The sequence below is a fragment of the uncultured Luteimonas sp. genome, from assembly GCF_947492465.1.
GTDB lineage: Bacteria > Pseudomonadota > Gammaproteobacteria > Xanthomonadales > Xanthomonadaceae > Luteimonas.
The window spans coordinates 1-54295 of record NZ_CANLNF010000004.1; the positions used below are offsets into that span (position 1 = coordinate 1).

61 protein-coding genes, 1 tRNA gene and 2 pseudogenes (1 of these 64 cut by a window edge) are annotated in these 54295 nt (G+C 68.9%); 51 read left to right on the forward strand and 13 right to left on the reverse strand.

Annotation, left to right across the window (positions count from 1 at the left end; translation table 11 throughout):
* From Q0863_RS10450 to Q0863_RS10595, 30 genes and pseudogenes are all read left to right on the forward strand, one after another.
* Positions 1 to 318, forward strand: a pseudogene (locus tag Q0863_RS10450) (elongation factor Tu); the annotation flags it as partial.
* A 593-nt stretch (positions 319 to 911) separates the two neighbouring features.
* A complete protein-coding gene (gene rpsJ / locus Q0863_RS10455; RefSeq protein ID WP_140908250.1) occupies positions 912 to 1223 on the forward strand; it encodes a 30S ribosomal protein S10 in 312 nt (103 codons plus the stop codon).
* Positions 1224 to 1234: 11 nt separating this feature from the next.
* Positions 1235 to 1888 carry a 50S ribosomal protein L3 gene (rplC, locus tag Q0863_RS10460; protein ID WP_298577817.1) on the forward strand — a complete coding sequence of 218 codons (654 nt, stop codon included), beginning with the start codon at positions 1235 to 1237 and terminating at the stop codon, positions 1886 to 1888.
* Between the two features lie 12 nt (positions 1889 to 1900).
* Positions 1901 to 2506: a 50S ribosomal protein L4 gene (rplD, locus tag Q0863_RS10465; RefSeq protein WP_298577818.1), complete on the forward strand. Its 606-nt coding sequence runs from the start codon at positions 1901 to 1903 to the stop codon at positions 2504 to 2506.
* Positions 2503 to 2802 (forward strand): 50S ribosomal protein L23, encoded by a 300-nt coding sequence (gene rplW / locus Q0863_RS10470; RefSeq protein ID WP_298577819.1) that lies wholly within the window; start codon positions 2503 to 2505, stop codon positions 2800 to 2802. Before rplD ends, rplW begins: the two co-directional genes overlap by 4 nt.
* Before the next feature lie 10 nt (positions 2803 to 2812).
* Positions 2813 to 3640 (forward strand): 50S ribosomal protein L2, encoded by an 828-nt coding sequence (gene rplB / locus Q0863_RS10475; RefSeq protein WP_298577820.1) that lies wholly within the window; start codon positions 2813 to 2815, stop codon positions 3638 to 3640.
* A gap of 6 nt (positions 3641 to 3646) precedes the next feature.
* Positions 3647 to 3916, forward strand: a complete 270-nt coding sequence (rpsS, locus tag Q0863_RS10480; RefSeq protein WP_298577821.1) for a 30S ribosomal protein S19 — start codon at positions 3647 to 3649, stop codon at positions 3914 to 3916.
* Positions 3917 to 3926: 10 nt separating this feature from the next.
* Positions 3927 to 4319, forward strand: coding sequence for a 50S ribosomal protein L22 (gene rplV, locus Q0863_RS10485; RefSeq protein WP_298577822.1), 393 nt, complete (start codon positions 3927 to 3929; stop codon positions 4317 to 4319).
* 1 nt (position 4320) lies between these two features.
* Positions 4321 to 5061 carry a 30S ribosomal protein S3 gene (gene rpsC / locus Q0863_RS10490; RefSeq protein WP_298577823.1) on the forward strand — a complete coding sequence of 247 codons (741 nt, stop codon included), beginning with the start codon at positions 4321 to 4323 and terminating at the stop codon, positions 5059 to 5061.
* A 3-nt stretch (positions 5062 to 5064) separates the two neighbouring features.
* Positions 5065 to 5478 carry a 50S ribosomal protein L16 gene (gene rplP, locus Q0863_RS10495; RefSeq protein WP_298577824.1) on the forward strand — a complete coding sequence of 138 codons (414 nt, stop codon included), beginning with the start codon at positions 5065 to 5067 and terminating at the stop codon, positions 5476 to 5478.
* Positions 5478 to 5666, forward strand: a complete 189-nt coding sequence (gene rpmC, locus Q0863_RS10500) for a 50S ribosomal protein L29 (protein ID WP_298577825.1) — start codon at positions 5478 to 5480, stop codon at positions 5664 to 5666. The genes rplP and rpmC overlap by 1 nt, the downstream gene beginning before the upstream one ends.
* A gap of 11 nt (positions 5667 to 5677) precedes the next feature.
* Entirely contained in the window at positions 5678 to 5941 is a 264-nt protein-coding gene (rpsQ, locus tag Q0863_RS10505) for a 30S ribosomal protein S17 (protein WP_149104209.1), read from the forward strand.
* A 12-nt stretch (positions 5942 to 5953) separates the two neighbouring features.
* The gene (gene rplN, locus Q0863_RS10510) at positions 5954 to 6322 is read left to right on the forward strand and encodes a 50S ribosomal protein L14 (protein ID WP_298577826.1); all 369 of its coding nucleotides are present in this window, start codon (positions 5954 to 5956) and stop codon (positions 6320 to 6322) included.
* A gap of 15 nt (positions 6323 to 6337) precedes the next feature.
* Positions 6338 to 6649, forward strand: coding sequence for a 50S ribosomal protein L24 (gene rplX, locus Q0863_RS10515; RefSeq protein ID WP_298577827.1), 312 nt, complete (start codon positions 6338 to 6340; stop codon positions 6647 to 6649).
* Positions 6650 to 6681: 32 nt separating this feature from the next.
* Entirely contained in the window at positions 6682 to 7224 is a 543-nt protein-coding gene (rplE, locus tag Q0863_RS10520; RefSeq protein WP_298577828.1) for a 50S ribosomal protein L5, read from the forward strand.
* A 10-nt stretch (positions 7225 to 7234) separates the two neighbouring features.
* Positions 7235 to 7540, forward strand: coding sequence for a 30S ribosomal protein S14 (gene rpsN, locus Q0863_RS10525; protein WP_298577829.1), 306 nt, complete (start codon positions 7235 to 7237; stop codon positions 7538 to 7540).
* Between the two features lie 208 nt (positions 7541 to 7748).
* Complete coding sequence (gene rpsH / locus Q0863_RS10530) at positions 7749 to 8144, forward strand: 30S ribosomal protein S8 (RefSeq protein ID WP_298577830.1); 396 nt, start codon at positions 7749 to 7751, stop codon at positions 8142 to 8144.
* A 13-nt stretch (positions 8145 to 8157) separates the two neighbouring features.
* Positions 8158 to 8685: a 50S ribosomal protein L6 gene (rplF, locus tag Q0863_RS10535; RefSeq protein WP_298577831.1), complete on the forward strand. Its 528-nt coding sequence runs from the start codon at positions 8158 to 8160 to the stop codon at positions 8683 to 8685.
* Positions 8686 to 8745: 60 nt separating this feature from the next.
* On the forward strand, positions 8746 to 9105 hold the full coding sequence (gene rplR / locus Q0863_RS10540) for a 50S ribosomal protein L18 (protein ID WP_298578210.1): 360 nt from the start codon (positions 8746 to 8748) through the stop codon (positions 9103 to 9105).
* A gap of 258 nt (positions 9106 to 9363) precedes the next feature.
* Entirely contained in the window at positions 9364 to 9903 is a 540-nt protein-coding gene (rpsE, locus tag Q0863_RS10545; RefSeq protein WP_298577832.1) for a 30S ribosomal protein S5, read from the forward strand.
* Positions 9896 to 10093, forward strand: a complete 198-nt coding sequence (gene rpmD / locus Q0863_RS10550) for a 50S ribosomal protein L30 (protein ID WP_298577833.1) — start codon at positions 9896 to 9898, stop codon at positions 10091 to 10093. Before rpsE ends, rpmD begins: the two co-directional genes overlap by 8 nt.
* A 4-nt stretch (positions 10094 to 10097) precedes the next feature.
* Entirely contained in the window at positions 10098 to 10532 is a 435-nt protein-coding gene (gene rplO, locus Q0863_RS10555; protein ID WP_298577834.1) for a 50S ribosomal protein L15, read from the forward strand.
* Between the two features lie 7 nt (positions 10533 to 10539).
* A complete protein-coding gene (gene secY / locus Q0863_RS10560) occupies positions 10540 to 11886 on the forward strand; it encodes a preprotein translocase subunit SecY (RefSeq protein WP_298577835.1) in 1347 nt (448 codons plus the stop codon).
* A 472-nt stretch (positions 11887 to 12358) separates the two neighbouring features.
* Positions 12359 to 12715, forward strand: coding sequence for a 30S ribosomal protein S13 (rpsM, locus tag Q0863_RS10565; RefSeq protein ID WP_298577836.1), 357 nt, complete (start codon positions 12359 to 12361; stop codon positions 12713 to 12715).
* A 12-nt stretch (positions 12716 to 12727) separates the two neighbouring features.
* Entirely contained in the window at positions 12728 to 13117 is a 390-nt protein-coding gene (gene rpsK, locus Q0863_RS10570; RefSeq protein WP_280943425.1) for a 30S ribosomal protein S11, read from the forward strand.
* 14 nt (positions 13118 to 13131) lie between these two features.
* A complete protein-coding gene (gene rpsD / locus Q0863_RS10575; RefSeq protein WP_280578315.1) occupies positions 13132 to 13767 on the forward strand; it encodes a 30S ribosomal protein S4 in 636 nt (211 codons plus the stop codon).
* A gap of 152 nt (positions 13768 to 13919) precedes the next feature.
* Positions 13920 to 14918, forward strand: a complete 999-nt coding sequence (gene rpoA / locus Q0863_RS10580; RefSeq protein ID WP_298577837.1) for a DNA-directed RNA polymerase subunit alpha — start codon at positions 13920 to 13922, stop codon at positions 14916 to 14918.
* 264 nt (positions 14919 to 15182) lie between these two features.
* Positions 15183 to 15557, forward strand: a complete 375-nt coding sequence (gene rplQ, locus Q0863_RS10585; protein ID WP_298577838.1) for a 50S ribosomal protein L17 — start codon at positions 15183 to 15185, stop codon at positions 15555 to 15557.
* A 286-nt stretch (positions 15558 to 15843) separates the two neighbouring features.
* On the forward strand, positions 15844 to 16344 hold the full coding sequence (locus Q0863_RS10590; RefSeq protein ID WP_298577839.1) for a disulfide bond formation protein B: 501 nt from the start codon (positions 15844 to 15846) through the stop codon (positions 16342 to 16344).
* 82 nt (positions 16345 to 16426) lie between these two features.
* Positions 16427 to 17821: a 3-deoxy-7-phosphoheptulonate synthase class II gene (locus Q0863_RS10595; protein ID WP_298577841.1), complete on the forward strand. Its 1395-nt coding sequence runs from the start codon at positions 16427 to 16429 to the stop codon at positions 17819 to 17821.
* A gap of 33 nt (positions 17822 to 17854) precedes the next feature.
* On the opposite strand, the gene Q0863_RS10600 is transcribed toward Q0863_RS10595, so the two are convergent.
* From Q0863_RS10600 to typA, 3 genes are read right to left on the reverse strand one after another with little or no spacing between them, the layout of a single operon-like run.
* Positions 17855 to 18334: a DUF2127 domain-containing protein gene (locus tag Q0863_RS10600; protein WP_298577842.1), complete on the reverse strand. Its 480-nt coding sequence runs from the start codon at positions 18332 to 18334 to the stop codon at positions 17855 to 17857.
* A gap of 5 nt (positions 18335 to 18339) precedes the next feature.
* A complete protein-coding gene (locus Q0863_RS10605) occupies positions 18340 to 18924 on the reverse strand; it encodes a 2'-5' RNA ligase family protein (protein ID WP_298577843.1) in 585 nt (194 codons plus the stop codon).
* Positions 18921 to 20750: a translational GTPase TypA gene (gene typA / locus Q0863_RS10610; RefSeq protein WP_298577844.1), complete on the reverse strand. Its 1830-nt coding sequence runs from the start codon at positions 20748 to 20750 to the stop codon at positions 18921 to 18923. Before typA ends, Q0863_RS10605 begins: the two co-directional genes overlap by 4 nt.
* A 123-nt stretch (positions 20751 to 20873) precedes the next feature.
* Between typA and Q0863_RS10615 the strand changes: the two genes are divergently transcribed.
* The 5 genes from Q0863_RS10615 (at position 20874) to Q0863_RS10635 (ending at position 26992) form a co-directional block, all read left to right on the forward strand.
* A complete protein-coding gene (locus tag Q0863_RS10615; RefSeq protein WP_298577845.1) occupies positions 20874 to 21368 on the forward strand; it encodes a peptidylprolyl isomerase in 495 nt (164 codons plus the stop codon).
* Between the two features lie 298 nt (positions 21369 to 21666).
* Entirely contained in the window at positions 21667 to 22872 is a 1206-nt protein-coding gene (locus Q0863_RS10620) for an aminotransferase class I/II-fold pyridoxal phosphate-dependent enzyme (RefSeq protein WP_298577846.1), read from the forward strand.
* Positions 22873 to 23009: 137 nt separating this feature from the next.
* Complete coding sequence (locus Q0863_RS10625) at positions 23010 to 23996, forward strand: malate dehydrogenase (RefSeq protein WP_298577847.1); 987 nt, start codon at positions 23010 to 23012, stop codon at positions 23994 to 23996.
* A gap of 285 nt (positions 23997 to 24281) precedes the next feature.
* Positions 24282 to 26180: a propionate--CoA ligase gene (gene prpE, locus Q0863_RS10630; protein WP_298577848.1), complete on the forward strand. Its 1899-nt coding sequence runs from the start codon at positions 24282 to 24284 to the stop codon at positions 26178 to 26180.
* Between the two features lie 305 nt (positions 26181 to 26485).
* Positions 26486 to 26992, forward strand: coding sequence for a hypothetical protein (locus Q0863_RS10635; RefSeq protein ID WP_298577849.1), 507 nt, complete (start codon positions 26486 to 26488; stop codon positions 26990 to 26992).
* A 208-nt stretch (positions 26993 to 27200) separates the two neighbouring features.
* Here the strand turns inward: Q0863_RS10635 and Q0863_RS10640 are convergent, their stop codons facing one another.
* From Q0863_RS10640 to Q0863_RS10660, 5 genes are all read right to left on the reverse strand, one after another.
* Positions 27201 to 27656, reverse strand: coding sequence for a cell wall hydrolase (locus tag Q0863_RS10640; RefSeq protein ID WP_298577850.1), 456 nt, complete (start codon positions 27654 to 27656; stop codon positions 27201 to 27203).
* 387 nt (positions 27657 to 28043) lie between these two features.
* Positions 28044 to 30074 (reverse strand): NADPH-dependent 2,4-dienoyl-CoA reductase, encoded by a 2031-nt coding sequence (locus Q0863_RS10645; RefSeq protein WP_298578212.1) that lies wholly within the window; start codon positions 30072 to 30074, stop codon positions 28044 to 28046.
* Between the two features lie 78 nt (positions 30075 to 30152).
* Positions 30153 to 30770 (reverse strand): hypothetical protein, encoded by a 618-nt coding sequence (locus Q0863_RS10650; protein ID WP_298577851.1) that lies wholly within the window; start codon positions 30768 to 30770, stop codon positions 30153 to 30155.
* Between the two features lie 90 nt (positions 30771 to 30860).
* Positions 30861 to 31877, reverse strand: coding sequence for a zinc-binding alcohol dehydrogenase family protein (locus Q0863_RS10655; RefSeq protein ID WP_298577852.1), 1017 nt, complete (start codon positions 31875 to 31877; stop codon positions 30861 to 30863).
* Complete coding sequence (locus tag Q0863_RS10660) at positions 31874 to 32929, reverse strand: aldo/keto reductase (RefSeq protein ID WP_298577853.1); 1056 nt, start codon at positions 32927 to 32929, stop codon at positions 31874 to 31876. The genes Q0863_RS10655 and Q0863_RS10660 overlap by 4 nt, the downstream gene beginning before the upstream one ends.
* Before the next feature lie 125 nt (positions 32930 to 33054).
* On the opposite strand from Q0863_RS10660, the gene Q0863_RS10665 reads away from it, so the two are divergent.
* From Q0863_RS10665 to cgtA, 4 genes are all read left to right on the forward strand, one after another.
* Positions 33055 to 34023 (forward strand): LysR family transcriptional regulator, encoded by a 969-nt coding sequence (locus Q0863_RS10665; RefSeq protein WP_298577854.1) that lies wholly within the window; start codon positions 33055 to 33057, stop codon positions 34021 to 34023.
* A 75-nt stretch (positions 34024 to 34098) separates the two neighbouring features.
* The gene (gene rplU / locus Q0863_RS10670; RefSeq protein ID WP_298577855.1) at positions 34099 to 34419 is read left to right on the forward strand and encodes a 50S ribosomal protein L21; all 321 of its coding nucleotides are present in this window, start codon (positions 34099 to 34101) and stop codon (positions 34417 to 34419) included.
* A gap of 12 nt (positions 34420 to 34431) precedes the next feature.
* On the forward strand, positions 34432 to 34692 hold the full coding sequence (gene rpmA / locus Q0863_RS10675) for a 50S ribosomal protein L27 (RefSeq protein ID WP_298577856.1): 261 nt from the start codon (positions 34432 to 34434) through the stop codon (positions 34690 to 34692).
* Between the two features lie 194 nt (positions 34693 to 34886).
* Entirely contained in the window at positions 34887 to 35933 is a 1047-nt protein-coding gene (gene cgtA, locus Q0863_RS10680) for an Obg family GTPase CgtA (RefSeq protein WP_298577857.1), read from the forward strand.
* A gap of 201 nt (positions 35934 to 36134) precedes the next feature.
* Here cgtA and rpsT read toward each other — a convergent pair whose 3' ends face one another.
* On the reverse strand, positions 36135 to 36404 hold the full coding sequence (gene rpsT / locus Q0863_RS10685; RefSeq protein WP_280943446.1) for a 30S ribosomal protein S20: 270 nt from the start codon (positions 36402 to 36404) through the stop codon (positions 36135 to 36137).
* A 194-nt stretch (positions 36405 to 36598) separates the two neighbouring features.
* Here rpsT and murJ point away from each other — a divergent pair, with 194 nt between their 5' ends.
* The 9 genes and pseudogenes from murJ to ispH all read left to right on the forward strand — a co-directional run bounded on the left by murJ (position 36599) and on the right by ispH (position 48395).
* Positions 36599 to 38206 carry a murein biosynthesis integral membrane protein MurJ gene (gene murJ, locus Q0863_RS10690; protein WP_298578214.1) on the forward strand — a complete coding sequence of 536 codons (1608 nt, stop codon included), beginning with the start codon at positions 36599 to 36601 and terminating at the stop codon, positions 38204 to 38206.
* A gap of 82 nt (positions 38207 to 38288) precedes the next feature.
* Positions 38289 to 39233 (forward strand): annotated as a pseudogene (locus Q0863_RS10695) (bifunctional riboflavin kinase/FAD synthetase); the annotation flags it as partial.
* An 86-nt stretch (positions 39234 to 39319) separates the two neighbouring features.
* Positions 39320 to 42112, forward strand: a complete 2793-nt coding sequence (ileS, locus tag Q0863_RS10700) for an isoleucine--tRNA ligase (RefSeq protein WP_298578216.1) — start codon at positions 39320 to 39322, stop codon at positions 42110 to 42112.
* A complete protein-coding gene (lspA, locus tag Q0863_RS10705) occupies positions 42109 to 42612 on the forward strand; it encodes a signal peptidase II (protein ID WP_298578218.1) in 504 nt (167 codons plus the stop codon). Before ileS ends, lspA begins: the two co-directional genes overlap by 4 nt.
* 336 nt (positions 42613 to 42948) lie before the next feature.
* The gene (locus tag Q0863_RS10710) at positions 42949 to 45126 is read left to right on the forward strand and encodes a TonB-dependent siderophore receptor (protein ID WP_298577859.1); all 2178 of its coding nucleotides are present in this window, start codon (positions 42949 to 42951) and stop codon (positions 45124 to 45126) included.
* 48 nt (positions 45127 to 45174) lie between these two features.
* Positions 45175 to 45507 (forward strand): DUF3649 domain-containing protein, encoded by a 333-nt coding sequence (locus Q0863_RS10715; RefSeq protein ID WP_298577860.1) that lies wholly within the window; start codon positions 45175 to 45177, stop codon positions 45505 to 45507.
* Between the two features lie 25 nt (positions 45508 to 45532).
* Positions 45533 to 47095: a PepSY-associated TM helix domain-containing protein gene (locus Q0863_RS10720; protein ID WP_298577862.1), complete on the forward strand. Its 1563-nt coding sequence runs from the start codon at positions 45533 to 45535 to the stop codon at positions 47093 to 47095.
* A gap of 1 nt (position 47096) precedes the next feature.
* Positions 47097 to 47369: a DUF3325 family protein gene (locus Q0863_RS10725; protein WP_298577863.1), complete on the forward strand. Its 273-nt coding sequence runs from the start codon at positions 47097 to 47099 to the stop codon at positions 47367 to 47369.
* A gap of 75 nt (positions 47370 to 47444) precedes the next feature.
* Entirely contained in the window at positions 47445 to 48395 is a 951-nt protein-coding gene (ispH, locus tag Q0863_RS10730) for a 4-hydroxy-3-methylbut-2-enyl diphosphate reductase (RefSeq protein ID WP_298578220.1), read from the forward strand.
* A gap of 59 nt (positions 48396 to 48454) precedes the next feature.
* On the opposite strand, the gene Q0863_RS10735 is transcribed toward ispH, so the two are convergent.
* Both Q0863_RS10735 and Q0863_RS10740 read right to left on the reverse strand, forming a co-directional pair.
* Positions 48455 to 48530 (reverse strand) — tRNA-Thr (locus Q0863_RS10735).
* A 114-nt stretch (positions 48531 to 48644) separates the two neighbouring features.
* The gene (locus Q0863_RS10740; protein WP_298577864.1) at positions 48645 to 50300 is read right to left on the reverse strand and encodes a GMC family oxidoreductase; all 1656 of its coding nucleotides are present in this window, start codon (positions 50298 to 50300) and stop codon (positions 48645 to 48647) included.
* A gap of 95 nt (positions 50301 to 50395) precedes the next feature.
* Between Q0863_RS10740 and radA the strand changes: the two genes are divergently transcribed.
* Positions 50396 to 51772: a DNA repair protein RadA gene (gene radA, locus Q0863_RS10745; RefSeq protein WP_298577865.1), complete on the forward strand. Its 1377-nt coding sequence runs from the start codon at positions 50396 to 50398 to the stop codon at positions 51770 to 51772.
* A complete protein-coding gene (locus tag Q0863_RS10750; protein ID WP_298577866.1) occupies positions 51769 to 52353 on the forward strand; it encodes a hypothetical protein in 585 nt (194 codons plus the stop codon). Before radA ends, Q0863_RS10750 begins: the two co-directional genes overlap by 4 nt.
* Positions 52354 to 52391: 38 nt before the next feature.
* Here the strand turns inward: Q0863_RS10750 and Q0863_RS10755 are convergent, their stop codons facing one another.
* On the reverse strand, positions 52392 to 53540 hold the full coding sequence (locus Q0863_RS10755) for a PLP-dependent cysteine synthase family protein (protein ID WP_298577867.1): 1149 nt from the start codon (positions 53538 to 53540) through the stop codon (positions 52392 to 52394).
* A gap of 122 nt (positions 53541 to 53662) precedes the next feature.
* Here Q0863_RS10755 and Q0863_RS10760 point away from each other — a divergent pair, with 122 nt between their 5' ends.
* Positions 53663 to 54265 carry a hypothetical protein gene (locus Q0863_RS10760; protein WP_298577868.1) on the forward strand — a complete coding sequence of 201 codons (603 nt, stop codon included), beginning with the start codon at positions 53663 to 53665 and terminating at the stop codon, positions 54263 to 54265.
* A 9-nt stretch (positions 54266 to 54274) separates the two neighbouring features.
* On the opposite strand, the gene ccsA is transcribed toward Q0863_RS10760, so the two are convergent.
* Positions 54275 to 54295, reverse strand: partial view of a cytochrome c biogenesis protein CcsA gene (ccsA, locus tag Q0863_RS10765; protein ID WP_298577869.1) — the 3' portion only. The gene runs 768 nt beyond the window's last position; 21 of the gene's 789 nt are visible here — the last part of the coding sequence; the start codon falls outside the window, past its right edge — the gene reads right to left on this strand; the stop codon is at positions 54275 to 54277.

Sequence of the window (54295 nt, forward strand, 5' to 3'; positions counted from 1 at the left end):
GGCCAGGTGCTGTGCAAGCCGGGTTCGATCGCGCCGCACACCGAGTTCGAGGCCGAGGTGTACGTGCTGTCGAAGGACGAGGGTGGCCGTCATACCCCGTTCTTCAAGGGTTACCGCCCGCAGTTCTACTTCCGCACGACCGACATCACCGGCGCGGTGACGCTGCCGGAGGGCACCGAGATGGTGATGCCGGGCGACAACGTGAAGATGGTGGTGGCGCTGATCAACCCGATCGCGATGGACGAAGGCCTGCGTTTCGCGATCCGCGAAGGCGGCCGCACCGTTGGCGCCGGCGTGGTGGCGAAGATCATCAAGTGATGTGACACCCCGTGCGCGCGCAAGCGCGCACGGCTGGTGGAAGGTTATCCCCGCGCAGGCGGGAGATGCTTTTCAACAGCCCGACGGGCTGGTCATCCAGGCGCGGCGAGGGATCCCCACCCCCACCGTGCCAGGGAGGCGCAGGGGACCTTCGCTTCCCGTCCGCGCGGACGGGGCCGAAGCCGGGCAGGGCGGCGCAAGCCGCTCCGTCCAGCCTGTTCCGGAAACAAAGATGACGCGAGGACTTGCATCTTCAGCGTGAAGCTTTCATAATGTTCGACTCACCGCAGCCGAGCCTGTCAGGGCGGCGGCGGAACCGCGAAATGAGGGGCAGGACGCGCCTCGTTTTCGCCAGACAGGGATCTTGTCGCGCGGCAGGTGCTTCGCCCGTTCCGGAGCTTTCCGGGACACATAGGCGGGGCGTTTCGTCACGCTTGTGATCCAGGTCTGGGCGGATCGGGAAACCGGTCTGCCCTGCTTTTTGCAGTCACCCAGGTCGCCGGACGCGTCTTGTCCGTCGGCCGGGGCCCCAATACGGGGTCCGGCGCACCCAGCCGCCGGGCCTGTCGCTCTTTCAACGAAGGAATTCCGTCATGGCGGACCAGAAAATCCGGATCCGGCTCAAGGCGTTCGATCACAGGTTGATCGACCGTTCGGCCAGCGAGATCGTCGAAACGGCCAAGCGGACCGGCGCGCAGGTGCGCGGCCCGATCCCGCTGCCGACCAAGATCGAGCGCTACACCGTGCTGACCTCGCCGCACGTCGACAAGGACGCGCGCGACCAGTACGAAACCCGCACGCACAAGCGCGTGCTCGACATCGTCGACCCCAACGACAAGACCGTGGACGCGCTGATGAAGCTCGAGCTCGCGGCTGGCGTCGACGTCCAGATCAAGCTGACCTGAGGCCCCGAATCATGACCGCGAAGATCCATTCGTTGGGCATTGTCGGCCGCAAGGCCGGCATGAGCCGAGTGTTCACCGAGGACGGCAAGTCCGTTCCCGTGACCCTGATCGAAGCTACCCCGAACCGCATCACCCAGGTGAAGACGCTCGAGACCGACGGCTACAGTGCCGTGCAGGTCACCGCCGGCGTCAAGCGCGCCTCGCTGCTGACCAAGCCCGAGGCCGGCCATCTGGCCAAGGCCAAGGTCGAGTCCGGCCGCGGCCTGTGGGAACTGCGCGTGGCCGACGACAAGATCGCCGACTTCCAGGTCGGCGGCGAGATCAAGGCCGACATCTTCGAGGTCGGCCAGCTGGTCGACGTCCAGGGTGTCACCAAGGGCAAGGGCTTCCAGGGCACGATCAAGCGCTGGAACTTCAGCATGGGCGACGCGACGCACGGCAACTCGCTGTCGCATCGTTCGCCGGGTTCGATCGGCCAGCGCCAGACGCCCGGCCGCGTGTTCCCCGGCAAGAAGATGTCCGGCCACATGGGCGCCGACACCCAGACCACGCAGCGCCTGCAGGTGGTGAGGGTCGACGCCGAGCGCGGCCTGATCGCGATCAAGGGCGCCGTCCCCGGCGCTCCGGGTGGCGACGTCATCGTGCGTCCCTCGAGCAAGGCATAAGGAGAGATGACGATGGAACTCGCCATCAACGGTAGCAACGACAAACTGTCCGTCTCCGACGCGATCTTCGGCCGCGAGTTCAGCGGCGACCTGGTCCACCAGGTCGTCGTTGCCTACCGCAACGCCGGTCGCGCCGGAACCAAGGCGCAGAAGACGCGCGCCGAAGTCAACGGCACCACCAAGAAGTCGAAGAAGCAGAAGGGTGGCGGCGCCCGTCACGGCGCCCTGACCGCTCCGATCTTCGTCGGCGGCGGCGTGACCTTCGCGGCCAAGCCGCGCAGCTTCGCGCAGAAGGTCAACCGCAAGCAGTATCGCGCCGCAATGGCCGTGATCCTGTCCGAGCTCAACCGCCAGGGCCGCATCACGGTCGTCGAGTCGTTCGACATCGACGCGCCGAAGACCGCGGGCCTGGTGACCAAGCTCAAGGATTTCGACCTGGGCAAGCGCCCGCTGATCGTCACCGAGGACGCCTCGGAGAACCTGTACCTCTCCGCACGCAACCTGCCCTACGTGCAGGTGCGTGACGTGCAGGGCCTGGACCCGGTCGCGCTGGTCGGTGCCGACAGCGTGCTGGTCACCACCGAAGCGGTGAAGAAGATCGAGGAGTGGCTGGCATGAACGACGCCAAGCTCTATGAAGTGATTCGTGCGCCGCGCGTGTCCGAAAAGACCGCGCGACTGCAGGAAGTGTCCAACCAGTACGCTTTCGAAGTGGCGAAGGATGCGACCAAGGCCGATATCAAGGCCGCGGTCGAGAAGCTCTTCGACGTCAGGGTGCAGGCTGTCAACGTGGTCAACGTGAAGGGCAAGAACAAGTCCTTCCGTCAGCGCCAGGGCAGCCGTGGCAACTGGCGCAAGGCGTATGTGACGCTGGCCGAAGGCCAGTCGATCGACGTGATCAACGCGACGGCCTGAGGAAGCTCCCATGCCATTGATGAAGTTCAAGCCTACGTCCCCCGGCCGCCGCAGCGCGGTCCGCGTGGTGACGCCCGACCTGCACAAGGGAGCTCCGCACGCGGCGCTCGTCGAACCGCAGGGCAAGACCGGTGGTCGCAACCACCACGGCCGCATCACCACCCGTCACATGGGCGGTGGCCACAAGCAGCACTACCGCATCATCGACTTCAAGCGCGACAAGGAAGGCATCCCGGCGCGCGTGGAGCGGATCGAGTACGACCCCAACCGCACCGCGCACATCGCGCTGCTGTGCTACGTGGACGGCGAGCGCCGCTACATCATCGCGCCGAAGGGCCTCAAGGCCGGCGACCAGGTGATCGCGGGCAATGACGCGCCGATCAAGGCCGGCAACACGCTGCCGCTGCGCAACATCCCGGTCGGCTCCACGGTGCACTGCATCGAGATGAAGCCGGGCAAGGGCGCCCAGATCGCCCGTGCCGCCGGCGCCGGTGTGCAGCTGGTCGCCCGCGAAGGCGTCTACGCGCTGATCCGCCTGCGTTCGGGCGAGATGCGCAAGGTGCCGTCCGAGTGCCGCGCCACCATCGGTGAAGTGGGCAACGTCGAGCACAACCTCGAGAAGCTGGGCAAGGCCGGTGCCAAGCGTTGGCGCGGCGTCAAGCCGACCGTCCGCGGTGCGGCGATGAACCCGGTCGACCACCCGCACGGCGGCGGCGAGGCCAAGGCCGGGCAGGGCAACCCGCACCCGGTCACCCCGTGGGGCGTGCCGACCAAGGGCTACAAGACGCGCAAGAACAAGCGCACCCAGCAATTCATCGTGCGCGATCGCAGGAGTTAATCGGCCATGGCACGTTCACTGAAGAAGGGTCCGTTCGTGGACCACCATCTGATCAAGAAGGTGGAAGCGGCGGGCAACACCAAGAAGCCGATCAAGACCTGGTCGCGTCGTTCGATGATCCTGCCGGAGATGGTGGGTTTCACGATCGCCGTCCACAACGGCAAGAACCATATTCCGGTGCTGGTCAACGAGAACATGGTTGGCCACAAGCTCGGCGAATTCGCGTTGACGCGGACCTTCAAGGGTCACGGCGGCGACAAGAAGTCGGGCAGGTAAGGAGCGCACCATGGACAAGGCAACACGAGCCAAGCACGAAGAAGCCAAGCGCGCGCGCGCCGAGGTCAACAAGCGGACCGCCGTGCTGCGCACGGCCCGCATCTCGCCGCAGAAGGCGCGCCTGGTCGCAGACCAGGTCCGCGGCCTGCCGGCCGAGCGCGCGGTGAGCCTGCTCAAGTTCTCGGACAAGAAGGCGGCTGCGCTGATCAAGAAGCTGGTCGAGTCGGCGATCGCCAATGCGGAGAACAACGCAGGCGCCGATATCGACGAGCTGAAGATCGCCACGATCACCGTCGACGAAGGTCCGCTGCTGAAGCGCTTCATGGCGCGCGCCAAGGGCCGCGGCACGCGCATCCTCAAGCGCACCAGCCACATCACCGTCGTCGTGGGAGAGGGCAAGTAATATGGGTCACAAAGTTCATCCCACCGGCATCCGCCTCGGCATCGCCAAGGACTGGAACTCCAAGTGGTATGCCGGCAAGAAGGAATACGCCGGCTACCTGGCGGCCGACCTCAAGGTCCGCGAGATGCTGCGCAAGCGGCTCGCCGCTGCCGGCATCAGCAAGATCCTGATCGAGCGTCCGGCCAAGACCGCGCGCGTGACGATCCACACTGCCCGCCCGGGCGTGGTGATCGGCAAGCGCGGCGAGGACATCGAGAAGCTGCGCAAGGACGTGTCGACGATGATGGGCGTTCCGGCGCACATCAACGTGACCGAAGTGCGCAAGCCCGAGCTCGACGCGCAGCTGGTCGCCGAGTCGATCGCGCAGCAGCTCGAGCGCCGCATCATGTTCCGTCGCGCGATGAAGCGCGCCGTGGGCAATGCGATGCGCCTGGGCGCGTTGGGCATCAAGGTCAACGTCGCCGGCCGCCTCAACGGCGCCGAGATCGCGCGTTCGGAGTGGTATCGCGAAGGTCGCGTGCCGCTGCATACCCTGCGCGCCGACGTCGACTACGGCTTCGCCGAGGCCAAGACGACCTACGGGATCATCGGCATCAAGACCTGGATCTACAAGGGCGAGATCTTCGATTTCAGCCAGGTGGGCCAGGAGAAGCAGGACGATTCGCCGCGTGGCGAGCGTGGCGACCGCGGTGACCGCGAGCGTCCGCGTGGCCCGCGTCGCGACCGCGAGGCGAGGGACTAAGTCATGTTGCAACCCAAGCGAACCAAATACCGCAAGATGCACAAGGGCCGCAACGACGGCCTGGCCTGGAGCGGCAACGCCGTCAGCTTCGGCGAGTACGGCCTCAAGTCCACCGCGACCGGCCAGCTCACCGCGCGCCAGATCGAAGCCGGTCGCCGGTCCATCAGCCGCCACGTCAAGCGCGGCGGCAAGATGTGGATCCGCGTGTTCCCCGACAAGCCGATCACCAAGAAGCCGATCGAAGTCCGCATGGGCTCGGGCAAGGGTGCGGTGGAGTACTGGGTGGCCCAGATCCAGCCCGGCCGCATGATCTACGAGATCGAGGGCGTGAGCGAGGAAGTGGCGCGCGAGGCGTTCCGCCTGGCTGCCGCCAAGCTCTCGGTGACCACCACTTTCGTGACCCGGACGGTGCGCTGATGGCTACGACCAAGGAACTGCGCGGCAAGTCCGCGGACGAACTGCAGGGCCACCTGCTGGAACTGCAGAAGGAACGTTTCGCCCTGCGCATGCAGAAGGCGACCGGCCAGCTGACCAAGACCCATGAGGCTCGCCGAGTGCGTCGCGAGATCGCGCGTGTGAACACGCTGCTGTCGGCGAAGAAGTAAGGCATACGACCATGAACAACAGCGAAAAGAAGCAGAACACGGTCCAGGGCCGGGTGGTCAGCGACAAGATGGACAAGACGGTCACCGTCCTGGTCGAGCGCAACGTCAAGCACGCGCTGTACGGCAAGTACATCCGTCGCTCGACCAAGCTGCACGCCCACGATGCCGACAACGCCGCGAAGGAAGGCGACATCGTCCGCCTCGTGGAAGTGGCCCCGATTTCCAAGACCAAGAACTGGCGCGTGGTCGAGATCGTCGCCCGCGCGGCCGAGTAAAGGACGCTTCCCATGATCCAGATGCAGAGCCACCTCGACGTGGCGGACAACTCCGGTGCCAAGGAAGTGATGTGCATCAAGGTGCTCGGCGGCTCCAAGCGCCGTTACGCCGCGATTGGCGACATCATCAAGGTTTCGGTCAAGGACGCGATCCCGCGTGGCAAGGTCAAGAAGGGCGAGGTCTACGACGCCGTCGTGGTGCGCACCCGCAAGGGCGTGCGTCGCGCGGACGGTTCGCTGATCCGCTTCGACGGCAACGCCGCGGTGTTGCTCAACAACAAGCAGGAGCCGATCGGCACGCGCATCTTCGGGCCAGTGACCCGCGAGCTGCGTACCGAGAAGTTCATGAAGATCGTCTCGCTCGCTCCCGAAGTGCTGTGAGCGGAGGACAGGACAATGGCTAATCGAATCAAGAAGGGCGACCAGGTCATCGTGATCGCCGGCAGGGACAAGGGCAAGACCGGCGACGTGGTGCGCGTGCTCGGCGACAAGGTCGTCGTGTCGAACATCAACATCGTCAAGCGCCACACCAAGCCCAATCCCCAGGCTGGCCAGCCCGGTGGCGTGATCGAGCGCGAGTCGCCGATCCACGTGTCGAACGTGATGCTGTTCAACCCTGCCACCGGCAAGGGCGAGCGCGTCGGTACCAAGGTGCTCGAGGATGGACGGCGGCTGCGCGTGTTCCGCTCGAGTGGCGAGGCGGTCTGAAAAGACCCGCCTGATCCCCAGGAAAGAAGACAATGACGACCCGTCTGGAAAAGTTCTACAAGGATGAAGTGGTGCCGAAGCTGATGGAGCAGTTCGGCTACGACAACATCATGCAGGTCCCGCGCCTGAGCAAGATCACGATCAACATGGGCGTGGGCGAAGCCGCGGCCAACAAGAAGATCCTCGAGAACGCGACCGCCGACATGGCCAAGATCAGCGGCCAGAAGCCGCTGGTGACCAAGTCGCGCGTCTCGGTGGCTTCGTTCAAGATCCGTGACGGCTGGCCGATCGGCTGCAAGGTGACCCTGCGCCGTGCCCGCATGTACGAGTTCCTGGATCGCCTGGTGAACGTGGCGCTGCCGCGCGTGCGCGACTTCCGCGGCGTGTCCGGCCGTTCGTTCGATGGCCGCGGCAACTACAACATGGGCGTGAAGGAGCAGATCATCTTCCCGGAGATCGACTTCGACCAGGTCGACGCAGTGCGCGGCATGGACATCGCCATCACCACCACCGCCAAGACGAACGCGGAAGCCAAGGCGCTGCTCGAAGCCTTCCGCTTCCCGTTCCGCAACTGAGGAAACACACATGGCGAAGACCTCCATGGTCAACCGCGAGGCCAAGCGCGCCAAGCTGGTGAAGAAGCACGCCGCCAAGCGCGCCGAGCTCAAGAAGATCATCTCCAGCCCGACGGCGAGCTACGAGGAGAAGATCGAGGCGGCGACCAGGCTGCAGAAGCTGCCGCGCGACTCGTCGCCGGCGCGGCAGACCACCCGCTGCGCGCTGAGCGGCCGCCCCCGCGGCGTCTACGCGAAGTTCGGCCTGGGCCGCAACATGCTGCGCCAGGCGACGATGCGCGGCGACGTGCCGGGCCTGCGCAAGGCCAGCTGGTAACACGACAGGCCCGCCGCAGGCGGGCAGGCGCCACCGCAGCGGCCGCGCTGCGGGGGATGCGGCAGTCGCGCCCCATTGGGCGCTTCAGTCGTATATAATCGCCGGCTTGCCCGCGAAAGCGGGTAGCCAGACGGACCCGGCGACGCCGGGGACAATCCAGAACAGATTTTCGCGAAAGCGGATATCGGTGCACTCATAAGGAACTCGCATGAGCATGACTGATCCCATCGCCGACATGCTGGTCCGCATCAGGAATGCGGCCGCGGTCGGCAAGCCGACGGTGAAGATGCCGTCCTCCAAGACCAAGGTCGCGATCGCCAATGTGCTCAAGGCCGAAGGCTATATCGGCGACCTGCGCGTAACCGAGAACGGCCCGAAGGCCGACCTTGAGATCGTCCTCAAGTATTTCGAAGGCCGTCCGGTGATCGGGCAGCTCAAGCGCGTGTCGCGCTCGGGCCTGCGCCAGTACCGCGGCAAGGATGAGCTGCCCAAGGTCCTCGGCGGCCTGGGCGTCGCCATCATCTCCACCTCCAAGGGCATCATGACCGATTCGCAGGCGCGCCAGCAGGGCGTCGGCGGAGAAGTCCTGTGCTTCGTGGCCTAAGGGAGTAACGCACATGTCCCGCATCGCCAAGAAGCCGATCGCCCTGCCGAAGGGCGTCGAAGTGAACGCCCAGCCGGGCTCGGTCAGCGTCAAGGGCCCGAAGGGCACGCTGTCGGTCGTCAAGCCGGCAAGCATCGAAGTCCGGATCGAGGACGGCAACGCGCTGCTCTCGGCCAACGACCCCTCGCAGATCGCCCTCACCGGCACGCTGCGCGCGATCGTCGCCAACATGGTGCACGGCGTCTCCCAGGGTTTCGAGCGCAAGCTCGAGCTGGTCGGCGTCGGCTACCGCGCCGCGGTCCAGGGCAAGGACCTGAACCTGTCGCTGGGCTTCTCGCACCCGGTTGTGTTCCAGGCGCCGGAAGGCATCACGATCACCACGCCGACGCAGACCGAGATACTGGTCGCCGGCGCGGACAAGCAGCTGGTCGGCGAAGTTGCCGCCAAGATCCGCGGATTCCGTCCGCCGGAGCCCTACAAGGGCAAGGGCGTGAAGTACTCCGACGAAGTCATCATCCGCAAGGAAGCCAAGAAGGCGTAATGCGGCTCGCCGGCCTCCGCGCCGGTGTCCCGCCAGCCGATCCGCTTCCCGCCACAGAGCATATCCATGGACAAGAAAATCGCCCGCCTGCGCCGCGCCAAGTCCACGCGCGCGCACATTCGCGAACTCGGCGTGCCGCGCCTGTCGGTGCTGCGCACCGGCCAGCACGTCTACGCCCAGGTGTTCAGCGCCGACGGCTCGAAGGTGCTGGCCGCGGCCAGCACCACCCAGGCCGACGTGCGCGACGGCCTGAAGAACGGCAAGAACGCCGATGCCGCCGCCAAGGTCGGCCGCGCTATCGCCGAGAAGGCCAAGGCAGCCGGTGTCGAGAAGGTCGCGTTCGACCGTTCCGGCTACCGCTACCACGGCCGCATCAAGGCGCTGGCCGACGCCGCCCGCGAGGGTGGCCTGCAGTTCTGATGCACGGGCGGGGCAGGGTTGCCCCGCTTGAAGAACCAGGTCATGGCTGCCATTCGTGGCGGAACGCTGCCGGAACCGGCAGCGACTCCATCCGGCCATGGCCGGGCGTTCGCCAGGGTGGCGCGTCCTGACTCACCCCGCCGGTGCAGGTTGCACCGGACGCTCCGCGGCTTCTGTCCGACGGATGCGGTCCACCGCTCCAGACCACAACCATAAGCGGCCAAGCCGCAAATTCCCTTTCGAACAAGAGACATGGCAATGGCAGAACAACGTGAATCCCGCGGGCGCGACCGCAACCGCGATCGCGAAGAAGTCGATGACGGCATGATCGAGAAGCTGGTCGCGGTCAACCGCGTCAGCAAGACGGTCAAGGGCGGTCGCCAGTTCACCTTCACCGCGCTGACGGTGGTGGGCGACGGCAACGGCAAGGTCGGTTTCGGTTACGGCAAGGCGCGCGAAGTGCCGGTCGCGATCCAGAAGTCGATGGAGTACGCACGCAAGAACATGAACAGCGTCGACCTCAACGGTGGCACGCTGTTCCACACGGTCAAGTCCGGCCACGGCGCGGCCCGCGTGTTCATGCAGCCGGCTTCCGAGGGTACCGGCGTGATCGCCGGCGGCGCGATGCGCGCCGTGCTCGAGGCGGTGGGCGTGAAGGACGTGCTGGCCAAGGCCACCGGTTCGCGCAATCCGATCAACCTCGTCCGCGCCACCGTCAAGGGGCTGTCGGAAATGCAGTCGCCGACCCGCATCGCGGCCAAGCGCGGCAAGAAGGTGGAGGAGATCCTCAATGGCTAAGAACGAAGCCACCGGCGGCACCGTCAAGGTGCGCCTGGTCAAGGGCCTGCGCGGCTCGCAGGCGAAGCATCGCCTGTCGGTGCGTGCGCTCGGCCTGAACAAGCTCAACGACGTCCGCGAACTGAAGGACAGCCCGCAGGTCCGTGGCCTGATCAACAAGGTCCACTACCTGGTCCGGGTGGAGGAGTAATCATATGAAGCTCAATACGCTCAAGCCTGCCGACGGCGCCCGCAAGGAGCGCACCCGCGTCGGTCGCGGCATCGGTTCCGGCCTCGGCAAGACCGCCGGCCGCGGCCACAAGGGTTCGTTCGCACGTTCCGGCAAGGGCAAGATCAAGGCCGGCTTCGAAGGCGGCCAGATGCCCATGCACATGCGCCTGCCGAAGGTCGGTTTCCGCTCCAAGCTGAAGGCCGACACCGCGGAAGTGTTCCTGTACCAGCTCGACAAGCTCGACGGCGACATCGATTTCGCCGCCCTGCGCGCCGCCAAGCTGGTGCCGAGCACCGCGAAGAAGGCGAAGATCGTCAAGAAGGGCGAGATCTCGAAGAAGCTCGTGCTGAAGGGCCTGCTGGCAACGGCGGGCGCCCGCGCGGCCATCGAGGCCGCCGGCGGCAAGATCGAGGAGTAAGCAGGGCATGGCGCGAAGCGCGGGAGCGATGTCGGGTCTGGCCGGCGCGGGCAAGTTCACCGAACTGCGCCAGCGCCTGCTGTTCGTGCTCGGTGCGCTGATCGTCTACCGGGTCGGCTGCTTCATCCCGGTCCCGGGTGTGAACCCGGACGCGATGCTGCAGCTGATGGAGCGCCAGGAAGGCACCATCGTGGACATGTTCAACATGTTCTCCGGTGGTGCCCTGGAGCGTTTCAGCCTGTTCGCGCTGAACGTGATCCCGTACATCTCGGCCTCGATCGTCATGCAGCTCATGGTGCAGATCCTGCCGAGCCTGAAGGCGATCCAGAAGGAAGGCGAGTCCGGTCGCCGCCGGATCACCCAGTGGTCGCGCATCGGCGCGATCCCGCTGGCGATCTTCCAGTCGGCCGGTATCGCGATCGCGCTGCAGAGCCAGGGCGCCGGCACCGGCATCCCGGTCGTGTATGCGCCGGGCCCGGGCTTCGTGATGACCGCGATCGTGGCACTCACCGCCGGCACCATGTTCCTGGTGTGGCTGGGCGAGCAGGTCACCGAGCGCGGCATCGGCAACGGCGTGTCGCTGATCATCTTCGCCGGCATCGTCGCGGGCCTGCCCTCGGCGGTGATCGGCACGATCGAGGCGGCCCGCAACGGCGACATCAGCCCGATCGCGGTGATCATGATCGCGGTGATCGTGGCGGTGTTCACCTACTTCGTGGTGTTCGTCGAGCGTGGCCAGCGCCGGATCACGGTCAACTACGCGCGCCGCCAGGGTGGCCGCAACGCGTACATGAACCAGACCTCGTTCCTGCCGCTCAAGCTCAACATGGCGGGCGTGATCCCGGCGATCTTCGCCTCGTCGATCATCATGTTCCCGGCCACGGCCACCACCTGGTTCGGCCAGGCAGGGTCGACCCAGTGGCTGCAGCGGGTCGCGCAGGCGCTCTCGCCGGGCGAGCCGCTGTACATCCTGCTGTACGCGGGGCTGATCGCAGGATTCGCGTTCTTCTACACCGCGCTGGTGTTCAACTCGCAGGAAACGGCCGACAACCTGAAGAAGTCGGGCGCGCTGGTGCCGGGCATCCGCCCCGGCAAGGCCACCGCCGAGTATATCGACGGGGTGCTGACCCGGCTCACCGCCGCCGGCGCCGCGTACCTGGTGCTGGTGTGCCTGCTGCCGGAGTTCATGCGCGCCGAGCTCAACGTCTCGTTCTACTTCGGCGGCACCTCGCTGCTGATCGTGGTGGTCGTGGTGATGGACTTCATCGCCCAGATCCAGGCCCACCTGATGTCGCACCAGTACGAAAGCCTGCTCAAGAAGTCGAACCTCAAGGGCGGAGCGAGGACACGCTAAGCGCGGGTGGGCCGGGGCGCGCTTTGCGCGGCACTGCCGCGCTGACCCGGTGAACGCCCGGCCATGGATGGTCGGGCCGGACGATCCGAAGCCGACATGGCCCCGCCATGGATGGCAGGGGAGTCCAAGCCGAAGCGGCGCCCAGGCGCCGCGAGGTCGAGGCCAGGAAGGCAAGAATTCACGCCGGCGCGGAGCCTAGCCTCCCCCGGCACGATGGGCGACCCCTGCGGCAGTCCCGCGCGGGGGTGGATCCAGGCCGTTCGCGCACCAGAGTAGTGCGCGGGGCCGGACGGGGGGTTACCCCGGCCGGCCAGCCAGGATCCATCGCCGGAGCATGGGCACACTCCCCATGCCGGGTCGGCGGCGCTGCGGCGCCGTCGGCTTCCAAGCAACCCGGGACCCTGTTAGAATTTCGTGTTCACTCCGCCGGGGACTCCCGTTTCCGGCCGACCAACCAGTTGGAGATCCGCGCATGGCGCGTATTGCAGGTGTCAACCTGCCTGCCCAGAAGCACGTCTGGGTTGGGCTGCAAAGCATCTACGGCCTCGGCCGTACCCGTTCCAAGCTCGTCTGCGAAGCCGCCGGCGTGGCTTCGAACACCAAGATCCGCGACCTGTCGGAGCCGGAAGTCGAGCGCCTGCGCGCCGAAGTCGGCAAGTACGTGGTCGAGGGCGACCTGCGCCGCGAGATCGGCATGGCGATCAAGCGCCTGATGGATCTGGCCTGCTACCGCGGCCTGCGCCACCGTCGCGGCCTGCCGCTGCGCGGCCAGCGCACCCGGACCAATGCCCGTACCCGCAAGGGTCCGCGCAAGGCCATCAGGAAATAAGGAAACAGACTCATGGCCAAGCCAGCTGCCAAGCAGAAGAAGAAGATCAAGCGCGTCGTCACCGACGGCATCGCGCACGTCCACGCTTCGTTCAACAACACCATCATCACGATCACCGACCGCCAGGGCAACGCGCTCTCGTGGGCGACCTCGGGTGGCGCGGGTTTCCGCGGCTCGCGCAAGTCGACCCCGTTCGCAGCCCAGGTCGCCGCCGAGAAGGCGGGCAAGGATGCGCTGGACTACGGCGTGAAGTCGCTGGAAGTCCGCATCAAGGGCCCGGGTCCGGGTCGTGAGTCGGCCGTGCGTTCGTTGAACAACGTGGGCTACAAGATCACCAACATCATCGACGTGACGCCGATCCCGCACAACGGGTGCCGTCCGCCGAAGAAGCGTCGCGTCTAAGGGAGCGATAAGAAATGGCTCGTTACATCGGTCCCACCTGCAAGCTCGCGCGCCGCGAAGGCGCCGACCTTTCGCTCAAGTCCCCGACCCGTGCGCTCGACTCCAAGTGCAAGCTGGAGCAGAAGCCCGGCCAGCACGGCGCCGGCACCGGCGCGCGTCGCAGCAAGCTCTCCGATTACGCCCTGCAGCTTCGCGAGAAGCAGAAGGTCAAGCGTATCTACGGCCTGCTGGAGCGCCAGTTCCGCAACTACTACAAGAAGGCCTCGAACAAGAAGGGCAACACGGGTGAGAACCTGCTGCAGCTCCTCGAGACGCGGCTGGACAATGTCGTGTACCGCATGGGCTTCGCGGTGACCCGTCCTTCGGCGCGCCAGCTGGTCTCGCACCGCGGCGTCACGGTCAACGGCAAGCCCGTCAACCTGCCGTCCTACCAGGTCAAGGCCGGCGATGCGATCGCCCTGTCCGAGAAGGCGCAGAAGCAGATGCGCGTCCAGGAAGCGCTGAACGTCTCGTCGAGCATGGACCTGTCGCCTTCGTGGGTCGAAGTCGACCAGAAGAAGTTCAGCGGCGTGTTCAAGGCGGTCCCCGACCGTGGCGACCTGCCGGCGGACATCAACGAAGCGCTGATCGTCGAGCTGTACTCGAAGTAAGGACTGGCGGCGGGTCATCCCGCGGCACCAGCAACAACTCCCCCGGCCCGTGCCCGCGCACGGGCCACCCCTTTGGCAGCAAGCAAAGGGGCTCCAAACGTCCAGGGCCGCGCATCGACGGATGCTGTGGCCCTGCAGGAGACGCTACGAATATGACTGTTACCGCCAACCAGGTCCTGCGCCCCCGTGGTCCCCAGATCGAACGCCTCGCCGGCAACCGTGCGAAGGTCGTGATCGAGCCCCTCGAGCGCGGCTATGGCCACACCCTGGGCAACGCGCTGCGCCGCGTGCTGCTGTCCTCGATCCCGGGCTTCGCGATCACCGAGGTCGAGATCGACGGCGTGCTGCACGAATACAGCACGATCGAAGGCCTGCAGGAGGACGTGCTCGAAGTCCTGCTCAACCTCAAGGACGTCGCGATCCGCATGGGCACCGGCGAAAGCTCGACGCTGACGCTGAGCAAGTCCGGCCCGGGCGTCGTCACCGCTGCCGACATCAAGACCGACCACAACGTCGAGATCCTCAATACCGACCACGTGATCGCGCACCTGACCAAGGACACCCAGCTCAACATCCGCCTGAAGATCGAGCGCGGTTTCGGCTACCAGCCGGCCACCGCCCGTCGCCGTCCGGACGAAGAGACCCGTGCGATCGGCCGTCTGATGCTGGACGCGTCGTTCTCGCCGGTCCGCCGGGTGGCCTATGAAGTCGAGGCCGCCCGCGTCGAACAGCGTACCGACCTGGACAAGCTGGTCCTGGACATCGAGACCAACGGCACGATCGACGCCGAGGAAGCCGTGCGCACCGCCGCCGACATCCTCACCGACCAGCTGTCGGTGTTCGGCGACTTCACCCACCGCGACCGCGGCGGCCAGAAGGCGGCCACGCCGGGCGTGGATCCGATCCTGCTGCGTCCGATCGACGATCTGGAGCTGACCGTGCGTTCGGCCAACTGCCTCAAGGCCGAGAGCATCTACTACATCGGCGACCTGATCCAGAAGACCGAAGTCGAGCTGCTCAAGACCCCGAACCTGGGCAAGAAGTCGCTCACCGAGATCAAGGAAGTGCTGGCCCAGCGTGGCCTGTCGCTCGGCATGAAGCTCGAGAACTGGCCGCCGGCCGGCGTCTCGGCCCACGGCATGCTTGGGTGAGCACCCCGCGCCCAGCCGATGCCCTCAGGCATCGGCTGCGGGGTGTGAACGCCCGGCGCGCTGCGCCGGGCCGGGGGTGCAAACGCGGCGTAAGCCGCGGCTTCCTCTGATAGTCGCGATTCGCAGTACCCGCCGACGGGCCGAAGCCCGCGGCACGACCGGCGAAGGATGCCGGCAAGGACCATCCGCAGTCCGCATACAACGCCAGGAAGGCGACACAGACGTCCACGGCTCCACCCTTCACCCTTCCAAGGAATCAAGTCCATGCGCCACCAGAAAGCCGGCCGCAAGTTCAACCGCACCAGCGCCCACCGCCAGGCGATGTTCACCAACATGGCCGCGTCGCTGTTCAAGCACGAGCTGATCAAGACCACCCTGCCCAAGGCCAAGGAACTGCGCCGCGTCGCCGAGCCGCTGGTCACCCTGGCCAAGGTCGACAGCGTCGCCAACCGGCGCCTCGCCTTCTCGCGCCTGCGCGACAAGGAAGCCGTGGGCAACCTGTTCACGACCCTGGGTCCGCGCTACGCCAGCCGTCCGGGTGGCTACCTGCGCATCCTCAAGTGCGGCTTCCGCGCCGGCGACAACGCGCCGATGGCGTACGTGGAGCTGGTGGACCGCCCGCAGGCGTCCGCCGAGTAATCGGGCGCGCCAGTTGTGCGACACGCGAAACCCCGGCCTGGCCGGGGTTTCTGCTTTCCGGGCCGAGGCAATGGCAGGCGTCCCATTGGCGCCGCGGGTTGCCCGCCGTGCGCTGGTGCGCACCAGCACGGATAGCCGCTGCGGGTGCGAGACGATAGCTCCGCTCGTGTTCCCTGCGGGCGGACGCAGGCAGGCGCCGCCGTGTTGCGCCGCGATCCCGCGGCGCGTGCGCCGGGCCACCGACAGCGGTGATAATGCCAGCCCGGTCCACTTGCCGCAGGCTGCCATGAATCCATTCCGCTGGTCGTTCCGCGCACAGATGCTGTCGGGCGCGGCCGTGTGCTTCGCGCTGATCGGCTTCGCGATCTACAGCCAGCTCGCATGGGGCCTGGTGCCGTGCCCGCTGTGCATCTTCCAGCGCATCGCCTTCGCCGCACTTGGCCTGGTGATGCTGGCGGCGGGGCTGCACGCGCCGCGCGGCGCCGGCGGCAGGCAGGCCTGGGCCGTGCTGGCGCTGGTGGCGGCCGCGGTCGGCATCGGCATCGCCGGGCGCCACGTCTGGCTGCAGCTGTTCCCGCCGGAGATTCCCGCCTGTGGCGCCCCGTTCGCGTTCATGCGCGAGACCATGGACACCCCCGGCCTGATCCGGCAGGTGCTCACCGGCACGGGCGACTGTGGCGCGATCGACTGGACCTTCCTCGGCCTTTCGATGCCCTGGTGGAGCCTGATCTGGTTCGTGCTGCTGGCCGTGTGGGGCCTGCTGGCCGGCTTCCGGCGCCGCCGCTGAGAGCCTGCAGGACCCGTTGCAGCTGAAATTGACGCGCCGCAGCAAGGAGCGCACCATGCCCTTTCGTACAGGGCAGATCCCCATGCAAAGCGCAGACCGCACCCTCCAGGCCGTCAACCTTCCCGCCGAATGGCAGCCGGGCAGCTGGCGTTCGCGCCCGGCGCTGCAGATGCCGGTCTATCCGGACGAAGGCGCGCTGGCCGAGGTGCAGGACGAGCTGCGGCAGCTGCCGCCGCTGGTAACCTCGCGCGAGATCCTGACCCTCAAGCAGCAGCTGGCCGAGGCCCAGGAGGGCAAGCGATTCCTGCTGCAGGGCGGCGACTGCGCCGAGAACTTCAGCGAGTGCAGCTCGGACCTGATCTCCAACCGGCTCAAGGTGCTGCTGCAGATGAGCCTGGTGCTGGTGCACGGCATGAAGCTGCCGGTCGTGCGCGTGGGCCGCTTCGCCGGGCAGTACGCCAAGCCGCGCTCGGCCAATACCGAAGTGCGCGACGGCGTGGAGCTGCCCAGCTACCGCGGCGACATCGTCAACGGCCCGGCATTCACCGCGCAGGCGCGCATTCCCGATCCGCGCCGCATGGTCAAGGCGCACGCACGTTCGGCGATGACCATGAACTTCGTGCGTTCGCTGATCGACGGCGGTTTCGCCGACCTCCATCACCCCGAGTACTGGGGCCTGGGCTGGGTGAGCCAGGCGCCGCTGGCGGGCGAGTACGAAAAGATGGTGGCCGGCATCGGCGACGCGGTGCGTTTCATGGAGACGCTGGCCGGCGGGCAGATGCACAGTCTCAACCGCGTCGACTTCTACACCTCGCACGAAGCGCTGCTGCTGCCCTACGAGGAGTCGCAGACCCGCCAGGTGCCGCGCCAGTGGGGCTGGTTCAACCTCAGCACGCACTTCCCGTGGATCGGCATGCGCACCGCGGCGCTGGACGGCGCGCACACCGAATACTTCCGCGGCATCCGCAATCCAATCGCGGTCAAGATCGGCCCCGGCGTCACGCCGGACCAGTTGCTGAAGCTGATCGACGTGCTCAACCCGGACGACGAACCCGGCAGGCTCGGCCTGATCCACCGCATGGGCGCGACCCAGGTGGCGGAGAAGCTGCCGACCCTGCTCGAAGCGGTGCGCCGCGAGGGGCGCCGCGTGCTGTGGATCTGCGATGCCATGCACGGCAACACCGAGTCGACCAGCAACGGCTACAAGACCCGCCGCTTCGACAACATCCGCAGCGAGATCGAGCAGTCCTTCGACATCCACGCCGCGGCGGGCACGCGCCTGGGCGGCGTGCACCTGGAACTCACCGGCGAGGATGTCACCGAGTGCACGGGCGGCGCGCGCGCGCTGACCGAGATCGATTTGGAACGGGCCTACCGCTCCACGGTGGATCCGCGCCTGAACTACGAGCAGGCGCTGGAAACGGCGATGCTGATCGTGCGCAAGCACGCCCAGCTCAATCCGCCCGTCAGCGCCTGATCCACGGCCGGCGCAGGCCGGCCACGCGCCGCTTCAGCGACGCCGCCGCACCAGGTCGCGGGCCAGCACCGCGACCACGACCAGGTTCACCGCGAGCACGCCAAGCGCGAGCCAGCCGGGATGGCGGATCGAGGCGTGCAGTTCGAACGGCAGGTAGAGCGAGGCCGAGACGCAGCCCAGCCAGGACGCCCACGCGCGGGCGCGCCACAGACCCCAGGCTTCGATGAAGCGCAGCAGGCCATAGGCCGTGACCGCGAGCGCGGCCAGCTGCACCGAGTCGGGATTGATCGCGCGCTGCAGCCAGGACGACGCCGCGAGGCCCTGGCTGGCGCCGAGCCGGGACAGCAGCATCGTGGTCCAGTGCTGCAGGTTCTCGGCCCCCGCGAAGGCCAGCGCGGTGGCGGCGGCCAGCGACAGCGCGCCCTTGAGTCCCTCGAACAGCGCGACCGCGCGCAGTTCCGGGTGGGCTGCATCCCGCCGTGCGCGTTCTGCGATGCCGGGGCATGCGTTCATGTCGCTCAGAATAGTCCGGCCTGGTGCGGTTGCGCGGGCAGGTCGGTTCCCAGCAGCGGCCATTCGCCCAGCGCCTGGTAGCACCCGCCCGGGTTGAACAGCAGTTCGAAGCGGTCGATGCACAGCGCTGCGCGGGCGCAGTCGACGGTGTCGAGCCACGCCTGCCCGGCCAGCCCCCGCTCCAGGTAGGCGAGCGTGACGTGCGGTTGCGTGGTGGCCTGTTCCGGCCGGATGCCGCAGCGGCGGGCCGCGTCGCGGGTGGCGTCGCACAGCGCCTGCAGCGCGGCGCAGGCATGGGGCAGGGCGACCACCGCGCCGGACTGGGGCCAGTAGGCGACGCGTTCGACGGTGCAGGTGTGCGGCGGGATGCGCGCGGCGACCCCAGCGAACGCCTCGAGCAGGGCCGGCGTCACCACGTGGCCCGGGTCGTAGCCGAGGAAGCACAAGGTCGCGTGCCACTGCTCGGGCCGCCGCAGCGAAAGCCTGGCAGCGCCCTCGGGCCGTGCGGCCACGATCGCGTCGGCGATCGCGGTCAGCCGTTCCCGGCCACCGGCGTCGGGCCGCCAGCCGGGAAACAGCGCCTGGCTCACGCCGCGCGGCTGGCGCGCTTGCGGTCGCTCTCGGTCAGGAACTTCTTGCGCAGGCGGATTTCCTTCGGCGTGATCTCGACCAGTTCGTCGTCGTCGATGAAGTCCAGCGCCTGCTCCAGGGTGAACTTGATCGCCGGCGACAGCTGGATCGCGTCGTCCTTGCCCGAGGCGCGCATGTTGGTCAGCGGCTTGGGCTTGATCGCGTTGACCGTCAGGTCGTTGTCCTTGGAGTGGATGCCGACCAGCTGGCCCTCGTACACGTTGTCGCCTTCGGCCGCGAACAGCTTGCCGCGATCCTGCAGCGGCCCCAGCGAGTAGGCCGGCGTGGTGCCCGGCGCATTGGCGATCATCACGCCGTTCTGACGCTTGGCGATCGAGCCCTGTTCCTTCGGGCCGTAGTGGTCGAACACGTGGAACAGCAGGCCGCTGCCCGAAGTCAGCGTCTTGAACTCGTTCTGGAAGCCGATCAGTCCGCGCGCGGGGATCATGTAGTCCAGGCGCACGCGGCCCTTGCCGTCGGGCTCCATGTTCTTGAGCTGCGCCTTGCGGGTGCCGAGCTTCTCCATCACGCCGCCCTGGTGGATTTCCTCCACGTCGACGACGAGCTGCTCGATCGGCTCCATCAGCTGGCCGTCGATCTCCTTGATGATCACTTCAGGACGCGACACGGCCAGTTCGAAACCCTCGCGGCGCATGTTCTCGATCAGCACCGACAGGTGCAGTTCGCCGCGGCCGGACACCAGGAACTTGTCGGCGTCCTCAAGCTGCTCCACGCGCAGGGCGACGTTGTGCACGGCCTCGCGCTCGAGCCGGTCCTTGATCTGGCGGCTGGTCAGGAACTTGCCGCCGGACAGATCCTTGTTGCCGGCGAAGGGCGAGTTGTTGACCTGGAAGGTCATCGAGATGGTCGGCTCGTCGACGGTCAGCGCCGGCAGCGCCTCGGGCGCGTCGAGCGCGCAGACGGTGTCGGAAATGGTGAGGTCGGCGATGCCGGAGATGGCGACGATGTCGCCCGCCTGCGCGGTGTCCTGCTCGATCCGCTCCAGGCCCATGAAGCCGAGCACCTGCAGCACCTTGCCCTGGCGCTTCTTGCCTTCGCGGTCGATGATGGCCACGGGCATGTTCTTCTTCACCGTGCCGCGCTGCACGCGGCCGATGCCGATCACGCCGACGAAGCTGTTGTAGTCCAGCTGGCTGATGCGCATCTGGAACGGACCTTCTAGATCCACCGGCGGCGCCGGCACGTGCTCCATGATCGCCTCGTACAGCGGGGTCATGTCGCCTTCGCGCACGTCCTCGGTCAGTCCGGCGTAGCCGTTCAGGCCGGAGGCGTAGATGATCGGGAAGTCCATCTGCTCCGGGGTCGCGCCGAGGCGGTCGAACAGGTCCCAGACCTGCTCGACGACCCATTCGGGACGCGCGCCGGGACGGTCGACCTTGTTGATCACCACGATCGGCTTGAAGCCCATCGCGAACGCCTTCTGGGTGACGAAGCGCGTCTGCGGCATCGGCCCATCCATCGCATCGACCAGCAGCAGCACCGAATCGACCATCGACAGCACGCGCTCGACCTCGCCGCCGAAGTCGGCGTGCCCGGGGGTGTCGACGATGTTGATGCGGTTGTCGCGCCAGGTGATGGCGGTGTTCTTCGCCAGGATGGTGATGCCGCGTTCCTTCTCCTGATCGTTGCTGTCCATCACGCGCTCGGCGAGGACGGTGCGTTCGTTCAGGGTGCCCGACTGCTTGAGCAACTGGTCGACGAGGGTGGTCTTGCCATGGTCGACGTGGGCGACGATGGCGATATTGCGCAGGCGTTGGATGGACATGGATTCGAAGGTCGGGTCATCCGCACACGCTGCCGTGAAGGGGGCAGGGCGCGGGGGAGGGTGGAGGGAAGCGGGCTATTATATGGGGTCAACCGCCCGGTCCGGGCCATTGGAGCTGAATACATGAGCCTTATTGCCGTTTTCGACACCGACCGGGGCCCGATCCGGGTCGAACTGTTCGCCGACAAGGCGCCGCTGACCGTCGCCAGCTTCGTCAACCTGGCCCGGCGCGGCTTCTACGATGGACTCAGCTTCCACCGCGTGATCCCCGACTTCATGATCCAGGGCGGCTGCCCCAAGGGCACCGGCACCGGCGGCCCGGGCTACAAGTTCGAGGACGAGACCAGCAACGGCGTGAAGCATGAACGCGGCGTGCTGTCGATGGCCAACGCCGGGCCGAACACCAACGGCAGCCAGTTCTTCATCACCCACATCAAGACCGACTGGCTCGACGGCAAGCACACCGTGTTCGGCAAGGTCACCGAGGGCCTGGATGTCGTCGACGCGGTGAAGCAGGGCGACGCGATCAAGTCGGTGAAGATCGAGGGCGACGCCGAGGCGGCGCTGGCGGCCAAGGCCGACCGCGTCGCGGAGTGGGACCGGATCCTCGCCGCCTGATCCGCCCGCGCCGCTGCCGCCTCGTGAACGGGGCGGATGCGGCGCGTTGGGTCGCCCGCAGGGCGCAGCCGAGCCTCGTTCGCGACGCTGCGCGCCGGGTCGCACGGGCGCCCTCTCCGGGACGGATGCCAAGCACGACTCCTGGCTCCGATCCCGGCGCGGATGCAAGTGGAAACAGTGGCTTGCGCCCGCCTGCGGCCGGTCCGCCGCGGTGCCGCGTGCTAGAATTCCTCGCCGCAAATGCGGCGTCCGGCCGTCATCGACGCCGGCCCCGCCCTTCTTTCCGGGAACCCTCGCGATGCCGCAACTTGCCCGCCGCATGGGCCGCGCCAAGCAGAGCGCGATCATGCTCGTCGCCGAACGGGCGCGGCAGCTCAAGGCGCAGGGTCGCGACATCATCAGCTTCTCGATCGGCGTGCCCAACTTCCTGCCGGGCCCGCACGTCTACGCGGCCGCGCGCACCGCGCTCGAACACGATTCGGGCCAGTACGGCAGCAACCGCGGCGCCGACGCGCTGCTCGACGCCTTCCTCGGCCATCTCGAAACGGCCGGCCTGACCGGCTACACGCGCACCAACTGCGCCACCGGCATCGGCGCCAAGCACGTGCTCTACAACCTGTGCGAGGCGCTGCTGAACCCGGGCGACGGCTTCGCCTTCGCCACCCCGTACTGGACCAGCTACCTGGACATCGGCGAACTGCTGGGCGCCTCGATCCAGTTGCTGCCGTGCCCGCCGGAGCAGGACTACAAGCTCGTTCCGGACCAGCTGGACGCGGCGCTGGCGAAGCGGCCCAAGCTGCTGCTGTTCAACAACCCGTCCAATCCGACCGGCATGGTCTACACGCGCGAGGAGATTTCCGCGCTGGCCGACGTCATCGCGCGCCATCCCGAGACCTGGGTGATCACCGACGACATCTACCACCGGATGGTGTTCGACGGCGTCGGCTACCACAACTTCCTGCACGCGCGGCCGGACCTGCGCGATCGCGTGATCTTTGTCGACTCGCTGTCCAAGACCTACGGCATGCCGGGATGGCGGACCGGGTTCATGGCAGGTCCCGAGGTGGTGGCCAAGGCGCTCACGGCGCTCAACTCCACCCACATCACCAACGTGCCGGAAGTGGTCACTGCCGCGGCGGTGGCAGCGCTGTCCGGGCCGCAGGACGTCCCCGAGGCGCGGTGCGCGGAGTTCCAGCAGCGCCGCGACCAGGTGCTCGACGTGCTGGCGCGGATCCCCGGCGTGGCGTGTCCGAAGCCGCAGGGCGCGTTCTACGTGTTCCCGGACGTCAGCGTCGCCTTCGGGCGCACGCATGTCCCGTCGGGGCTGCGGATCGACAACGACGTCGACCTGTGCAACGCGCTGCTCGAAGCCAAGGGCGTGGCCTGCGTGCCCGGATCGGCCTTCGGCGAGCCGCGCGCACTGCGCATCAGCTACACCTGTCCCGAGGCGCAGCTCGCGCCGGGCCTGCAGCGCTTCCGCGAGTTCTTCGCGGAACTGGCCTGAGCGGCGGCGATGCGCGCAGCGGATTTGTCGATGCTGAATTGCGCCGTGCGCAGGCGCCGAACCTTCCTTCTTCTCCCCGTCGGGTCGACGCGGCCCTCCGTGCCGGCCTGCATTCCACTTCGCAAGAGGACCTCCCGATGAAAACTCCCGTCCGAGTCGCAGTCACCGGCGCCGCCGGCCAGATCGGCTACGCCCTGCTGTTCCGTATCGCCTCGGGCGAAATGCTGGGCAAGGACCAGCCGGTGATCCTGCAGCTGCTGGAGCTGCCCATCGACAAGGCCCAGGCCGCGCTGCGCGGCGTGATGATGGAGCTGGAGGACTGCGCGTTCCCGCTGCTGGCCGGCATGGTCGGCACCGACGATGCGGAAGTCGCGTTCAAGGACGCCGACTACGCCCTCCTGGTCGGTGCGCGCCCGCGCGGACCCGGCATGGAGCGCAAGGACCTGCTGCTGGAGAACGCCAAGATCTTCACCGCGCAGGGCGCGGCCCTGAACAAGGTCGCCAGCCGCAACGTCAAGGTGCTGGTGGTCGGCAACCCGGCCAACACCAACGCCTATATCGCGATGAAGTCCGCGCCCGACCTGCCGGCGAAGAACTTCACCGCCATGCTGCGCCTGGACCACAACCGCGCGCTCTCCCAGCTCGCCGGCAAGGCGGGCGTCGCCGTCGGCGACATCGAGAAGCTGGTCGTGTGGGGCAACCACAGCCCGACCATGTACCCCGACTACCGCTTCGCCACCGTCAAGGGCGAGTCGCTGAAGGACCGCATCAACGACGCCGGCTGGAACGCTGACGAGTTCATCCCGAAGGTGGGCAAGCGCGGCGCGGCGATCATCGAAGCGCGCGGCCTGTCCTCGGCCGCCTCCGCCGCGAACGCCGCGATCGACCACATCCGCGACTGGGCGCTGGGCAGCAACGGCAAGTGGGTGACGATGGGCATTCCCTCGGACGGTTCCTACGGCATCCCGGAAGGCGTGATCTTCGGCTTCGCCGTGACCACCGAGAACGGCGAGTACACGATGATCCGCGACCTCCCGGTCGACGACTTCAGCCGCCAGGCCATCGACAAGACCCTGGCCGAGCTCGAGGAAGAGCGCAGCGGCGTGGCGCACCTGCTGGGCTGAGTCCACGCGCGTGCGTGAAGCCCACTGTTCCGGGCTGGACGGCTGCATCCAGCCCGGCAATCCGCCGCTTTCCCACCCGGGCAGCAGGTGCAGAGGCAAAGCGGCCTAGTTGCGCATTCAGCGGGTTGACCGGAACGATCAACCCGCTTGATCGGGACGGTCAACATGCAGGGAAAAGGCCGGTTTTTCCGGCCTTTTCCGCGTTTGCTGGCGGATGATACGAAGGTCTTAACGCTTTCCCGGCGACGCAGGCCTAGCCTCTGGCCGAACACAGCGGAGACGGCCATGCGCTACGAAGACCTGTATCGGCAATCGATCGAGTCGCCGGAAGACTTCTGGGCGGAGCAGGCGCGCGCGATCCACTGGCACCGGGCGCCGGACCGGATCCTCGACGATTCGAACCCGCCGTTCCGCAAGTGGTTCGTGGGGGGCGAGACCAACCTGTGCTTCAACGCGGTCGACCGCCACCTCGACGAGCGCGGCGACCAGCTGGCGCTGGTGGGCTGGTCCACCGAGACCGGCAACATCCGCGAGCTGAGCTATCGCGACCTGCATCGCGAGGTGAACACCTTCGCCGCGAGCCTGCAGTCGCTGGGCGTCGGCCGCGGCGACCGGGTGGTGATCTACATGCCGCACACCGTCGACGCGGTGGTGGCGATGCTGGCCTGCGCGCGGATCGGTGCGATCCATTCGGTGGTGTTCGGCGGCTTCGCCTCGCACAACCTCGCCCTGCGCATCGACGATGCGCAGCCGCGCGTGCTGGTGACCGCCGACGCGGGCATCCGTGGCGGCAAGGTGATTCCGTTCCTGCCGCTGGTGGACGAGGCGTTGTCGCGGGCGGAACATCCGCCCGAGAAGGTGCTGGTGGTCGATCGCGGCCTGGCCGGACCACTGGCGCTGCGCGAAGGCCGCGACGTCGATTACGCGACGCTGCGCGCGGACCACGAGGGTGCGGAAGTGCCCGTGGCCTGGCTGGAATCCAACGAGCCGAGCTACATCCTCTACACCTCCGGCACCACCGGCAAGCCCAAGGGCGTGCAGCGCGACGTCGCCGGCTACGCGGTCGCGTTGGCGCTGTCGATGTGGTCGGTGTACGACATCCGCCCGGGCCAGGTGATGTTCTCCACTTCCGACATCGGCTGGGTGGTCGGGCATTCCTACAACGTGTACGGGCCGCTGATCGCCGGCGCCACCTCGATCATCTACGAGGGCCTGCCGACCTCTCCCGACGCCGGCATCTGGTGGCGCATCGTCGAGCGCTACGGCGTGCGCACGATGTTCTCCTCGCCGACCGCGCTGCGCGTGCTCAAGAAGCACGACCCGGCATTCATCACCGATCGCGACCTGTCCTCGCTCCAACACCTGTTCCTGGCCGGTGAGCCGCTGGACGAACCGACCGCACGCTGGATTTCCGAGGTGCTTGGCAAGCCGGTGATCGACAACTACTGGCAGACCGAAACCGGCTGGCCGGTGCTGACCCTGCTGCCGGGACTGGACATGAAGCCGGTGCGCTTCGGCTCGCCCGGCATGCCCAACCTGGGCTTCCGCCTGCGCGTGATCAACGAGGTCACGGGCGAGGACGCGCCCGCCGGCGAGAAGGGTGTGCTGGTGATCCAGCCGCCGCTTCCGCCGGGCTGCATGACCACGGTGTGGCGCAATGACCAGCGCTTCGTCGACAGCTACTTCAGTCATTTCAAGGAGCTGCTGTACAGCTCGCTGGACTGGGCGATCCGCGACCAGGACGGCTACACCTTCATCCTCGGGCGCACCGACGACGTGATCAACGTCGCCGGCCACCGCCTGGGCACGCGCGAGATCGAAGAGTCCGTGTCGAGCCATCCCGACGTGGCGGAGGCCGCCGTGATCGGCGTGCACGACGCGGTGAAGGGACAGGTGCCGATCGTGTTCGCCACGCTCAAGCGCGCGCATTCGGGCGAGGAGGCCAGCGAGACCGCTGCGCAGATGCAGAAGGTGGTGGTCGCGCAGCTGGGTGGCGTGGCGCGGCCGGCGCGGGTGTACGTGGTCAACGCCCTGCCCAAGACGCGCTCGGGCAAGCTGTTGCGCCGTTCGCTGCAGGCGCTGGCCGAGTCGCGCGATCCGGGCGACCTGTCGACGCTGGACGACCCCAATGCGCTGGACGAGGTCCGGCGTGCGCTGGAGCGCGGCCCGGAGGCGGGCAGCTGAGGAGGGGAGGCGGCGCTGCCCTTCGGAGGACGCGCGCCGCTTCTTTCCAGCGCCACAAGCTGACGCAGCAGGTCAGATGCTGGCAGCGGCCGTTCGCCCGAGGGGGTATGAATGCCGCCGGCCCCCCGGCACTGTTGCATTGCGTCATCCACACCGTGCCGGAAATGGAATGGTCTGGCGGCCGGGATTCTGTGATTCATGTCGCAACTTCGGACATGGCCCAGGATCGTGCGCCCACCGCGCACGGCCACTGGTACGGATCGTGCGAATTCTTCCCGGTTGACGGCGAATACGGGGAGAGCGACATGCAGCATCAGCTAATGCCGGCCAAGACCGAACAGGGCCGGGCGGAGATCGAGAGCCGCAGTCGCAAGCTGCCGGGTGGCCTGCGTTCGGTGCTGCTGCTGGTGGACGGGCGGCGCACGGTCGCCGAGCTGCAGGAGCTGGCCAAGCGCCTGAACGCACCGGAAGACGCGTTGCAGCAGCTGCTGTCGCTGGAACTGATCTCCGGCGAGATGGCGGCCGCGCAGCCTTCGATCGGCGAGCCGGCCAACGAGCCGATCGCCCCGCGCGACAGCGGCAGCAACCGCTACGCCATCATGTATGCGCTGATGACGGACCTGGTGCGCGAACAGCTCGGCGTGCGCGGCTACTTCTTCCAGCTCAAGCTCGAGCGCGCCGAAGACGATGCCGCGCTCGACGGGCTGCTGCCGGAACTGCAGGCGGCGCTGGCGAAGAAGACCAGCACGCAGGGCGCGGCGTCGAGCATCGCGCGGATCCGCGCCGCCGTAGAGGCTGCCGAGGCGGCCTGAGCGGGTGGCGGCTTGAACGATTGCCGGTTTGGAGGCGGTTCGCTTCTTGCCTGAGCGGCACCGAAGCAACGATTCCCGGATGCAGTAGTGGACAGCGTCCACAAGGCCGCGCAATCGCACCATGCGGCGCGTGCATGGCGGCACTGTGTCACGGCCGTCGGGGCGCCAAATCGCGACCCTCGCCGGCGCCGCGGCGCGCCCGCGTGATTCAGCCCTTGGGCTTGAGCTTCTGCACCTTGAGGAAGGTGTGGTCGCCGATCGTCGCCACCTGGTAGGCATTGCGCCAGCTCGGCGCGGCGATGGCGTGGGCCATGAAGTGGCTGGCGCCCGGCACGACTTCGGTGCGCTCGCCGGCCGGCAGCGCCCAGTTGCGCTCGGACTCGATGGCGATGCCCACCGCCTGGGCCCAGGCCTCGGTGTTGTGCATGCGGGTGCCGGGCGAGACGATCGTGGGGGCGAACTGCTTGCGGGCGGTCACCACTTCGCACATCGAATCGCCCCACAGGCCGCTTTCCTCGCGGCGCAGGGCGACCTCGGCGACGGCCTGCTGGCCGAGGACGGACTGGTCGCGGGCCTCCAGGTAGAGCGTCGTGCTCAGGCACAGCGAATCGGCGGCTTGTGGCGACATCAGCGAGGCCAACCACAGGATCCAGGCCAGTTTCATCGGAACTCCTTGCTGCGTTGCGTCCGGTCGCCCCCGTGCGTGCGTCCCTCTAGGAGACGACGCCGTCAGCGGCGGTGGTCGGACATGGCGTATTGGGGAGGGCAGCGTCTCTATGGCGCTTTTGCCCGGGCGCCGCAGGCCGCGGAAGGGGCGGCTCGGGCCGGTTCCCGCCAGTGATGGGCGGCGGGGAAAGTGCGCGCACGGTAAAAGCCGCAAACCGAATCCCTCCTGAACGGGTACCAAGAAGTGGATGATTCGATTGGAGTTTTTGCTCTGGGAAAGGCCCGTTCAGCCAGCAGGATCAAGGCGTTAGCGGGCAAGCCTCGGGTGTGAAGGCATGCGCGGCCGACGCGGGATCCCGCCGCCCCGTCGGGCCGGGTTGCGCCGTCACAGGGACGCTGCCAGCCGGCAGGCCTGGGCGATCGCCCGCTTGGCGTCGAGCTCGGCGGCCACGTCGGCGCCGCCGATCAGGTGGACCCGGTGCCCGGCTGCCTGCAGGGGTTCGAGCAGGTCGCGCCGGGGTTCCTGCCCGGCGCAGACCACCACGTGGTCCACCGGCAGCAGCTGCGGCTGGCCGTCCACGCGCAGGTGGAAACCTTCGTCGTCGACAGCCAAGTATTCGACGCCGCCGATCATCCGCACGCCCTTGTGCTTGAGCGTGCTGCGGTGGATCCAGCCGGTGGTCTTGCCCAGGCGGGCGCCGGGACGCCCCGGGCTGCGCTGCAGCAACCAGATCTCGCGCGGTGGCGGCGCGACCCTGGGCGGCCGCAATCCGCCGGCGCTTTCGAACGCCGGATCCACGCCCCATTCGGCCATCCACTGGCCGACATCCAGGCTGGGCGAGGCGCCTTCCTGCACGAGGAACTCGCCCACGTCGAAGCCGATGCCGCCGGCGCCCACGATCGCGACGCGGCGCCCGGGCACGATGTCCCCGCGCAGCACGTCCAGATAGCCCACGACCTTGGGATGAGCGTGGCCTTCGAAATCGACCCGGCGCGGATTGACGCCCGTTGCCAGCACGATTTCGTCGAAGCCCGACAGCATCTCCGGCGTCGCGTCGGTGGACAGGCGCAGCGCCACGCCGGTTTCGCGGATGCGATGGTCGAACCAGCGCAGGGTCTCGCCGAACTCTTCCTTGCCCGGGATCTTCCAGGCGAGGTTGAACTGGCCGCCGATGCGGTCGGCGCGATCGAACAGCACGACTTCATGGCCGCGCTGCGCCGCGACCGTCGCACAGGCGAGGCCGGCGGGACCGGCACCGACCACGGCCACGCGCTTGCGCACGGCCGCGGGCAGGTAGTTCAGTTCGGTCTCTGCGCAGGCGCGCGGATTGACCAGGCAGCTGGCGGTCTTGCGCTGGAACACGTGGTCCAGGCAGGCCTGGTTGCAGGCGATGCAGGTGTTGATCGCCTGCGGCGTGCCGGCGCGCGCCTTGTTCACCCATTCGGGATCGGCGAGCAGCGGCCGTGCCATCGACACCATGTCGGCACCGCCCGAGGCGAGGATGGCTTCGGCGACGTCGGGCATGTTGATCCGGTTGGTCGCCACCAGCGGCAGCACCACGTGCGGCCTGAGTTTGGCGGTCACGCGGGCGAACGCTGCGCGCGGCACCGAGGTGGCGATGGTCGGCACGCGCGCCTCGTGCCAGCCGATGCCGGTGTTGATGATCGTCGCGCCGGCAGCCTCGATCGCGCGCGCCTGCTGCACGATCTCGTTCCAGTCCGAACCTTCCGGCACCAGTTCCAGCATCGACAGCCGGTAGATGATGATGAAGTCCGCTCCGCAGGCTTCGCGCACGCGGCGTACGATCTCGGTGGCGAAGCGCATCCGCGCGGCGACATCGCCGCCCCAGGCGTCATCGCGGCGATTGGTGCGCGCGCTGAGGAACTGGTTGATCAGATAGCCTTCCGAACCCATCACCTCGACGCCGTCGTAGCCACCATCGCGTGCGAGCCTGGCGGCGGTGGCGTAGGCGTCGATGGTGCGCTCGATCCCGCGCGCGGACAGGGCGCGCGGAGTGAAGGGATTGATCGGCGCCTTGACCTTCGACGGCGCCACCGACAGCGGGTGGTAGGCGTAGCGGCCCGCATGCAGCAGCTGCAGGCAGATCTTCGCGCCATGGTCGTGCACGGGCCCGGTGACCTGGCGGTGCTTGCGCGCTTCCCAGGGCCAGGCCAGGCGACTGGCGAAGGGCGTCAGCCAGCCTTCGAAATTGGGCGAGAAGCCGCCCGTCACGATCAGCGCCACGCCACCCGCGGCGCGCTCGGCGAAGTACGCGGCGAGCCTGGGGAAGTCGCGCTTGCGATCTTCCAGGCCGGTATGCATCGAACCCATCAGCACGCGGTTGCGCAGCGTGGTGAAGCCCAGGTCCAGCGGCGCGAGCAGGTGCGGGTAGGGCTGGGCGTCGCTGGCGGCCATCATGAGCGAATACGCTGGCGTATGGATCGCGCACGATGCCGCGAATCGGGCGCCGCGGCAAGTCGCCGCCGCCGTGGGTCAGACCGTCGCAGCCTGCGCCAGCGGCAGTCGCGTCTCGCACCAGGGCAGGGTGCGCGCGACCAGCGGGCCGATCAGCAGCGCGAAGGCCAGGGTACCCAGGCCCACGGTCCCGCCCAGCCACCAGCCCGTCAGCAGCACCGAACCTTCGACGCCGGTGCGCGCGGCCCAGATCGGCCAGCCCAGGCGTGCGTGCAGCCCGGTCATCAGCCCATCGCGCGGACCGGGACCGAAGTGCGCGCCGATATACAGCCCGGTGGCCAGCGCCAGCAGGCCCAGGCCCGCGCTGAACGCCAGTCCCTGCTGCCACCACCCGCTGAACTGCGGCAGCAACCAGAGGCCGAGCTGCGCGCTGGGGCCGATCAGCAGCGCGTTGAGCACCGTGCCCAGGCCGGGACGCTGTCGCAGCGGCCACCACAGCAGCAGCACCGCCACGCCGATCAGGCAGGTGAGCAGGCCAAACGACAGCCCGGTCTGGCGCACCATCCCCTGGGTGAGCACGTCCCAGGGCGCGACGCCGATGCCGGCGCGCACCATCAGGCTCATGGCGATGCCGTAGAGGAACAGGCCGACCAGCAGCTTGGCCAGCCGAAGCGCCAGCAGGGGAGAGTTTGTCATGGTGGGGATTGTCGTTGGATCGCGGCTGGCGCGGCGTTCGCGCCACGCGTCGCTGTGTTGCGCTGGAGGCGCGGCGGTGTCGTCCGGCGGCTACCAGCCGGCCAGCGCGAGCTTGCCGATGCTGCGTCCGGATTCGAGGCGGCGATGCGCTTCACGCAGGTTGGCCGCGTCGATCGGCGAGAGCGTCTCGCGCAGCGTGCCGCGCAGCCGCCCTTCATCGACCAGGGCAGCAACGCGCGCCAGGATACGACCCTGCTCATCCATGTCGGCGGTGCGGTAGCGCGCCCGCGCGAACATCATTTCCCAGTGGATGCCGATGCACTTGGCCTTGTAGGGATCGCCGATGCGCAGTGCCCCGGCCGGCTCGACGATCAGGCCCACGTGGCCCTGCGGCGCCAGCAGTTCGCCCAGTTCGGTCCAGTAGCGGTCGGTGTCGGCGAGGTTGAGTGCGGCATCGACGTGCTCGAAGCCCAGCGCCTGCAGTTGCGGCGCCAGCGGCTGGCGATGGTCGACGACGTGGCTGGCGCCGAGTTCACGGCACCACTGTGCCGTCTCCTCGCGCGACGCGGTCGCGACCACGGTGAAGCCGGCCAGGCGCGCCAGCTGGATCGCGATCGAACCCACGCCGCCGGCGCCGCCGATGACCAGCAGGATCCTGCCGGCGCCGCCGCCGTCGAAGGCATAGCCCATGCGCTCGAACAGCAGTTCCCAGGCGGTGAGCGCGGTGAGCGGCAGGGCCGCGGCCTGCGCGAAATCGAGGGAGCCGGGCTTGCGCGCGACGATGCGCTCGTCGACCAGCTGCAGCTGCGCGTTGCTGCCGGGGCGGGTGATGTCGCCGGCGTAGTAGACCGCGTCGCCGGGACGGAACATCGTGACCTCCGCGCCGACCGCCTCGACCACCCCGGCCGCGTCGTAGCCCAGCACCTTCGGTTGCGCTTCGACCTGCGGCTTCGGCGCGCGCACCTTGGTATCGACCGGATTCACCGAGACCGCTTCGACGCGCACCAGCAGGTCGCGACCCTGCGCGACGGGCGGATCGAGTTCGACATCGAGCAGCGACTGCGGGTCGTCGATGGGCAGGTAGTGGGTAAGGGCGATGGCTTTCATGGCGTGGGCTCGCGGTGGGGTGGGACCGGGGGAGGATTGCGCTCGGCGAACATGCCGTTCCAGTAGGGATAGTAGGGATAAGGCGTCGGGACGCTGCTGGCCGCGTCGAGCCGGGCCATCTGCGCTGGTGACAGCGACCAGTCCGCTGCGCCGAGATTCTGTTCGAGCTGCTGCGCGTTGCGCGCGCCGACCAGGACGGTGGCCACGCCCGGCCGCTGCAGCAGCCAGTTGAGCGCCACCTGCGGCACCGGCCGGCCGGTCTCCTCGGCGACGGCGTCGAGCGCATCGGTGACGCGGTACAGGCGTTCGACCTCGACCGGGGGCGCGAACGCCTCCGTGGCGTGCAGGCGGCTGCCGGGCGGCGGCGGTTGTCCGCGGCGGATCCGGCCGGTCAGCCGGCCCCAGCCGAGCGGACTCCACACCACCGCATCCACCCCCTGGTCGAGGCCGAGCGGCATCAGCTCCCATTCGTAATCGCGGCCGATCAGCGAATAGTAGGCCTGGTGCGCGACAGGGCGGGCATGGCCACGGCGATCGGCGATCGCCAGCGCCTTCATCAGCTGCCAGCCCGAGAAGTTCGACACCCCGAGGTAGCGCACCTTGCCCGCGCGTACCAGCCCGTCGAGCGTGGCCAGCGTTTCCTCGAGCGGGGTGCGGGCGTCGAAGGCGTGCAGCTGCAGCAGGTCGATGTAGTCGGTGCCCAGCCGCCGCAGCGAGGCGTCGACGGCGCGCAGCAGGCGATGGCGCGAGGCGCCGGCGTCGTTGACGCCGTCGCCCAGGCGCAGCCCGGTCTTGGTCGACAGCACCACCTGGTCGCGCCGGCCCTTGAGGGCGGCGCCGAGGACGCACTCGGACGCGCCGTCCGAATACACGTCGGCGGTATCGAAGAAGTTGATGCCGGCCGCCAGGGCGATGTCGACCAGGCGCCGTGCCTCGCGCTCGCCGGTATCGCCCCAGGCCGAGAACAGCGGCCCGGTGCCGGCGAAGGTGCCGGCGCCGAAGCCCAGCGCGGACACCCGGAGGCCGGAGACGCCGAGGTGGCGATATTGCATGCGAAGTCTCCTCTCGGGACGGGCGGGCTGCGTGCGTGTCGCGGGGTGTGCGGCACTATCCCGGCTTGCGTCGCTTCGAAAAACCGACAGACTGGCGATGCAGTTTCAATGGAAGATTGAGAATCGTGGATCGCATCGGCGACATCGCCCTGTTCCTGCAGGTGCTGGACCTGGGTTCGATCAGCGCCGCCGCCCGGCACATGGACCTCTCGGTGGCCGTGGCCAGCCAGCGGCTCAAGCGGCTGGAGCGCGAACTCGGCGTGCGCCTGCTGCACCGGACCACGCGCCGCCTGCATCCCACGCCCGAGGGCCTGGCGCTGGCGCAGGAGGGCCGCGCGCTGGTGGAGGAGCTGGCGCTGCTGGGCGACCGGCTGCGAAGCGGCGGTGGCGAAGTCTGCGGCACCCTGCGGGTGACCGCCCCGGCCTCGTTCGGGCGCCAGTACATCGCGCCGCTGCTGCCGGGCTTCCTGGACGCGCATCCGGGGTTGCGGATCAGCCTCGACCTGGACGACCGCGTCGTCGACCTGGTCGGCGACGGCTACGACGTCGCGATCCGGATCGGCCGGCTGCACGATTCGACCCTGGTCTCGCGCCAGCTCGCGAGCAACGACCGGGTGCTGTGCGCCTCCCCCGACTACCTGAATCGGCGCGGGATGCCGGCCACGCCCGCGGACCTGTGCGCGCACGATTGCCTGGTGCTCACCGGCCGCGACGGCCGCCAGGACACCTGGCGCCTGGCCGGTCCGGACGGCGCGCCGGTGGCGGTCAGGGTGCGCGGTCGCTTCGAGAGCAACTACGGCGAGGTCCTGCGCGAGGCGGCGGTGGCGGGCCTGGGGATCGCGATGCACTCGCTGTGGCACGTCCACCGGGACCTGGCGCAGGGCCGCCTGCGGGTGGTCCTGCCCGACCATCCCCCGCCGGCGGGCGGACTGCATGCGGTGATGCCGGGCCGGGCCCTGGTGCCGGCCCGGGTCCGGGCCTTTGTCGAGTACCTTGCGCGCAGCTTCGCCCACCCGCCCTGGGCCGGGCCCGGGAGCGGGGCGCTCGCCGCGGCGGACCGGCAGCTTGCGCGCAAGTCGCTGAAACCCCTATAATTCCGCTCCTGTCCGCCCTCGATGGCGTGCAGACCACAGAATAACTACAGAACCGAACACAGACAGAGGCTCCACATGTACGCAGTACTGGTCACCGGCGGTAAGCAATACCGCGTGGCGCAGGGCGAAACGCTCCGCGTCGAGAAGCTCGAGGCCGAAGCCGGCAACGAGATCACCTTCGACAACATCCTGATGCTCGGCGGCAGCGACGGCGTGACCGTCGGCGATGCGCTCAAGGGCGCCACCGTCAGCGCCAAGGTCGTCGGCCACGGCCGCGCCGACAAGGTGCGCATCATCAAGTTCCGCCGCCGCAAGCACCACATGAAGCGGCAGGGCCATCGCCAGCATTACACCGAAATCGAGATCACCGGCATCGCCGGTGGCGACAAGAAGTAAGGAGAAGCAGTCATGGCACATAAAAAGGGCGTAGGTTCCTCGCGCAACGGCCGCGACTCCAACCCGAAGTACCTGGGCGTCAAGATCTTCGGCGGCCAGGCCATCGAGGCCGGCAACATCATCGTGCGCCAGCGCGGCACCCAGTTCCATCCGGGTCCGGGCGTGGGCCTGGGTCGCGACCACACGCTGTTCGCGCTGGTCGATGGCCAGGTCGAGTTCGGCGTCAAGGGTCCGAAGAAGCGCCGCACCGTGAGCGTGGTCGCGCAGGCCTGAGCCGCGCACCATGCCTAGCGAAGGGCCCCGCCGCGTGCGGGGCTTTTTCGTTCCGGCGGAGCGCCGGAACGACGGGATGGGGGATTCGGGATTGGGGATTCGGAAGAGCGAAGAGCCATGCCCATCGCCTCGTGACGTGCCGGTAGACTGCGTTCGCTGCTGTTCCCAATCCCGAATCCCCCATCCCGAATCCCATGAAGTTAGTCGACGAAGCTGAAATCACCGTCACCGCCGGCAACGGCGGCAACGGCTGCGTGGGTTTCCGGCGCGAGAAGTTCATTCCGCTCGGCGGTCCCGATGGCGGCGACGGCGGCGATGGCGGCAGCGTCTACCTGGTGGCCGACGAGAACCTCAACACCCTGGTCGATTTCCGCCACCAGAAGCAGTTCCGCGCCCAGCGTGGCGAGAACGGCATGGGCCGGCAGATGTACGGCAAGGGCGGCGAGGACGTGCTCATCGCCGTGCCCACCGGCACCGTGGTGCACAACGTCGATACCGACGAGGTGATCGGCGACCTGACCCGCCACGGCGAACGCCTGCTGGTGGCGCAGGGCGGCAAGGGCGGCCTGGGCAACATGCATTTCAAGAGTTCGACCAACCGCACGCCGCGGCAGTCGACCTCGGGCACGCCGGGCGAGGAGCGCACGCTGCGGCTGGAACTCAAGCTGCTCGCCGACGTGGGCCTGCTCGGCTTCCCCAACGCCGGCAAGAGCACCCTGATCCGCGCGGTGTCGGCGGCGACGCCGAAGGTGGCCGACTACCCGTTCACCACGCTGTATCCCAACCTGGGCGTGGTCAGCGTGGAGCCCGCGCGCAGCTTCGTGATCGCCGATATCCCAGGCCTGATCGAAGGCGCGGCGGAAGGCGCGGGCCTGGGCGCGCTGTTCCTGCGCCACATCCAGCGCACGCGGCTGCTGCTGCACCTGGTCGAGATCGAGCCGCTGGACGGCAGTGACGCGGTCGAGCAGATCCGCACCATCGAGCGCGAGCTCGAACGATTCGATGCAGGCCTGCTCGACAAGCCGCGCTGGCTGCTGCTCAACAAGGCCGACCTGATCCCGGCCGACGATGCCCGCGAACTGGCCGACCGCATCGTCTCCGAGCTGGGCTGGACCGGGCCGTGCTTCATCGTGTCCGGACTCGCACGCGAAGGCACCCGCGAGGTGATGCTGAAGGTGCAGGCCCACCTGGACGACATGGCGCGCGTCGAGCGCGAGGCGGCAGCGGACAGCGGCGACTGAGGCGCCGATGGAAGCGCCTTGCGGCGGTATCGGCCCCGGACCCGCACCGATGGGCGCGGACCAGGCGGGAGCGCCTGGCGCCCGCGCACGCCCCTGCGTGGTCCGCACCGGGACACAGGGGCCGGCGGCGCGCGCGGCGAAGATGCCTGAAACGAAAAACCCGGCCGGAGCCGGGCTTTTCCACGATGAGCCGGCCTGGACTCAGGCGGCCTTGAGCGCCTTGATGCGGGCGGTCAGGCGGCTCTTGTGGCGGGCGGCCTTGTTCTTGTGGATCAGGCCACGCGAGCTGAAGCGGTCCAGCAGCGGCTGGGCCACGGCAAAGGCGGCTTCGGCGCCGGCGGCGTCGTTGGCGTCGAGGGCTTTGACGACCTTCTTGACGGCGGTGCGCAGCTGCGAACGCTGGGCCGTATTGCGCGCGTTGCGCACGACGGTCTGCTTGGCGCGCTTCTTGGCGGACTTGATGTTGGCCACGATGGGATCCTGGAAACTGGTATGGAAGTGAACGGCGAAAACCGGCAGCAGCCGGGCTTCGGAAAGACGGAGCCGGAAATTATGGGGGTTTCAGGTACTTGGGTCAACAGGGCAGGCGGGCCGGGGGGCAGGGCGTGAGCGCGCCGGACCCCGTCCTGCCGCCCGAGGGCGCTTCGGCCGCCGCGCCGCGGCGCGTGGGCCTGCTGCGCTCCACCGCCGTGTTCAGCGCGATGACCTTCATCTCGCGCATCACCGGCCTGGTCCGCGACCAGGTCTATGCGGCGGTGTTCGGCGCCAATCCGGCGATGGACGCCTTCCTGGTGGCGTTCCGCATCCCCAACTTCCTGCGCCGGCTCTCGGCGGAGGGCTCGTTCTCGATGGCGTTCGTGCCGGTGCTGTCCGAATACCGGGAGCGCCGCGACCATGCCGCGGTGAAGGAACTGGTGGACCGGGTCTCCGGCACCCTGCTGGCGGTGCTGCTGGTGCTGAGCGCGCTGGCGGTGCTGGCCGCACCCTGGGTGATCCGGGTGTTCGCGCCCGGCTTCGATGCCGATGGCGACCAGGGCCGGCTGGCGGCGGAAATGCTGCGCATCACCTTTCCCTACCTGCTGTTCATCTCGATGGCCTCGCTGGCCGGCGGCGTGCTCAACAGCTACCAGCGCTTCGCGGTGCCGGCGCTGTCGCCGGTCCTGCTCAACGTATCGATGATCACCGCGGCCCTGGCCCTGGCGCCGCGGATGGACGAGCCGGTGATGGCCCTGGCCTGGGGCGTGCTGGTGGCGGGGCTCCTGCAGATGGCTTTCCACCTGCCGTCGCTGGCGCGGCTGGGGCTGCTGCCGCGGCCGCGCTGGGGCGCCGCGCACGAAGGCGTGCGACGGGTGATGAAGCTGATGGTGCCCACCCTGTTCGGCTCGTCGGTCGCGCAGCTCAACCTGCTGCTCAACACGGTCGTGGCCTCGATGCTGATCGGCGGCAGCGTGACCTGGCTGTACCTCGGCGACCGGCTGCTGGAGTTCCCGCTGGGGATGTTCGGCGTGGCGATCGGCGCGGTGATCCTGCCGCACCTGTCCAGTCGCCATGCGGTGGCCGATCCGGACGGGTACTCGAAGGCGCTGGACTGGGGTTTTCGGCTGTGCCTGATGATCGCCGTGCCCGCGTGCCTGGGCCTGATGCTGTGCGCCGAGGCGCTGGTGGCGACGCTGTTTCAGCACGGCCGCTTCACCGCGCACGACACGCAGATGGCGCGGCTCACGGTGCTGGCCCTGTCCACCGCGCTGCCGGCCTTCCTGCTGGTGAAGGTGCTGGCGCCGGCCTTCTACTCGCGCCAGGACACGACCACGCCGGTGAAGGCGGGCGTGGTGGCGGTGGGTGCCAACCTCGCGGCGACCGTGCTGTTCCTGGCCGCACTGCTGTGGCTGACCGGCGCCGGGCGCGAGGCCTGGGCGGCTGGCGGCGGCGACGTGCGCGCCGCGCTCAAGGCGCTGCCGGGCGCGCATGCCTGCCTGGCGCTGGCGACGGCCGCGGCGGGCTGGACCAATGCGCTGCAGCTGTGGTGGTACCTGCGCCGGGCCCGCGTGTTCCGCGCGCAACCGGGCTGGCCCCGCTTCTGGCGCCAGCTGGCGCTCGCCAGCCTGGCGATGGCCGCGGTGGTGCTGGCGCTGCTGCTGGTCTGGAACGACTGGACCGCCTGGCACTGGAGCGAACGGGTCTGGAAGCTGGCGGTGTTGGTGGGCACGGGCGGGCTGGTGTACGCGGCGGCTCTGTGGCTGCAGGGGATCCGGCCGCGCGACCTGCGCCATTGAGCGCGATCGTGCCGGAACACCCGCGCCGATCGCCCGCGCACGCACCGGGCGCATGGGGCGCCCGCTATACTCCGCGGTTCCCATGAGCAGGCTGTTTCGCGACGTCGACGGCGGGCCGCTGTGCCCCAACGGCAGTGTGGTCTGCATCGGCGCGTTCGACGGCCTCCATCACGGCCATCGCGCACTGGTGCGCCACGCGGTGGCCCGCGCGCGGGCCATCGGCGCCGAATCGGTGGCGCTGAGCTTCGAACCCCTGCCGCGCGAATTCTTCGCCGCCGCCAGTCCGCCACCGCGGTTGAGCCTGGCGCGATCGAAGATCGAAGGCCTGTGCGGCCTGGGCATCGACCGGGTCGGCCTGCTGCGCTTCGGCGCCCGGTTGGCGGCGATGCCGCCGCAAGCGTTCGTCGAAGCCGTGCTGGCCCGGCGCCTGCGCGCGCGCGAGGTCTGGGTCGGGCCGGAGTTCCGTTTCGGGCACCGTCGCGCCGGCGACATCGGCGTGCTCCGCGCGGAAGGCGAGCGCCACGGGTTCGTCGCCGGGGAGATCGAGCCGCTGCACCTGGACGGCGAACGCGTGTCGTCCACCCGCATCCGCCAGGCGCTGGTCGCTGGCGACTTCGACGCCGCTGCGCGCCTGCTGGGCAAGCCGTATTCGGTGTCCGGACGGGTGGTGCGCGGCCGGCAGCTGGGCCGCACCCTGGGCTATCCGACCGCCAACCTGCGCTTCGGCGGCAAGGTGCCCGCGCTGCGCGGGATCTACGCCACGCGCGTGCACGGCCTGGGCGATGCCGGCGCGGCCGGCGGCGGATGGCCGTCGGTGTCGAGCTTCGGCACGCGGCCGACGGTCGGCGGCGTGGAGCCGCTGCTCGAGGCGCACCTGTTCGATTTCGAGGGCGACCTGTACGGACGCCGCATCGAAGTCGAGTTCGTCGCGCGCCTGCGCGACGAGGAAAAGTTTCCCGACCTGCCGACCCTGGTCGCGCAGATGCATCGCGATGCCGACGAGGCCCGTCGCATCCTCCAACAGCACACCCCAGGGCGGGCCACCGCGTGACCGAAGACAACGACAGCCAGCGCTACAAGTCCACCATCCTGTTGCCCGCGACGGAATTCCCGATGCGCGGCGACCTGCCCAAGCGCGAGCCGGCCACGCTCGAGCGCTGGGAGCGCGAAGGCCTGTACGCGCGTTTGCGCGAGAACGCCGCGGGCCGGCCGCTGTTCGTGCTGCACGACGGGCCGCCCTACGCCAACGGCCAGATCCACCTGGGCCACGCGGTCAACAAGATCCTCAAGGACATCATCGTCAAGTCGAAGTATCTGGCCGGCTTCGACGCGCCCTACGTGCCGGGCTGGGATTGCCACGGCCTGCCGATCGAGATCGCGATCGAGAAGAAGTACGGCAAGGTCGGGGTGAAGCTCGATGCGGTCGAGTTCCGGCAGAAGTGCCGCGAATACGCCGAATCGCAGATCGAACTGCAGCGCCGCGACTTCAAGCGCCTGGGCGTGATCGGCGACTGGGACAACCCCTACAGGACGCTCGACTTCCGCTTCGAGGCCAACGAGATCCGCGCGCTGGCCAAGATCGTCGACAACGGCCACCTGACCCGCGGGGTCAAGCCGGTGCACTGGTGCTTCGACTGCGGTTCGGCGCTGGCCGAGGCGGAGATCGAGTACGCCGACAAGGTCTCGCCGGCGGTCGACGTGGCCTACGCCGCGCGCAGCCCGCAGGCGGTGGCGCGCGCGTTCGGCGTCGAGGTGCCGGAGGATGTCGAGGTCGCCGTGGCGATCTGGACCACCACGCCGTGGACGCTGCCGGCCTCGCTGGCGATCTCGGTGGGCGCGGCGCTGGAGTACGCCCTGGTCGAAGGCCCGGCCCACGACGGGCGGCGGCGCTGGCTGGTGCTGGCCGATGCATTGGCCGAGGGCGCGCTCAAGCGCTACGGCGTCGACGAGACGAAGGTGCTCGGCCGCGCGCTGGGCGAGAAGCTCGAAGGCATGCTGTTCGCGCACCCGTTCTACGACGGACGCGATATCCCGGTGCTGCTCGGCGACCACGTCTCGGCCGAGGACGGTACCGGCGCGGTGCACACCGCGCCCGGCCACGGCCAGGAGGACTACGCGGTCAGCAGGCAGTACGGGCTGGTCGAGAAGTACGGTGCGGCCGAACTCAACCCGGTCGACGGGCGCGGCGTCTACCTGCCCTCGACGCCGCCCGCGCATGGCGTGGCGCTGGCCGGCCAGCACATCTGGAAGGCCAACGACGCGATCGTCGAGGTGCTGCAGGCGAGCGGCGCGCTGCTGGCGCTGCGCAAGCTCGAGCACAGCTATCCCCACTGCTGGCGGCACAAGACGCCGATCGCGTTCCGCGCCACCCCGCAGTGGTTCATCTCGATGGACCAGGCCAACCTGCGCGCCGATGCGCTGGAGGCGATCAAGGGCGTGGGCTGGTTCCCAGGCTGGGGCGAGGCGCGCATCGCCGGCATGGTGGAAGGACGCCCGGACTGGACCATCTCGCGCCAGCGCACCTGGGGCGTGCCGATCGCGCTGTTCGTGCATCGCGAAACCGGCGAGCCGCATCCGCGCAGCACCGAATTGATGCGGCAGGTGGCCGACCGCGTCGAGCAGGGGGGCGTGGACGTGTGGTACACGCTCGACGCCGCCGAACTGCTGGGCGATGAAGCGGCGCAGTACGAGAAGATCACCGACATCCTCGACGTCTGGTTCGATTCGGGCGTGACCCACGAGGGCGTGCTGCTCGAGCGCGGCTTCGGCAAGCCGGCCGACCTGTACCTGGAAGGGTCCGACCAGCACCGCGGCTGGTTCCAGTCCTCGCTGCTGACCGGCGTGGCCATCGACAAGGCTGCGCCCTACAAGCAGTGCCTGACCCACGGCTTCACCGTGGACGAGCACGGTCGCAAGATGTCCAAGTCGCTGGGCAACGGCATCGAGCCGCAGGACATCATGAAGACGCTGGGCGCGGACATCCTGCGCCTGTGGATCGCCAGCGCCGACTACAGCAACGAGATGTCGCTGTCGCAGGAGATCCTCAAGCGCAATGCCGATGCCTACCGCCGCATCCGCAACACCGCGCGCTTCCTGCTGGGCAACCTCAACGGCTTCGAGCCCGCGCGCCACCTGTGCGCGCTGGAGGACATGCTGCCCTTCGATCGCTGGATCGTGCATCGCGCCTGGGAGCTGCAGGAGAAGATCGTGGCCGCCTACGCGCGCTACGACTTCGCCGAGATCGTGCAGCTGCTGCTGAACTTCTGCAGCGTCGACCTGGGTTCGCTGTACCTCGACGTCACCAAGGACCGGCTGTACACCATGCGCGAGGATTCGCGCGGCCGGCGCAGCGCGCAGAGCGCGATGTACCACATCACCGAGGCGTTCGTGCGCTGGATCGCACCGGTGCTGAGCTTCACCGCCGAGGAGATGTGGGCCTACCTGCCCGCACCCGCCGCCGGCGCCCGCGAAGCGAACGTGCTGATGGCCACCTGGTACGGGGGGCTGGCGCCGCTGCCGGCCGACGCGACGCTCTCGGCGCACGATTTCGAGCGGCTGCTCACCCTGCGCGAGAACGTGGCGCGGGTGCTGGAGCCGATGCGCGCAAGCGGCGAAATCGGCGCCGCGCTGGAAGCGGAGATCGAGCTGCACGCCGGTACCGCCGACCAGATCCGGGTGGCGCCGCTGGTCGACGAGCTGCGCTTCTTCCTGATCAGCGGCGACGTCAAGGTGCTGCCGTTCGAGGGCGAGCAGTCGCGCATCGTCGCCACGCCCACGCGCAAGCCCAAGTGCGTGCGCTGCTGGCACCACCGCGAGGACGTGGGTACGCATGGCGCGCACCCGCAGCTGTGCGGGCGCTGCGTGTCCAACGTCGAAGGCCCCGGCGAAGACAGGAAGTGGTTCTGATGGCCCGTCCCAGCCCCAATGCGCTGCCCTGGCTGGCCCTGTCGGCGCTCGTCATCGTCCTCGACCAGCTGAGCAAGTGGTGGGTGCTCACCAGCCTGCCCGAGTACACGCCGATCCCCGTGATCGAAGGCTTTTGGAACTGGTATCGCACCTACAACACCGGCGCCGCCTTCAGCTTCCTGGCCGACGCCGGCGGCTGGCAGAAATGGTTCTTCACCGTGCTGGGCGTGGGCATCAGCGTCCTGCTCGGACATTGGCTGTCGCGTACGCCGCGGGCCGACTGGCGCACGGCGCTGCCGTTCGCGCTGGTGATCGGCGGCGCGCTGGGCAACATCATCGACCGGCAGGTGCACGGCCACGTGGTCGACTTCATCCAGTGGTACTGGAAGGACTATTACTGGCCCGCGTTCAACATCGCCGACTGCGCGGTGGTGGGCGGTGCGATCGGCATCGTGCTGTTTGGGCTGTTCCAGGGGAAAACGGCCGCAAAGCGGTCGTGAAGCCGGTCCGCCTGCGCGGCGCGCGGCGATCACGGTCGCGCCGTGCGGATGGCGGACTGGCGTAGCAGCGGCGCACGGGAAGGCATCCTGCCGGGACGGGACGCGACGGGCTGTCGTGCCCGTCCGTCGGCGGCGTCGCGACCATGGGCAGAGGACGGTCAGCCGTGGCGGCGACTCGCCGGTCGCCAGCCTGACTCTGAATACGCCCGGCGTCGTCCAGGAGGTGGAGTGGGCAGCCCTCGAGAACATGCAAAGAGTCCCATTTGCATCTGCTAATGACTCTCATTAACCTGTGCGTCCGCCGGGTCTGGGCCCGGATCCCCACGGACGTCCTGAATGCCGCAATCCTCCTGCCGCGCGCTGCACGCCGCGCCGTTCGCTCCCACCGCGCTGTCGGTCGTGGTGGCCGCCACCCTGGCCATCATGGCCGCAGCCACGCCAAGGCCGGCCATGGCCTCGGGCGAGGGCTCGGGGGAGGCGGCACTGGCGGACCCGACCACGCTGGACCGGATCGAGGTGCACGGCAGTCGCCGCTCCGGCTATGCCGCCCCGCCATCGAGCGCCGGCACCGGCCTGTCGCTGACACCTCGGCAGACGCCGCAGTCGGTGAGCGTGCTGGGCCGCGAGCAGCTCGAGGACTTCGGCCTGGACAACCTCAACGACGCCCTGGAGTCGACCAATGGCATCGTGGTGGAGCGGGTCGAGACCAGTCGCACCTACTACACCGCCCGCGGCTTCGACATCACCAACTTCCAGTTCGACGGACTCGGCGTGCCGCTGCCATACGGCATCCAGAACGGCGACATCGACACCGCCCTGTTCGACCGCATCGAGGTGCTGCGCGGCGCCAACGGCCTGATGTCTGGCACGGGGAATCCATCGGCCACGGTCAATTTCGTGCGCAAGCGTCCGGGCGACGCGTTCGAAGCCGCGGCGCACGCGACCTTCGGCAGCTGGAAGCGCCGCCGCGTCGACGCCGACCTGTCCGCACCGCTCGGCAGTGGCGTGGTGCGCGGCCGCGTGGTCGGCGCGTACGAGGACGGCGACAGTTACCTCGACCGCCATTCGCTCGAGAAGTCCGTTGTCTACGGCGTGCTCGAGGCCGACCTGGGCGACGACACCCTGCTCACCGCCGGCATCTCGCGCCAGGACAACAACGCCGATAGCCCGCTGTGGGGCGCGCTGCCGCTGTACTACAGCGATGGCGCGCCGACCGACTACGACACCGGCACCAGTACCGCCTCCGACTGGTCGTACTGGGACACGCGCGACACGCGCAGCTTCGTTGAACTCGAGCACGCCTTCGGCAACGGCTGGAACCTGCGCGCGGCGATCAACCACCACGAGAAGATCGAGGACGCGGAGATCTTCTACGTCTACGGCGTACCGGACCGCGAGACCGGCCTGGGGCTGTTCTCCTATCCGTCGGCCTACGACGTGACGGTGCGTGCCCTGCACGCCGACGTGCGTGCCAGCGGCGCACTGCAGCTGGGTGGACGCAGCCACGAACTGGTCGTCGGCGCCAGTTGGGCGGACAGCAACGTGCGCGAAGTCTCGTGGTACGGAAACGACATCGGCACCGCGCTGCCACCGCTGGAAGCCTTCGACGGCCGTTATCCGAAGCCGGCGTTCGACCTGTTCTCCGATGTGTCCGACTTCGACTTCCGTCGGGACACGGTCTATGCCAACGTGCGCTGGAACCTGGCCGACACGTTGCGCCTGACGACCGGGGCCAACCATTCGAAGGTGCGGATGGACGGCATCGGTTACGGCGCCCCGAAATCGACCGACGCCTCGAAGACCACGCCCTTCGTCGGCACGGTCTGGGACTTCGCGCCGGCCTACTCGCTGTACGCGGCCTACGGCGGCATCTTCGCGCAGCAGACCGAGCAGGACGCGAGTGGAACGCCGCTGGATCCGATCGAGGGCCGCAACCTCGAAGCCGGCATCAAGGGAGAATGGTTCGACGGGCGCCTCAACGCGTCGGCATCGGCGTTCCGGGTGCGCCAGGACAACCTCGCGCGGTCAATCGGCTTCGATCCCGGGACCGGTCGATCGATCCATGAAGGGCAGGATGCGCGCTCCGAGGGCGTCGAACTGGAGGTCGCTGGCGAGCTCGGCGACACCTGGTCGCTGGCGGCCGGTTTCACCCGGCTCGACGTCGAGGATGCCGACGGCAACGATGCGCGCACCTATGTCCCGCGATCGATGCTGCGCGCGTCCGCGGTCGCGCGGATCGCTGCAGTGCCGGGCCTGCGCGTCGGCGGATCGTTGCGCTGGCAGGACGACATCCATCGCGAGGCGTTGCTGGCTGACGGCGCGGCGATCGAGATCCGCCAGGACAGCTATGCAGTGCTCGGGCTGATGGCGGGCTACCGTGCCGGCAACGGCTGGGAAGCGACCCTGAACCTCGACAACCTGACCGACGAGAAGTACATCGCCAGCCTGTACTGGGAGCAGGGCTACTACGCCACGCCGCGCAGTGCGTCGCTGACCATCGGCTACCGGTTCTGAGCGAGCGGATCAGTACGCGCGCGTTGCAGCGAAGACAACGGAGACGTCATGACGCCCCAGGCCGCGATCCAGGCAACCCCGAAACGTCCACCCGCGCGCTGGCGCCATGCCGGCGAAGTGATCCTGCGCACGCTGGCCGCCGTGTTCGGCGGCTACCTGCTCGCCCACGCGTTTTCCGCGCTGTCGGCGTCGGTGCTGCCGTTCGCGCGGCCCGATCGCGTGGTGGCCGGCGCGTTGCTGGCGTTCCCGGTGTGGTGCGCGGCGGCGGTGTACGCGTTCGGCGCACGCGACTGGAGGCGCGCCGTCGGGATCCCGCTGGTGCTGGCGCTGGCCATGCTCGGCCTGGCGGCGTTGCTCGCGGAGCAGGCGGTGCGTCCATGAACCCGGTCGGACGGAGGGGAAGCCGATGAAGAACTCGCTGCGCCAGGCGATGGCCTGGCTCCATACCTGGTCGGGCCTGCTCGCGGGCTGGCTGCTGTTCGTGATCTTCGTCGGCGGGACCATCGCCTGCTTCGATCGCGAACTCGACGACTGGGCGCGACCCTCGCTGCACGACCTGTCCGGCGCGCAGCCGACCCGGTTCGACGCCGCGTTCGCGCGCGTGCGCGAGCAGGCGCCCGACGCGCACGTGTGGTGGGCGCACGTGTCGGGCGAACGCAAGCGCGGCATGGAGGCGTTCTGGTTCAACGACGACGGCAGCGAGGGCCACGTGCTGCTCGATCCGCGCGACGGCGGCGAGATTCCCGCCTCCGGTCCCGGCCAGTTCTTCTTCGAACTGCATTACGACCTGCATGCCGGCCTGTGGGGCATGTACATCGTCGGCTTCACCGGGATGCTGATGCTGGTGGCGCTGGTCGCGGGCGTGATCACCCACAAGAAGATCTTCAAGGACTTCTTCATGCTGCGCTGGCGCGGTGGTGGCCAGCGTGCGTGGCTCGACGGCCACAACCTGGCAGGCGTGCTGGGCCTGCCATTCCACCTGATGATCGCCTACACGGGCGTTGCGATCTTCGCCGCCAGCTACATCTTCGGTGGCACCCAGGCCGCGTACGGCGGCGACGTCGAGAAGTTCTACGAGGAAGCCGGCGGCTTCTACGAGCGGCCGGAGATCGGCAGGCCGCTGCAGTCGCTGCATTCCATCGACGCCCTGGTTGCGGATGCGCAGCGGCGCATGGGCGTGCCGGTCGAATGGGCCTCGATCCACCATCCAGCCGACGCCAGCGCCATGATCTCGTTCGGCACCGGGCACTCGCGCCGGGTCGCCTGGGACATGCAGCAGGTGCACTACGACGCCGCCACCGGCGCGTTCGTGCACCAGTCGACTCCGGCGACCCCAGGCTACGACACCTACGCCTTCCTCGGCGGCCTGCACATGGCCCAGTTCGGCGGCGCGCCGCTGCGCTGGCTGTACTTCGTGCTCGGCCTGGCCGGCTGCGTGATGCTGGCCAGCGGCATGCAGGTCTGGGTACGCAAGCGCGAGCAGCGGGCAGCGCTGGCCGGGGCGCTGAGCGGTTACGGCCTGGTGCGCGCGCTGAACGTGGGCGTGGTCGCGGGCATGCCGCTGGCGTGCGCGACGATGCTGGTCGCCAACCGCCTGCTGCCGGCCACGCTGGCCGACCGGGCCGGGGCCGAGGTCGCCGTGTTCTGGTCCGCCTGGGCCGTGGCCGCCGCCTGGGGCGCGATCCGCGAACGCGGCGGACGCGGCTGGCGCGACCTGTTCGCCGCCACCGCGGCCATCATGCTGGCGATCCCGGTGGCGAACCTGCTGACCGCGCCGCACAGCCATCTGCTGGCCACCGTGGCCCGGGGCGACTGGGCGCTGGCGGCGGTGGACTTGGTGGCGGCCGGATGCGCGCTCGCCTTCGCGGCGTTGGCGCGCCAGGCGCAGCGCGGCCATCGGCTGGCCCGTCCCGTCGTGCGGCCGGCGGCACCGGCGCGCCGCGCCATTGCCGGCCAGGAGGGCGCCTGACATGGTGGTGCTGGGCACCCTGATGATCCTTGCCGGCTGGTGGCTGCTGGCCGCCGCCATGCCGCCGTGCCAGGTGTCGCGGGCGCGTCGCCTGCGCGTGGCGGGCGCGCTCGCGCTTGCACTGAGCCTGGGCTGCTATCTCCACGCCATCGGGTTCGAGCAGGGGCCGGTGTTCTGGGCGGCCGCATTGATGCTGGGCGCGCTGGCGGTCGCACTGCTGCGCGCCGCGACCGGCCCGGACGGCCGCCGCCCGCGACGCCGCGAGCCGCGATAGAGCCGCTCGCGGGGCTGCCGGGCGGCACGCCGTGTTCCGGCGCGGTTGCCCGCCGGAGCGCTACACTTGCACCTCATGGACATCGTCCTCGCCAATCCCCGCGGCTTCTGCGCCGGCGTCGACCGCGCGATCGAGATCGTCAAGCGCGCGATCGAGACGCTGGGCGCGCCGATCTACGTGCGCCATGAAGTCGTGCACAACCGGTTCGTGGTCGAGGACCTGCGCCGGCGCGGCGCGGTGTTCGTCGAGGAACTCGACGAAGTGCCCGACGGCAACACGGTCATCTTCAGCGCCCACGGCGTCTCGCAGGCGGTGCGCGAGGAGGCGGAACGGCGCGGCCTGAAGGTCTTCGACGCGACCTGCCCGCTGGTCACCAAGGTGCACCTGGAAGTCGCGCGCCAGTGCCGGGCCGGGCGCGACGTGGTGCTGATCGGCCACGCCGGGCATCCCGAGGTCGAGGGCACCATGGGGCAGTGGAAAGCCGAGGCCGGCAGCGGTCGCATCTACCTGGTCGAAGACCTGGAGGACGTGGCCTGGCTGGATCCGTCGCAGCCGACCAACATTGCCTACACCACGCAGACCACGCTCTCGGTCGACGACACCCGCGACATCATCAGCGCATTGCGCGCACGCTTCCCGCTGATCCAGGGGCCGAAGAACGACGACATCTGCTACGCCACCCAGAACCGCCAGGATGCCGTGCGCGAGCTGGCGCAACAGTGCGACCTGGTGCTGGTGGTCGGTTCGCCAAACAGCTCCAACTCCAACCGCCTGCGCGAGCTGGCCGAGCGCGATGGCGTGGAGTCCTACCTGATCGACGGCGCCGCCGAGATCGATCCGGAATGGCTGGTCGGTCGCCGCCACATCGGCGTCACCGCCGGCGCCTCGGCCCCCGACGTGCTGGTGCAGGGCGTGCTGGCGCGCCTGCGCGAACTGGGCGCCAGCGGCGTGCGCGAACTGCACGGCGAACCGGAAAGCATGGTGTTCGCGCTGCCCAAGGAACTGCGCCTGCAGCTGGTCGACTGAGGCTTTCCTCCCGGCGCCGCCACGAAAAAAGCCCCGCGATGCGGGGCTTTTGACGTATCTGGTGCCGGAAATAGGAATCGAACCTACGACCTACGCATTACGAATGCGCCGCTCTACCAACTGAGCTATTCCGGCAAGGGTCGCAGATTCTAGGCGCTCGCACCGGTCCGGTCAAAGGGCGCGGCCACTCGCCGCGCCGGCCGGGGGACGGCGCACCCGGACGCGGGCCACGCCGGATCGCGAGAATGGCTACAGCATCCCCAGCATCGTCAGCTCCGGCATCCTCAGCCGCAGTTCGTCGGCCAGCCGGATCGCCAGCGCGGTGATGGTCAGGGTCGGGAACGACCAGCCGCCGGTCGGGAACACCGAACTGCCGGCCACGTAGAGGTTGTCGATGCCGTGCACCCGGCACTGCCGGTCGACCACGCCGTCGGCGGGCGCGTCGGACATGCGCGTGGTGCCCATGTGGTGCGCGGTGGCCTGGACCGGAGGCGGCTGGTCGGGCTCGCGCAGCCAGGCGGCCGGCTCGAAGCGGCAACCGTATTCGGCGGCGACGTCCCGTCCAACGAGCAGCGAGGTGGCGCGGATGTTGTCGAGGTCCTGCTGGTTGAGCCGCCAGTCCACCTGCGCCTTGCGCAGGCCCAGGGCGTCCCTGCGGTCCGACAGGGTGATCCGGCTGGCGCGGTCGGGCGCCTGTTCGAAATAGCCGACCATCTCCACGCGGTCCGCCGGGACCACCGGGCGGCCGGCGAGCTTGCGGACTCCCGCCATGGTGATCCCGGGGGCGTGCCGGACGGCGCGCAGGGCCAGCTGCCCGGCGGCTTCAGACGGCGCGGATCGCTGCACGGGCAGGTCCCGGGCGAGTCCGTCGAGCATGGCCTGCTCGACGGCGTTGCCGGCGTCCGTGGCGACGGTCCGCAGCGATGCGCGCAGCTGGCGCAGCGAGCGCAGGCCGGGCGATGCGCGCTCCACCGCGAACGGCCAGAAGCGGGCGTTGAGCAGGCGGCCGGCATGCTGGGCGGTGCCCGACAGGCTCAGCTGGTGGGTCGCCAGCCCACGATCCAGCGGCCGCCTGCACCAGCCGGCCAGGCGCTCGACCTGGCCGCCGTGGAAACTGCCCACGTTGCAACGCGGATGGTCCATGAAGCAGCGGCCGACCATGTCGTGGAGATTGCCCAGGCCCTGCGCCACCACGTCGTCGGACAGCAGCAGCAGCCGCGCATTCTCGATCCCGCCCGCAGCGAGGACGAAGCAGCGCGCGTCGACGTGGCCGCGGCGGCCGTCGGTGCCGCCGATGACCGCGCGTCGCACGGCGCGGGCATCGCCGGTTGCCTGGAGCTGCATCAGGTTGGCGTGCAGCACCAGGTGCACGTTGGGCGAGGACTGCAGCATCGGCAGGTGCAACTGTCCGAAATCCTGCGGACTCATGCGGCAGACCCGGCTTTCCAGGCTCGCGGCCGGCTGCCTGGGCGTGGCCGGCGGAGGCTGGTAGCTGCCGTCTTCGAACGCATCGGATTCGACTCCGCACACGTGGTTGGCGCGCGCGTAATAGGGTGCGAGCGCGTCCCAGCCGAGCGGCCAGCCGCTTCCGGGAAGCCACTCGCGCCGCGCCAGTTCCAGCGAACTCATCGGGATGCAGCCGCCGCCCCAGATGCGGGTGGCGCCGCCCAGCGCGCGCAGCCGGCTGATCGCCGCGTCGAACGCCTGCGGGCCGACGGAGACGGCGGCGTTCAGCGCCTGGCTGTCGTGTTCGCCCTGCAGTCCGCCGCCTTCCAGCAGCAGCACCCGCCAGGCACTCCCGGCCAGTTCGCGGGCGATGGTGAGGCCGGCCGGCCCACCTCCGACGATGCACAGGTCCGCGTCGAAGACGTCGGGGCAGCCCGAGGAGCGAAAGTCAGAAATCATCCGTGTCCACTTTCCCGTCCGGAGGGGAGCCGGTCTCAGCTCCCGGTATTGCGCTCCGGTACGCTGTGGCCCGGATCTACAGGGCAAACGCGGATATGGCCAAAGCACGGACAGCTTACGTGTGCAACGAGTGCGGTGCGGACTTCAGCAAGTGGCAGGGCCAGTGCGGCGCCTGCGGTGCCTGGGACACGCTGTCGGAGATCGTGGTGGAAGCCGCCGCGGTGGCCAGGTCGCCGGCCGCGCGCCGCAGCGGCTGGGCCGGCAAGGTCGATCCGCCCAGGGTCACCGCGCTCAAGGACGTGCAGCAGGGCGCGGAGGTGCGCGTGTCCACCGGCATCGGCGAGTTCGATCGCGTGCTCGGCGGCGGGCTGGTGGCCGGCGCCGTGGTGCTGGTCGGCGGCGATCCGGGCATCGGCAAGTCGACCCTGCTGCTGCAGGCGGTGGCCTCGATGGCGACCTCCCTGCCGGGCCTGTACGTCACCGGCGAGGAATCGCTGGCACAGGTCGCCGGGCGCGCCGCGCGGCTGGGCCTGCCGCTCGAAGGCGTGGACGCGCTGGCCGAAACCGGGATCGAACGCATCCTCGAACAGGCCGCGCAGCTGCGGCCGCGGATCATCGTGGCCGATTCGGTGCAGACGCTGTGGACCGAGTCGCTGACCGCCGCGCCCGGGTCGGTGAGCCAGGTGCGCGAGAGCGCGGCGCGGCTGGTCCGCTACGCCAAGGAAACCGGCACGGCGGTGTTCCTGGTCGGCCACGTTACCAAGGAAGGCGGCATTGCCGGTCCGCGCGTGCTCGAGCACATGGTCGATGCGGTGCTGTACTTCGAGGGCGATTCGGGCAGCCGCTTCCGCGTCCTGCGCGCATTCAAGAACCGCTTCGGCGCGGTCAACGAGCTGGGTGTGTTCGCGATGGGCGACAGGGGCCTGAAGGAGGTGCCCAACCCGTCGGCGATCTTCCTGTCCGGCGGCAGCGCGCAGCAGCCCGGCAGTTGCGTGATGGTCACGCGCGAAGGCACGCGGCCGCTGCTGGTCGAGGTGCAGGCGCTGGTCGATGCCTCGCCGCTGTCCAATCCGCGCCGGGTCGCGGTGGGCCTGGAAGGCAACCGCATGGCCATGCTGCTGGCGGTCCTGCACCGGCATGGCGGCGTGGTCACCGGCGACCAGGACGTGTTCGTGAACGTGGTCGGCGGCATCCGCGTGCAGGAAACCGCGGCCGACCTGCCGGTGCTGCTGTCGGTGCTGTCCTCGCTGCGCGACGCGCCGCTGCCGGACAAGACGATCGCCTTCGGCGAGGTCGGGCTGTCGGGCGAGATCCGCCCGGTCCCCAATGGCGAGGAGCGGCTGAAGGAGGCGGCCACGCACGGCTTCCTGCGCGCGATCGTCCCGAGGGCGAACGCGCCGAAGGCGGGCAGCTACAAGGGCATGCAGGTGATCGGGGTGGAGCGGCTGGCCGACGCGCTGGAACAGGTATGAGCGATCCTGCGCGGCGGTTCGCGCGCTGGCCGTTCGCGCGCGTGGTTTCGGTGGCGCTGCATCCGTTCGCCGTGTTCGTCATGCTGGCGCTGGTCGCGGCGTGGCGGCTGGATCCGGCCAGCCTCCCGCGCACGGCGGCGGGTATCGCGGCCGCGGTGGCGATCGTCTGGGCTTTCGTGCTGCATCGGCGGCATACGGGACGCTGGCAGACGGTCGATGCCTCGCGGCCGCACGAGCGCCCGGCACTCTACCTGCTCGCCCTGGCGGTGGCCGGCGGCTACTGGTGGTGGATGGGCGGGCGTGCATCCAGCGCCTCGGCCGGCGTGCTCGCGGTGGTGGCCATGCTGTGCGTGGCCGGCCTGGCCAACCGCTGGATCAGGCTGTCGCTGCACATGGCCAGCCTGGCGTTCGCGGGCGTCGCGCTGCTGGGACTGTGGCCGGCGGCCGGAGGCGTCGCGCTGGCCCTGCTGCCGCTGCTGGGGTGGTCGCGGCTGCGGATGGGGCGGCACGCAGTGGCGGAAGTCCTGGGCGGCACCATGCTGGGACTGGCCTGCGGCGCCGTGCCGCTGGTGCTGCGGTGAGCCTTTCGCTGCCTGCGCAACGACGGCCTTGACGCGTGTCAGCCGCGTTCGTGGCGTGATACCGGCAGCAGGTCGGGCAGGGCGCCGTCGCCGTCCGCGGCTGCGGCGATGACGCGGTCGGCGTCGTCCAGTTCGATCCCCTCGGCCGCGTACCAGTCCGGGTTGTAGTAGCTGTGCGCGTAGCGCTCGCCACCGTCGCACAGGATGGTGACGATGGAACCGGACTCGCCGCGCGCCCGCATCGACTGCGCCACCCGCAGCACGCCGACGAAGTTGGTGCCGGTGGATCCGCCGACGCGGCGCCCCAGCCGGCGGTTGACGTAGCGCATCGCCGCCAGGCTCAGCGAATCGGGCACCTTGACCATGGCGTCGACGCAGCCGGCGATGAAGCTTGGTTCCGGCAGCGGCCGGCCGATGCCCTCGATCCGCGAGGCCGGTGCCGGCGCCTGCGGAGACGGCCGTCGCTGCGCCAGCGCCGCGTAATGCGCGTGGAAGGCCGAATGCTGCGGATCGGCGCACAGCACCCGCGTGGCGAAGCCGCGATAGCTCGCGTAGCGGCCGATGGTCGCGCTGGTGCCGCCGGTGCCGGCGCTGCACACCACCCAGGCGGGCACCGGGTGGGGTTCCTGCTCCATCTGCCGGAAGATCGATTCGGCGATGTTGTTGTTCGCACGCCAGTCGGTGGCGCGCTCGGCGTAGGTGAACTGGTCCATGAAGTGGCCGCCGCTTTCGCGCGCCAGCCGCACCGACTCGGCCGCGATGTCGCCCGCGTCGCGCACCAGGTGGCAGCGCCCGCCGTGGAATTCGATCGCCGCGATCTTCTCGGGCGAGGTGGAGGCCGGCATCACCGCCACGAACGGCAGTCCGAGCAGCCTGGCGAAATAGGCTTCCGAGACCGCGGTCGAGCCGCTCGAGGCCTCCACCACGGTGCTGCCCGCGTGCAGCCAGCCGTTGGCGAGCGAATACAGGAACAGCGAACGCGCGAGGCGGTGCTTGAGGCTGCCGGTGGGATGGCTGGATTCGTCCTTGAAGTACACGTCCACGCCGGGGAAGCCCGGCAGCGCCAGCGGAATCAGGTGGGTGTCCGCGGAACGATTGAAATCGGCCTCGATCCGCCGGATGGCCGCGCTGGTCCAGGTGTGGTGGCCGCAACAGGCGAGGTGGCTGGATTCGTCGATGAAGGGCATGTCGGACAGCGGGGCCGGGGAACGGTCATTCTCGCCGATTCCCCGGCGGTATACCGGCGCATCTGGTTTGCGCCGTGCATGCGACACCGGCAGACTGCCGTGATCGCATAGGAGATGCACGCATGCCGGATGGAATCCGTTGCCTGGGTCGGGCCCTGTTCGCCCTGGTCCTGCTGCTGGCTGCAGCGACATCAAGCGCTGAAGCGCCCATCGAACGGCTCGGCGTCCCCGGGCCGCTCCAGCTGGATGGGCAGGCGTTCCATTTCGTCTGGAGCAGCCACCCCTTCCCGCACTTCTACAAGCAGGAATATCTGCCCGAAGGACAGGTACTGACCCGTTACGGGCAGATGCTGATGATCGACGTGCTGCTCGGCGATGCCGGCCCGCGAGAACTGGCGCAGTTCAAGGTGGCAGAGTTGGAGGCGCGGAAAGCCGGCGACCCCGTGGTGAATTACGATTTGATCATGAAGGAAGACGGGTCGAGCTACCTGCTCGACTTCGTCGTCTCGGGTCGCACGTCGGGTGGGGAAATGATCGTCGAGTGGAACGCCTACCGCTACGAAGCGCTACCGGGCGGCGCGGTGATGCTGGGCATCAGCCGCCGCGGCTATGGGCACGACGGGGGGCGCAGTTTCCTCGTGGATGAGATGAAGCCGCGGCGGCAGGCCTGGATCTCGGAGCTGGCGCGGCTGGACATGCCCCCGATCGCGCTGCCCGTCCCCTGACTGGCCCGCTCAGGTTCGCTGCAGCAACAG

Excerpts from the sequence above, each read along its gene's own strand:
- Q0863_RS10590 (WP_298577839.1), top strand. The coding sequence starts at position 15,844 with ATGAATCCATTCCGCTGGTCGTTCCGCGCACAGATGCTGTCGGGCGCG.
- rplV (WP_298577822.1), top strand. The coding sequence starts at position 3,927 with ATGGACAAGGCAACACGAGCCAAGCACGAAGAAGCCAAGCGCGCGCGC.
- rpsQ (WP_149104209.1), top strand. The coding sequence starts at position 5,678 with ATGAACAACAGCGAAAAGAAGCAGAACACGGTCCAGGGCCGGGTGGTC.
- Q0863_RS10615 (WP_298577845.1), top strand. The coding sequence starts at position 20,874 with ATGAGCCTTATTGCCGTTTTCGACACCGACCGGGGCCCGATCCGGGTC.
- Q0863_RS10620 (WP_298577846.1), top strand. The coding sequence starts at position 21,667 with ATGCCGCAACTTGCCCGCCGCATGGGCCGCGCCAAGCAGAGCGCGATC.
- rpsM (WP_298577836.1), top strand. The coding sequence starts at position 12,359 with ATGGCGCGTATTGCAGGTGTCAACCTGCCTGCCCAGAAGCACGTCTGG.
- rplD (WP_298577818.1), top strand. The coding sequence starts at position 1,901 with ATGGAACTCGCCATCAACGGTAGCAACGACAAACTGTCCGTCTCCGAC.
- ispH (WP_298578220.1), top strand. The coding sequence starts at position 47,445 with ATGGACATCGTCCTCGCCAATCCCCGCGGCTTCTGCGCCGGCGTCGAC.
- Q0863_RS10660 (WP_298577853.1), bottom strand. The coding sequence starts at position 32,929 with ATGCAATATCGCCACCTCGGCGTCTCCGGCCTCCGGGTGTCCGCGCTG.
- rplB (WP_298577820.1), top strand. The coding sequence starts at position 2,813 with ATGCCATTGATGAAGTTCAAGCCTACGTCCCCCGGCCGCCGCAGCGCG.
- ileS (WP_298578216.1), top strand. The coding sequence starts at position 39,320 with ATGCGCGGCGACCTGCCCAAGCGCGAGCCGGCCACGCTCGAGCGCTGG.
- prpE (WP_298577848.1), top strand. The coding sequence starts at position 24,282 with ATGCGCTACGAAGACCTGTATCGGCAATCGATCGAGTCGCCGGAAGAC.
- Q0863_RS10755 (WP_298577867.1), bottom strand. The coding sequence starts at position 53,540 with ATGCCCTTCATCGACGAATCCAGCCACCTCGCCTGTTGCGGCCACCAC.
- rpmC (WP_298577825.1), top strand. The coding sequence starts at position 5,478 with ATGGCTACGACCAAGGAACTGCGCGGCAAGTCCGCGGACGAACTGCAG.
- rpoA (WP_298577837.1), top strand. The coding sequence starts at position 13,920 with ATGACTGTTACCGCCAACCAGGTCCTGCGCCCCCGTGGTCCCCAGATC.
- rpsD (WP_280578315.1), top strand. The coding sequence starts at position 13,132 with ATGGCTCGTTACATCGGTCCCACCTGCAAGCTCGCGCGCCGCGAAGGC.
- rplX (WP_298577827.1), top strand. The coding sequence starts at position 6,338 with ATGGCTAATCGAATCAAGAAGGGCGACCAGGTCATCGTGATCGCCGGC.
- rplU (WP_298577855.1), top strand. The coding sequence starts at position 34,099 with ATGTACGCAGTACTGGTCACCGGCGGTAAGCAATACCGCGTGGCGCAG.
- Q0863_RS10600 (WP_298577842.1), bottom strand. The coding sequence starts at position 18,334 with ATGAACGCATGCCCCGGCATCGCAGAACGCGCACGGCGGGATGCAGCC.
- radA (WP_298577865.1), top strand. The coding sequence starts at position 50,396 with ATGGCCAAAGCACGGACAGCTTACGTGTGCAACGAGTGCGGTGCGGAC.
- secY (WP_298577835.1), top strand. The coding sequence starts at position 10,540 with ATGGCGCGAAGCGCGGGAGCGATGTCGGGTCTGGCCGGCGCGGGCAAG.
- rplO (WP_298577834.1), top strand. The coding sequence starts at position 10,098 with ATGAAGCTCAATACGCTCAAGCCTGCCGACGGCGCCCGCAAGGAGCGC.
- typA (WP_298577844.1), bottom strand. The coding sequence starts at position 20,750 with ATGTCCATCCAACGCCTGCGCAATATCGCCATCGTCGCCCACGTCGAC.
- Q0863_RS10750 (WP_298577866.1), top strand. The coding sequence starts at position 51,769 with ATGAGCGATCCTGCGCGGCGGTTCGCGCGCTGGCCGTTCGCGCGCGTG.
- rplC (WP_298577817.1), top strand. The coding sequence starts at position 1,235 with ATGACCGCGAAGATCCATTCGTTGGGCATTGTCGGCCGCAAGGCCGGC.
- rplW (WP_298577819.1), top strand. The coding sequence starts at position 2,503 with ATGAACGACGCCAAGCTCTATGAAGTGATTCGTGCGCCGCGCGTGTCC.
- Q0863_RS10625 (WP_298577847.1), top strand. The coding sequence starts at position 23,010 with ATGAAAACTCCCGTCCGAGTCGCAGTCACCGGCGCCGCCGGCCAGATC.
- rpsK (WP_280943425.1), top strand. The coding sequence starts at position 12,728 with ATGGCCAAGCCAGCTGCCAAGCAGAAGAAGAAGATCAAGCGCGTCGTC.
- Q0863_RS10655 (WP_298577852.1), bottom strand. The coding sequence starts at position 31,877 with ATGAAAGCCATCGCCCTTACCCACTACCTGCCCATCGACGACCCGCAG.
- rplF (WP_298577831.1), top strand. The coding sequence starts at position 8,158 with ATGTCCCGCATCGCCAAGAAGCCGATCGCCCTGCCGAAGGGCGTCGAA.
- rpsS (WP_298577821.1), top strand. The coding sequence starts at position 3,647 with ATGGCACGTTCACTGAAGAAGGGTCCGTTCGTGGACCACCATCTGATC.
- Q0863_RS10710 (WP_298577859.1), top strand. The coding sequence starts at position 42,949 with ATGCCGCAATCCTCCTGCCGCGCGCTGCACGCCGCGCCGTTCGCTCCC.
- rpsH (WP_298577830.1), top strand. The coding sequence starts at position 7,749 with ATGAGCATGACTGATCCCATCGCCGACATGCTGGTCCGCATCAGGAAT.
- Q0863_RS10640 (WP_298577850.1), bottom strand. The coding sequence starts at position 27,656 with ATGAAACTGGCCTGGATCCTGTGGTTGGCCTCGCTGATGTCGCCACAA.
- rpsE (WP_298577832.1), top strand. The coding sequence starts at position 9,364 with ATGGCAGAACAACGTGAATCCCGCGGGCGCGACCGCAACCGCGATCGC.
- rplN (WP_298577826.1), top strand. The coding sequence starts at position 5,954 with ATGATCCAGATGCAGAGCCACCTCGACGTGGCGGACAACTCCGGTGCC.
- rplP (WP_298577824.1), top strand. The coding sequence starts at position 5,065 with ATGTTGCAACCCAAGCGAACCAAATACCGCAAGATGCACAAGGGCCGC.
- Q0863_RS10720 (WP_298577862.1), top strand. The coding sequence starts at position 45,533 with ATGAAGAACTCGCTGCGCCAGGCGATGGCCTGGCTCCATACCTGGTCG.
- rpsJ (WP_140908250.1), top strand. The coding sequence starts at position 912 with ATGGCGGACCAGAAAATCCGGATCCGGCTCAAGGCGTTCGATCACAGG.
- Q0863_RS10760 (WP_298577868.1), top strand. The coding sequence starts at position 53,663 with ATGCCGGATGGAATCCGTTGCCTGGGTCGGGCCCTGTTCGCCCTGGTC.
- rplQ (WP_298577838.1), top strand. The coding sequence starts at position 15,183 with ATGCGCCACCAGAAAGCCGGCCGCAAGTTCAACCGCACCAGCGCCCAC.
- Q0863_RS10650 (WP_298577851.1), bottom strand. The coding sequence starts at position 30,770 with ATGACAAACTCTCCCCTGCTGGCGCTTCGGCTGGCCAAGCTGCTGGTC.
- Q0863_RS10595 (WP_298577841.1), top strand. The coding sequence starts at position 16,427 with ATGCAAAGCGCAGACCGCACCCTCCAGGCCGTCAACCTTCCCGCCGAA.
- Q0863_RS10715 (WP_298577860.1), top strand. The coding sequence starts at position 45,175 with ATGACGCCCCAGGCCGCGATCCAGGCAACCCCGAAACGTCCACCCGCG.
- Q0863_RS10645 (WP_298578212.1), bottom strand. The coding sequence starts at position 30,074 with ATGGCCGCCAGCGACGCCCAGCCCTACCCGCACCTGCTCGCGCCGCTG.
- rpsN (WP_298577829.1), top strand. The coding sequence starts at position 7,235 with ATGGCGAAGACCTCCATGGTCAACCGCGAGGCCAAGCGCGCCAAGCTG.
- cgtA (WP_298577857.1), top strand. The coding sequence starts at position 34,887 with ATGAAGTTAGTCGACGAAGCTGAAATCACCGTCACCGCCGGCAACGGC.
- rpsC (WP_298577823.1), top strand. The coding sequence starts at position 4,321 with ATGGGTCACAAAGTTCATCCCACCGGCATCCGCCTCGGCATCGCCAAG.
- Q0863_RS10725 (WP_298577863.1), top strand. The coding sequence starts at position 47,097 with ATGGTGGTGCTGGGCACCCTGATGATCCTTGCCGGCTGGTGGCTGCTG.
- rpmA (WP_298577856.1), top strand. The coding sequence starts at position 34,432 with ATGGCACATAAAAAGGGCGTAGGTTCCTCGCGCAACGGCCGCGACTCC.
- Q0863_RS10635 (WP_298577849.1), top strand. The coding sequence starts at position 26,486 with ATGCAGCATCAGCTAATGCCGGCCAAGACCGAACAGGGCCGGGCGGAG.
- Q0863_RS10740 (WP_298577864.1), bottom strand. The coding sequence starts at position 50,300 with ATGATTTCTGACTTTCGCTCCTCGGGCTGCCCCGACGTCTTCGACGCG.
- rplE (WP_298577828.1), top strand. The coding sequence starts at position 6,682 with ATGACGACCCGTCTGGAAAAGTTCTACAAGGATGAAGTGGTGCCGAAG.
- rpmD (WP_298577833.1), top strand. The coding sequence starts at position 9,896 with ATGGCTAAGAACGAAGCCACCGGCGGCACCGTCAAGGTGCGCCTGGTC.